Consider the following 57,671-nt stretch of genomic DNA (forward strand, 5'->3'; position numbering starts at 1 on the left):
TTTATAAGTTGCTCGGATATTGAAAAACGGGATAATATTACCTATGGTTATCTTTCTGCTACGCATGTAGAGGCCTCGGACATAAAACCTGTAGGAGAACTTAACAAGTTACAGGTTACTTATAATACCAGCAATACCTGTCAGTCGTTCACTCAGTTCCGTATATTGAAGAATATGAATAATATAACAAATATCGGGGTAATTGGTTCCCAGATTTATGGAAAGCAGTGTACTGACAAAAAAGAAGAGAAGAAGCACGAATTTACTTTTCGTCCGATTAAGGCAGGGGAATATACATGGAAGTTCTGGGCAGGAAGAGATAGTGACCAAAGCAGTAAATATATAGAGGTTACAGTAAATATTCCTGAAAAGAAGTAAATCGTCTGACAAATTTCTGTTTAACAACCTTAAAAATCAGAATCATGGCAGAAAAACAAAATATATTTAAATTAATTATACTCATGGTAGTATACAATATTTTTAAAACGTGTGATCGGTTTCTGGACTTCCTGTTTATGAGAAATACACAGGAATACCACGAATAAAACATCCATAGAATTATATCAAAGGCTACTGCTAAATTTTACACTTAATCTTTCATTTATTTTTTTGATAAGCAGTAGCTTTTTTTCATCTTCCAAACAAACCTAACAGGTTGTCCTGACTACAATCCATTTATCACAAGGAAATATATACACCACTACATCTAAACTTAGAGTGCTTGATCCTTGTTTCTTTCTTTTTGAATTGTGATATTTGCAATATCGGTAACACAATAACCGCAGTCTTATGGCAAATATTTTACTCATAGAAGACGATGACAGACTTTCCAGACTGATTGCAAAGGGCTTACAAGAAGCCGAATTTGAAATCAGTACGGCATACGATGGTATGACAGGGATAAAGCTGGCTACACAAAAAGATTTTGATCTGGTGGTTACTGATATCGTTTTGCCCAAAAAGGATGGATTGGATTTTTGCAAAGAAATAAAAGCATTGAAGCCTAACCTGCCTGTGGTGATGCTTACTGCATTGGGGACTACCGACGATAAGCTGGAAGGTTTTGATGCCGGAGCAGATGATTATTTGACCAAACCTTTCGAAATGCGTGAACTTATAGCCCGAATAAAAGTACTGCTAAAACGCTTTTCACAACAGCAACAGCAAAAAGTATTTGTCTTGCGGTATGAGGGCATTGAAATGAACCTTGAACAGAAAATTGTAAGCAGGGATAAAATTTCGATCAAACTAACACCTAAAGAATTTAACCTTCTGAAGTTTATGCTTGAAAACTCAGAACGCGTGCTTTCCCGAAGTGAGATTGCCGAGAAAGTATGGGAAACCCACTTCGATACCGGAACCAATTTTATCGATGTATATATCAACTATCTCCGTAAAAAAATAGACAAGGATTTTGCCGTAAAACTTATTCATACAAAGGCTGGGATGGGCTTTATTCTGAAAAAAGATTACGAATCGGATATTTCATAAAACATTGTAAAATGAAAATACGGACCCGGCTTACTTTACTTTTCACACTGGTCACGGCAATGCTTCTGGGTGTTTACAGTATTACCGTATACTATTCTTCCAAAGAAGCCCGGGAGAAATCATTCTATGGGGAATTGCAAAATGAAGCTATAGCCAAAGCTGATTTGTATTTTAAAAGCTCACTTTCCGAACAGGAAATGCACAAATTATACAGAAACAATAACAGAACCCTAAACGAAGTTCAGGTTGCTATCTACGATTCTGGTTATGATCTTATTTATCATGATGATGCAAAAGTAGACTATGTAAAAGAGACTAGGGAAATGCTTTCCGGTATTTTTAAAAAGAAGAAGACCAGGTTTTTTCTGGACAATCTTCAGGTTATCGGGATTACGTACAATTATGCCGGGAAAACTTATGCTGTTACTGCTGCTTCCTATGACAAATACGGCCACGCCTATGTTACAAGCCTCCTGACAGTTAGTATTATTGCATTTTTTATTATCCTTATTCTCGTTTATCTCGCAGGAATATTCTTTGCAAGTAAGGCGCTGAATCCCGTAAGTGAAATGGTGAATCAGGTAAAAAACATTACCGCAGGAAAACTCCAGCTAAGACTAAAAACAACCAAAGAAAAGGACGAATTAAACGAACTTGCGCAAAGCTTCAACAGAATGCTGGAACGGTTGGAAAATTCTTTCGATGCCCAAAAGTATTTCGTATCCAATATATCACATGAGCTTCGGACACCTCTTGCAGCTATTATAGCAGAGCTGGAGCTGGCTTCTGAAAAGAAACTTAGCGAGGAGGAATATCAACAGACAATAAAGCTTGCTTTGGAAGATGCCCGTAATATGACACGTCTATCTGATAGTCTGATGGATCTCGCCAAAGCCAGCTATGATCCAAATGAGATCAGTTTTTCTGAAGTACGCCTCGATGAAGTTCTTTTGGAGTCATATTCGAGAACAATAAAGGAAAATCCAAAATACAAAGTAGCACTTCATATTGACGACGCTGTTGAGGAACAACAACTAACTGTACAGGGAAATGAATATCTTTTGCGTGTAGCATTTAATAACCTTATCGATAACGCCTGCAAATATTCTCCGGAACACTCCTGTGCTCTTACTGTTACTGTAAATTCCGGTGACCTGCACATTGACTTCTCCAATACAGGTGTTACCATAGAAAAGGAAGATCTGCAACATATTTTCGAACCTTTTTACAGAAGCGAAAATTCCAGAACCGAAAAAGGTCATGGAATAGGATTATTCCTCACTGAAAAAGTTATCCTTCTCCATCATGCAGAAATACTGGTCACATCGGAACATCACAAAACCTCTTTTACAGTTGTTTTCCGCACACCAGGAATAGAGAAAACATAAAATAAAATCTCTTTAAAGTCTGACTCTAAAGAGATTTAAATTATATTGTTTTAGCAAAATTACACAGCTCTTGTCATTTCATATTGCTCGATGAAGACTTTTAAACCTGATTTTTGTAAAAACTTGTTGGCAGCAGCTGAGTTCTCATCTACATTGATAATAGAGACACTGGCACCAATTTCTTCTTTTAATGCAGCAAGCAATTGTGTACCAATTCCTTTCCGTCTGTGTTCAGGAGCAACTGCAAGCTGATATATCTTTTTAGCCTCCGGATTATAGACAAGATAACCTACCAGTTGTCTCCCTACAAAGGCTCCCTGTATTTTACAATGTTCTTTTATTTCTTCCAGTACATTGACAGAGTTTTGCCATGTCGGCTGAATATCCCAGAAGGTCTTCATTTTCTTCCAGCCAAAATCTACAACTTCAAGGATTTCAGCCTCCTGCTTTACAGCCTCAGAAGTAATCTCCCCACGGTAGCATTTAAGTTTACGGTTAATGGTATAACCAAATTTTTGATAAGACTTGATAGCCGGTGCATTATCGGTAATAACTTCCAATACTAATGTTTTCGCTCCCTTCTCTTTCAATACAGGAAGAATAAGATCGTACATCTCTCTTACCCATCCGGATTTTCTTCTTTCCGGGATAACACCAGTACCACCATTATAAACGACTAGTTTTCCGTCTATCATTTGTTTGCCATGCAGGATAAAAGCAACGGGCTTTTCTCCGTCTTTCACCATTACCGACATACTTTTATCGGTTTTGTCGGATCGCATTTTAAACTCCAGCTGTTCTTCGGTAAGTTTCATTGGCACTATATAATCGGCAAATGAATCATTAAATACCTGGAGGATCTGCGATGTATCTATTGTTTCTATAGTCTGAATTTCCATTTTTTAATTTTTATTAGTGATTAGAAGCTTTACTAAAAATTGTAGTTCCGATACTGGCTATTATTACACAGGCTATGGAAACCCATTGCAAAAAGCTTAAACTTTCTGATAAAAACACAAGTCCTGAAAGGGCAGCAAAGGCAGGTTCCAGACTCATTAAAATACTAAAGGTTTTCGCCGGCAGTTTCTTTAGAGCTACCATCTCCAGAGAAAATGGTAATGCACTGGATAAAATAGCAACACCCAAACCTTTCAGAAAGATCATCGGAGTAATATTGAAAACAGCACCATCCCATACTGTAAAAGGAATAATAACCAAACTGGCAAACAGCATACCTGTAGTTACAGCATCTTTACCATCCATTATTTTGGCCACTTTTCCTCCCATCACAATATACAATGCCCAGAAAATACCAGCCAGAAAGGCTAAACCTAATCCTAGTAAATCAACATGATCATTATTCCATGGAACAATCAGTAATATCCCGACACATGCCAATAAAGCCCAGATAACATCTAATAATTTCCGTGATAGCGCCAGTGCCAGAAATAAAGGTCCCGCAAATTCTACTGTAACTGCTAAGCCCAATGGTATTCGCTGTATAGCCATGTAGAAAATAAGATTCATCACGGCAAGCCCCGTTCCGTAAAAACCACAATAAATCCACATTTGTCTGGTAAATTGTGAAAATTTAGGTCGGTTAACCAGCGTTAAAATTATAGCAGAAAGTACTATTCTTAAAGTAACAGTCCCTATGGCCCCGATAGCCGGAAAAAGTTGTTTTGCAATGGAAGCCCCACCCTGTACACATATAATAGCTAATAATGTGGCGGATATGGCAATATTTGTATTTGTTTTTTTCATTCTTATAGTTTAATAATTTCACAAAAAGATAACCCTGAGAAAAAATTTCAAGGTTTCGAAAAAGTGCACTAGCACTTTATTTTTTCATTCATTAAAAAACTACTACTGAATTCATTGTGTAAAGGTTTATCTTCAAATATACTAATTTTTATCTTTAATAAGCTTATATCCTATTGATTATTTGCGACTTTCAGGACTCTAATCGATTTTTTTTTGCCATAGCTGGCTATCTCGTTCACCAAGTTTTCTGTCGCGGGATTTTTATTTTTTTGTATCAAGAATCATTTCCAATATCGGATAAGCTTTTCCAAAATCATCTGTTGCCCGTCTGCCCGTTTGCACAAATCCGGTTTTCAGATAAAAATCTACAGCTTGTTGATTCTGCTCGTTGACATCCACTCTTGATATCTGAAATAATGATTGTGCATATTGAAACAGTTTGCTTCCAATTCCTTTTCTCCTGTAGTCAGGATCAACAAACAACATATCCAGCGTATTTTCTGAAATCCCCATAAAACCTGCTACCTGTCCTTCGATCTCATAAATAAAAAGTTTTACCTGCGGCAATGCTTCAGGTATAATACTCTTATAAAATGTTATATCGGCAGGATCTAAAAAGTGATGAGTTGCCCTTACTGAAGCTTCCCATACCCTCATCACTTCTCCATAATCTTCCAAATTAGCTTCCCTTATTAATTCACTCATATCTTCAAGTTTACATGATTAAACAATATCAATACAACAACCTGAATTAAGATAGTCTATATCAAAACAATCAATGCTTCCGGGAATTTATAATCCAGAAATTGTCATGTAATCTTTCGGTTGAATATAATTGATTTAATAGCATTGCCGTACTTTTCATAACCTATTTAAGTTAACATATTCCGACTCACTGCTGAAAGTAATCAAAGATACGAAATCCTATGGATTTTAAGTCAGGAAACATCTGCTTTTTAAGGCTTTGACTGTTATTTTCTCATTTTATCAAAATACTAATCAGTAAAGCAGAAACATATAAACCTATACCGTATATAAAGTGTATCCACAAGCTTCTTATTCTTGCAATACGCGGATCAGGCATTTTGGATGCCGCGATACCAAATCCAAAGGCTGGTTGCATCATAAAAAAAGGAGCTAATGTTGTACTAATACCAATAAGTATAGCCGGGAAAAGCGAAGGATGCTCTAACCAATTTACACCCCAGATAAGTAACAAAACAAATGCAAATCCTATCCCTATTCCATAATGCGCCATCCAGCCAATGAGTTTTTCATGTGGTATCGGTTTTGTCTGCATAATATTCTGGTGTGAGAATATTCCGTTTTTAAAGTTCCCAATCCATCTGCCTACCAGACGATAGTCCAAAGAAGGTATATTAAACAATTTCTTAACAATAACGGCATATACGTCCATAAAAATGGTTGCTCCTGCTCCTACTAAAATAGCATAAAATATCAATTGCATAGTTTCTTAATTAAATAGACGAATCTCAAATTGCTTTTTAGCGTAATGCTATTAGCTGCTCTTCTAATTGTTCTTCTGAAAGCACTCCGGAGCTACGCCATAGCTCCTGATTATTTTTCAGTACGACAAACGTTGGTACTGCACGAACTCTGTACTGTATTGCCATATCCTGAGCCTCGTCCACATCTACCTGATGTACATTTAACCAATCTTCCAATTTATCTTTCAGCGTATTAACAACCGGCATCATCATTTTGCATGGATAACACCATTCCGCATAGAACTGTAATAAAGTCAGTGAATCAATTTCCTGAATTTTGTTGTCTGTATTGTTCATTGTTTTAAAATTTAGTCCTACAAAATTAGGTTGGACCTAAGGCACAATCCTGTTACAAATCGGAGGAGAAATGGTACAAATCACAGATTACACTAGCTGAATACAAAAGCACCGATTATTATATTATCAACAAGCTTTTAAGACACAGGAAAATATAAAATTGTATATTTGGTCTTTACTTCGATAAGCTATTCGCTTCTTTCTTCCCGGCATATTAGGTATTTCTTTTATCTCTGTCCGGACAATCTTCCTTTACAATCATTAATTACATATTAAAAAACAATTTAAATTCATCAGCAATGAATAATTTTCATGTGATTACCGGTGGCCCTGGCTCCGGTAAAACGTCCCTTATCAATGAGTTAAACAACAGCGGATATCTTACTGTTCCGGAAGAAGGCCGTAGAATTATAAAAGAACAGATTGAATCTGCAGGTGAAGGTCTCCCCTGGAAAGATAAATCTATTTTCGCAACATTAATGCTGGAAGCTTCATTAGAAACTTACTATAAAATGCTTCAAGAATCAGCAGGCTCCTTAGTATTTTTTGACAGAGGAATACCAGATACTATTGGCTATATGGAATTGGAAAACATTCCGGTTACTTCGGAAGCGGAGCTAATTATACGTGCTAATCCTTATCATACAAATGTATTCTTGCTTCCACCATGGAAAGACATCTACGAAACGGATACCGAACGCAAACAAAGCTGGCAGGAGGCTGTAGACACTTACGAAATAATGAAAGACGTCTACACCCGATATGGATACAACATCATCAATGTTCCTTTTGATACTGTGATAAACAGAAAGAAATTTATCCTTAATAATCTTTAAACAATATCCAGTTGTTGAAGCTCTTTTATATCACACCATAATAAGCTTTCTGAATATCTTTTTTCTTGAGCTGTTCTTTATATACTTGTATACAATCGTTTAATATTTTCATTTTTCTTGTATTAGATAATACAATCTGAAGCGATAAGATCCCATTTTCCATATAATGTAAGCCCTGATGCAGCTGCGAGTGCTACAGAAGCATGATTATCTATCTGACAACGATACTGAGGTTCATAACCTTGTCGAAGTGTATATTTACAAATCGTGTGCACCAGGTTTCTGGCATGTCCTTTTCCTCTGTAATCAGGCAGTGTAAGTACTCCCAGATCTGCAATTTTCACATCATCTCCCCACGGATACATACTGGCAGCGCTTACCAATTTTCCATCTTCGAAAGAGCCAAATACAACCCAATGATCCAGTTCCACATAAGCATCATCAAGATCTTGTTCTGAGGCTAACGAAACAAAATATTCAAAAGCCTCGGCATCCGAAGCATTTAGCAGACGAATGGTCTCAATACTTGCTGTTTCTAATAGTTTCTTTTTATTTTCTTCCTGATAATAGTAGATGTAATCGGCTCCGTGCAGAGATATTCCCGCATCTTTTAGCAGCTGAAGGAATACAGATTCGGATAAGGAATCGTTTACCATCAGGCCTATACGTTTCATGATAGCAGATGTTATAACAGCATTTACACGCTGCTTGTCTGCACTTTCCAGCAACATAATCTGGCCGTCTTCTTCCAGATCTTCATTAATCATAAGTGTAAAACTATCGTCTTCATACCAAAGATCTCCGTTCATTTCCTCATTCCAGAAGTCAGTAACCTGCTTTGAAAAATTATTCATTCTTTGTTTTTTAGATATTTAGTGTTTGTGTCTTTTTCTGTACTGTAACGGAGTAAGTCCGGTTTGTTTCTTAAAAAATCGTCCGAAATAAGAATCATCTGCAAACTGAAGTTCCGTTGCAATCATGGATACTGTATCACTGGTTTGCACCAGACGTGATTTGGCCTCCTGAATAAGCTGTTTCTGTATAAAATAACTTGCCGGAAAGCCTGTAATTTCCTTTACCACATCATTAAGATAGTTGGGGTGGACATGCAATAGCTCTGCATATTCATTTACTTGTTTTTTATCCAGAAAATACTGATTTACAAATAACTGAAACTGAGCTACCAGTTGCTCCTGTCTGGAAAGACTAAAAGTCTCCTCGGCAGATGTTTTACGGTGTATCCTTTCTGCTTCCAATAAAATAACATTCAGAAACATCCTTACCAGAAGGTCATCGTTGAATGTAGATTTCTGGCACATCTCACTATTCAGTTTCCAGAAAAGATGTTCCATCATCAGGGTCTCGCGCTCCGAAAGCTTAATAAACGGCTTCTGATCTGTCTGAAAAAAAGGAAACTGATTTAACTTGATCTGATGCTTAATACATAACAGAAAATAATCTACATCGAACATACACAGTATACCTTTTATATTTTCATCCCATTTTTCTGTAGAATAAAGTTGGTTTTCAGAAATAAAGTACATAGATCCCGGTCCAAAATGGTATTTTTTGTGCCCGATTGTTTCTTCCGTCTCTCCTTCTGTAAGCAGTATAATACTATAGAACTTTCTTCTTGTCCGGTCTCCGAATGTCTTCTTCTGTATCTTCTTCAGTTCTTCCAGTGCTATGACTTCCAAAAAACCATTCCCATATATATACTCTATTGTAATACACTCCTCGCAGAATGAATGATGAGCATCGTTCAAATAAAATTCTTTGAATTCCTGTGGATTACTAATTTCTTTAATATCGGAAGATCTAGACATTTTTATATTTTTAGGAGATGATTTTTACAAACTTGCGGTAGAACTCTTTTGGGTCCAGGTTATGATAAATACTAAGAAAATCTTTTTCCATATCTATGCTCTCTACGCCAGCCTCAATGGGCATGTACAAAAGGCGGAAATCTACTCCTACTACTTCTGCTGTCACAGCTGTCATTTCCACGCCGTTCCTTTCATAAAAAGCAATTCTTTTTTCTCTTATCAACCGCTCTTCTTCATTTATTGCTTTTTCCGGCGCCTCACATTCTATAATAAAACCTTTAGCCTTTATACTTTGAGCCAATTTCTGAAGGAATATAGAGCCAATCCCGCCTCCACGACCAGCTTCCTGCGTTACTGCAAAATAATCCAATAACAGCAAATCTTTCTCCTTCCACATAAAAGAGGCATAGGCTTTCACTTTAGAATCTTCTTCCAGTGCGTAAGCAGTATATTTATTAGCAGCAAATGCGTTTTCTATTACATACAGTGGTTTTATCTCATCTTCAGGAAAATCCTCCACAAGATATCGGTTGTATATATCACTAAATTCTGTAAAGCTAATTTCTCTGGTTACCTGCATTTTTCTTTTCATTTATCTCTATTAATCTTCTGGTAGTCACTACCATTCTCTTTCTAAATCTTCTTTCCAGTCATACGGCAGTATTTCGCCAAGACTTTTATATATTCCGTTTTTTACTTCTACAACAGCTTCAAGGTTTTGTTTAGAGAGCTGGCTCATCAGTTCTCTGCATCGTCCACATGGTGGAACTGCATTTCCATCGTTATCCACAGCTACTACAGCCTGAATAACAGATTCTCCGTTTTTCAGCATTTCTGCAACAGCACTATGTTCTGCACAAAATCCCATAGAGCATGCTGTATCTATACTAATACCGGTATAAACATTTCCGGCAACTGTTTTTATAGCTGCAGCAACTCCGCCGTATTCTATAAAATCATTCAGAACTCTGGATTTGGCATATTGATGTGCTATTTTTTTTAAATCCATAATGTTATTATTTTATACAGTTAAAAATTACAATTGGCGGACGTTCCACATGTAGTCTGAAATCAGGTCTTGATATAAGAAGTGCTTCGTCAGGAGTTGGTTCCTCTATATTTTTGATACAGAATCCTGCTTTTGATAATTCATGTACAAGTGTACTTAGTTTTCTGTGGTATTTAATAACTCCATCTACAAACCAATTCTGCTTTCTTATTCCCTCTTTACCATATTGGTTCAGAAGCCACGACGGACTGCCATTAACCTCTTTCCAACCATTTTGTGAAGCTGTGCAAACCGGATGTTCTACCGAAAAAAGGAACTGTCCTTTATTATTCAGTCCTTCATAAATTTTATGAAGTAATGGTTTTATATCTTCAATATAATGCAATGCCATAGAACTGATGACAATATCAAAATTTTTAGGTTCTATTGTATAATCTTCAATCGCAGTACATTGTAAAGATACTCTGGAATCATTCAGCCTTCTTTTGGCTTCAGCTATCATTTTTTCAGAAATATCAATACCGGTAATAGCAATCGGATTCTGCTCCAGTACAGCCTGAATCTGATGTCCGAATCCACACCCAATATCCAAAATACTTTTCCCGTTTGCATTATACATAAGCCTCTTCATAACGGGTTGCTCCAACAATTCGTTCAAACCTTTATCCTTATCCCTAAGGTCTTTATAGGCCTCAAAAAACTCAGGGTTATCATAAATATTTTGCTTCATCTTCTCTTACTTCTTAAATTCTGTATTCCGTTTAGTCTGTCATTTATTTCCGAAACTATGTATGTGATAAAAAAGGAACAACTAGTTTTTGTTCTTCGAACATACGATATAACTCTTCAGACACATACAACACCGTATCTTCCTCTGTCAGCAACTCATACTCAAAACCTTCCTCTAATGGTGTAAAACCCAATCGTACAGAAGTAAACTCCTCATGGATAAAGGCAGCAACAATCTGCTGTAGATCGACCATATTTTTGCTAAAAACTTCTGTAATTTCCAAAGCTTTTTCCTTCACATTAGCCACTACAATAGCTTCTAATTCTTCAATGTAGCATATAGTATCTTTATGCCCAAAGTCGGGGTAAGCATAACAATAAAACATTGATATGCCTTTACTTTGGACTGGTAAAGCCGTATTAGCCAGATTACTTTCTACCAAATTTGTGAATAAATCCAGATCCTCTCGATTGTCCAGGTTTAGTTTTCGTATCCCGACAGACGTAGAAAAATCTTTATTTGTTATATTTTTAAAAGCCTGATATTCTGCTACCGGTCTGAATCCGAATTTCGGATAAAAGTCCAATACACTGTCATTGGCAAACAGCAGCATCCCATCCGTTTTTTGTTTAAAATCTGCCAGAACCCGTTCCATCAGAAAACGACTTAGTCCTTTATTCTGATATTCAGGATCTGTCATTACGGTCCCAAACTGCAATAATTTCTTTTTCTCACCCTCAATCTCAGTATCAAAAAGACTTGCCGTAACATGAGATACTATTCTCTCTCCTTCGAACAGGGAATACACAATACAGTTATCATCCCAAAAACCACTCTGATAAAAGTTCTCAAAGGTGAATTCCCAAACCTGCTGTGTAAGCCTGTTCAGCTCTTCTCTTAATTTCTCATCATTTTGATAAGCAATAGCGAGGGTATAACTATGTTCGTGTATATTTACTTTTTCTAAATGCATTTTTTACGTTTTAAAGCCTCATCAAGGTTTAAATTCTGCTCTTATTGTCTTTATACCAGCGAATTGCTTTTTGTTCTTCATCTTGTATAAAATCATTTTTAGCGTCATTATATTCATTCCCATCCTTCCACTTTTTTTTCCCAATTTCCTCTTTTAGCTTCTGATATTCGGTCAGTACAACAGGATGTGTCCGAAGGTAATCCCGAAAAGCGATATGACGCAGCCAATGTTCCGAACCCACAGGTATTACATGTATATGGGCCATTCTTAAATCATGATCGTGAAGCTTCTCCGGAATTTCATCTCCTTTATTAATCTGTTCAGGAAAAGACCATTCGGAAGGTTTGGCTTTTAGCTTTACAAAAAATCTTCGGTAAGGCATATCTTCATTGTATTTTTCATAATACACATACTGATTCCCGGCTAATAAAATCGGAATTTTATCTAAATCATCTTCAGAATTAACACCTATCATAATATCGATAACAGGCTTTGCAGAAAGTCCCTCTACGGATGTACTTCCTATATGCTGAATATCTGTATGTAATGTAGATGTTAATTCTTCTAGTTCCTGTCTCAGTTCTTCAAACTGTTTTTTCCAGTCAGGATTATATTTTTCTATGGTGAGCTGCATGATTGGAAAGTAGTATTTATGAATATAATGTTCGGGGTCTTTTTCTGCCGAAAACAGCATCTTCTAACTTCTGAAGTATTTCCTTTTCGATATCTTCGGTATCAGGCTTATTACAGAGCAGAATGACGGATATTCCGCTATTCAAATATAAAGAATTATAGGTAAAATACCCAGGCCAGCCACCTGTATGGTATACCTGCTTTTCATCATTCTTTTTTTCATCAAGCTCCCACCCTAATCCATATGAAAATACTTGTTCATCATTATTTACTGTAGGTTCAAACATCAGATCCAGATATTTCTCATCTACTAAATACTGTTCCAGTATCGCATTATTCCATATCAACAGATCATCCAATGTAGAGTTAACTGTTCCATCACCCTGTATACCGTCCAGATAATAAACATACTCTTCTCCTTTTATTTCATCCGGCAACTTTAATTTTCCAGTCTCCGGATCACTTAAAACACCAAACGCATAATCAGGAATTAACTGCGGATTTTTCCGTCTGTTATATACCATGGTATTGTTCATGTCCAATGGTCTGAAAATATATTTCTGAAGTACTTCGGAGAAAGTAAAGCCTGTTATTTTTTCCAGAATTACAGCCAGTATTACATAACCCGTATTACAATAATCCCATTGTTCACCAGGATTAAAATAAACTTTAGGGCGAAGAGCTGTTAATAGCCCTACTACGTCACTATTATCTGCAATAATCGTTTTATCCCAAAACTCTTCAAACAATTCTATATAATCAGGCAATCCTGAAGTATGATTGAGTAATTGAAAAACGGAAATTCCTTCATAGGGAAAATCCGGAAGAAAATACTTTACGTCGGTATGCAGAGACAGATGATATATATCCAAAACCTTTAACATGGCAAAAGCTGTAAATGGTTTGGAAACAGACGCAAGCTCAAAAACTGAGGCTCTGCTCAGTTCTCGTTTTTCTTCCGGATGATAAGTATTGCCGAACGACCCTGTATATAGTACCTTACGTCGTTCGGCAATCATTATATTTCCATTAAATTTTATTTTTTTTATATAATTTTCAAGTATATCAAATACGTTCTTCATTAATTTTTTAGTTTGAAATTTTTCGCATCAACATTTCCAAAGGCCCCTGTTTAAACTTCTTGCTCCAAAAGATGCTGAAATAAATACTAATAATAAAGTAACCTACAGAGAATAATAAAATATAAACGGGCTGTAAAGGCGGCTGTCCTCCTAATTCTCCCGAATAATAATCGCCTCGTAAAAGTGCCAGTATCACAAGACCAATCGTAAGATGAGATACATAATGTGTAAGTGTCATCTGCCCTGTTTTAGCCAGATCTATCGCCCACTGTTTATCCGAAATATACAGGCTTACATACATGAAAGCTGCAATAAGCATCATTCCAAAGCTTAGAGTATTGATTACAAAAGGTAAAAACGGTGGAATATAATCTGAATGGATAAATTCCATAACCTTTGGACTAAGATTAAGATAAGGGCTTGCAAAACGAATCATCTCAATAAAAATGAATAACACAAGTCCTATTAAAAACATTTTACGTTGGGTCTGTTTTTGCGTCCAGTCCTGTCTTCCTAAATATAAACCTACAGCGAAATACGCAAACCATGGAAATATAGGATTCCATCCATTGTAGAATGTATTCCGGAGAAAACCTTCTACTGTCCAGAAATCCAGATATTGTAAATTCTGAAAATCCCACCCTGTCTCATAAGGGATAAATAGTAACAGAATATGAAAGACCGCCACAGTAATACCAGCAGCTATTAGGTAGTACTTTTTATCCATGAACACCAGCAAAGCACCTATACTCATATACCCACCATACAAATGCAGGATATCTGCAGGCCACCACAGATAAAAAAGTACTCCAAAAACAAATAGGAATGCTGCACGCTTCAGAATTGTTGTTCTTAATCTTTTTCTGTCTTCTTCGGTGTATTCTGAAATCCGGTTTGTCATCAGTGCCACACCCATACCCGCCAACATAACGAAGACTGTACTGGAATGTCCGCTAAACAGGGTCAGGAACTTACTCATGAAACTATTATCTTCTTTCCCAAAGACAATATTAAAGTTTACAATAAACATCCCAAAAATAGCATAAGCCCTGGCCAGATCAAATCCGATAATCCTTTTCTTCATGTTGCATATATTCCGCAGCAAAAATCACGATTACCATCCAACCAGCCTTTGACAAATGTCAAAAAATCCAGGAATTATAAGATTTAATTTATAACCACAAAAGAAACTTTTTTTAACACATAGAGACATAACCTGCTAATCTATGATGAAGGTATCTTCGATACTAACATAGAATACATAGCTGATGTGTGAAAATTTATTTTCCTATGTATCAACTCTTTTATAGAATTAATCCTATGTTTCTATGTGGTTTTGTATGCAGTATTGATAACCACAAAAGAAACCTTTTTTACCACATAGAGACATAGCTTTAGAAGCTTCGATATATGCGGCTATAATTCATAACCACAAAAAAAACAAAAGAATAACATATCGGATCCGGTAAAAGTTCAAAAAACAATCTTTTTTAACCACATAGAGACATAGCTTTAGAAGTTCTAATAAGGTATATCCCTATGTTTCTATGTGGTTTTACATACCGTATTTATAGCCCAAAAGAAATATTTTTTCAACTACATATATACATAGCTTTATAACCTCTAATAAGGTATTTCCCTATGTTTCTATGTGGTTTTATATACAGTATTGATAACCGCAGAAGAAACTTTTTTTACCACATAGAGACATAGCTTTAGAAGCTCTAATAAGGTATATCCCTATGTTTCTATGTGGTTTTATATACCGTATTTGTAGCCTAAAAGAAATATTTTTTCAACTACATAGAGACATAGCTTTATAACCTCTAATAAGGTATATCCTTATGTTTCTATGTGGTTTTATATGCAGTATTGATAACCGCAGAAGCTATGATAGTAACACTAGAGTTTGGGTCTAGTGCTGCTATTATTTTTGATTATATTTTCGCTCTGATTCGGCTAAGGGTTTCCAGAGAAATACCCAAATAAGATGATATATGGGTGAGTTTGATATGGTGAATATATTCCGGGGATTTCTTCAACAGATTGAGATAGCGGTCTGTTGCACTGCGTGCATGAAAATCGAAAATACGGTCTTCCAGCCAGATAGCATATAATTCGGTGACGAGAATTACATATTCCATCAGCTGTGGGTATTGTCCCCTGATCTGATAAAAAGCATTATAATCAACTGCCTCAACAGTAACGTCTGTCAGGCATTCTATAACTTCTTTGCTTGGTTTCTGATTCACAAGGCTCTCAAATGATACAGCAATATCTTCTTCAAAAAAGAATTCCGTTGTAACTTCTTTATTGTCCAGAATAAAAAACTTTCGGGCAATTCCGTTTACCATAAAGTAACTTTTCCGACAAATTTCATTTTCCTGCAGCAAAAGCTCACCTTTCTTCAGGTGTTTAATTGTCGTTAACTGATCCATTACATTCGTTGTTTCTTCATCAAAACTTTCAACGAGTGTCTGAATCCTTTCGATATGTTCAGTCATTTATGGCTGTGGTTTATTTTGATTCGCTTTTTTTGCAATAATATCGTCCAGATATTTTTTCAATACCAGAGGATGGCAGTGTTTTTCATCTTTTGCAGCATACACCAGGGTTATTACTTCTTCTTTTTCTAACCTTTTCAGAAATGTAAGGCCAGGGTTTTTATCCAGTAATTCGGCTTTATATTTTGCAGAAAACTCAGCCCAAAGCGTAGGATCATGATGAAACCATTTTCTAAGCTCTGTAGATGGAGCTAAATCCTTGTCCCATTCGGCAATATCAACTTCTGGTTTAGAAATTCCACGCGGCCATAACCTGTCCACCAGAACTCTGTAACCATCTTCCGGAGAAGGCTTCTCATAAACTCTTTTAAGGTGTATTGTCTGCATAACTGTAAAAGCAATGACTAAATTTATGAAAAATTATGCATTCTTTAGTAATACCAGTATTTAAGCAATATGAGCTGCTTAGCTCAGTTCTTTTAAGACTTTTATAGCATTTTCATTCTTAGGATTTAATTTCAGAGATTTTTGATAACTCTTTTTAGCTTCTTCTTTTTTTCCCATCTTCAAAAGCAGTTCTCCATAGCTATCATAGGTATTCCATCCTTTAGGGTATAATTGAGTATTTAGCTTAAATATTTCCAAGGCTTCATTCTCTTTATTCTCTTTCAATAGTTTATAACCAAAACTATTGATCTCATCTTCATTGACATTATATTCAGTGTTTTTTCCTTTCTTAAACTCTTCTTTAATCAGTAATATAAGTTTATCTACAGAAGGATTTTCTTTTGTATAATACTGGTCAACGGATTTCAGGTTCATCAGCCTTTCTTTCTCTTCCTGCTCTTTAATTGTTTCAACCTTATAATATTTTCTTTGTTCATCGGTTACCTTAGAAGGATCTAGATTGTACCTCTTCCATTTACCGTTTGTTGTGTTGTTTCTTATAAACTGAGTACCATAAATCTGAGGTTTTCCCCGACGCATCAAATCTCTGTCAACTGCCGCTGCATACCACCATTTATTAAGGCTTGGATCCAATTTTATGGCTTTATCAAAACTCTGAACTGCCATCCTTGAGGCTATTGTATCATTCCCATGTTGAAACACAATTCCTACATTTAGATAATCTTTTGCTGTTTGTACTTTATTTTCCTTTATAAGTTGGAAAATCCTCTCCCTTCTCATACTATCTTCTTTATTCAGAATTTTCCAGTTTATCTCTCCGGACATTCTGGATTTCTGATCAGCATCTGCCATTTTCTGAAGTTCAGTATTGTCCTGAGCATCAATATGACTAACAAATAATATAGTGAAAAGCAATGAAAATATCACATATGTTCTGTTCATAATCTTGTTACTTAAGTTCAGATAAAAATATACATTTTTCACCAAGTTTTGAAAAATCATAATTCTTTATTTTCTAATGGATTTCTAATTACATTCTAAGACCTTTCTAACGGCCTTTCCAAATACACCAGCCTACCTTTGCAGCAAAGAAAACAGATATGGATACCGATCCGCATTATTACAACAACTAAGCATTCTGCCGCTTCACTTTTCTGTAAGCCGGCCGGATGCTAAAACAGAAAGGTTATGAACACATTAGAATTTACACTTCGTCTTTTTATTGCATTTGCTTTGGGAGCCAGCATTGGTTTCGAAAGACAATGGCGCCAGAAAAGTGCAGGACTCCGCACCAATACATTAGTATGTCTTGGATCGGCAGCATTTGTACTGCTTTCTATAAGAATAGGTGGTGATGCTACCGGCAGAATAGCATCTTATATCGTTAGCGGCATTGGTTTTTTAGGTGGTGGAGTCATTATGAAAGACGGACTTACCGTAAGAGGACTTAATACTGCTGCTACCATCTGGTGCTCAGCTTCCGTTGGAGCTTTATGCGCAATGGGACTTCCGTTTGAGGCAGCTATTACCAGCGGATTTATTATCCTCACTCATTTAATTCTACGTCCACTAGGAATAACACTTAGTAAAAACATCAGCAGCAGAAGCCATTATACTGAATACCTGCTTAGTATTAAATGTAAAACGGAGGTTGAAAACCATATACGAGTGCTTCTTATGCAGTCCTTAGGCGGCAATGATAAGGTTCTGCTGAAATCCCTTACCAGCGATGATAATGGAACACCTGAAAATGCAATTATCACAGCCGAAGTTCATGCTTCTGTACCACAGGACAGCTTTATGGAAAAAACAGCCAGCAGACTTACTATAGAAGACAAAGTAATTAAGGTAAGCTGGGAAATTATAGGTACCGAAAACGATTTGTAACATTAAAAAACAGCATTGAGACAATGTTAAAAAGATCCACAAACAAAAATCTTAATTCAGCAGCACTTGTAAAGCTTAAAGAAGCAGCTGTACTGAATGAAAAGATGGTGTATGCTATGCTGGAAACTTCAGAAGAAGGGCTAAGCGACAATACGGTAAAAGACCGTGTTAAAATCTATGGTAAAAATGAAATTGCAACACAGAAAGCACCTTCGTGGTTAAAGCAATTTGCCCATTCCTTTTTCAATCCATTCAATTATATATTGGCCTGTATTGCTATCATTTCGTTATTCATCGATGCTATACTAGTCCCTTCCGAAGAGAAAGACTTTAGTACCTGCATTATTATTGCTATTATGCTGCTGTTCAGCACAATTCTTAGATTTATTCAGGAATTCCGCAGTAACAAAGCCGCAGAGGCATTAAAGAAAATGGTAAAAACAAGCTGTCTTACCAAACGAAAATTTAAAGATAGCGAGGAGATAGAGATTGCTGATATTGTTCCGGGGGACATTGTTTTGCTTTCTGCCGGTGATATGGTACCTGCTGACTGCAGGATACTGAAAAGCAAAGATCTTTTCATTAGTGAATCTATCCTCACGGGTGAGGCTCTTCCTGTAGAAAAAAATGCCTTCGCTATACGGGATGCTAAAGAGCAAAACCCACTGAATCTTCAGAATATATGTTTTATGGGGACCAATGTGGTAAGTGGCTCCGCTACTGTGGTGGTTGCGAATACTGGTATCTTCACTTACTTCGGAAGTATCAGCCGGAATCTTGTTTCAAAACGACCTGAAACATCTTTCGATATAGGCGTAAACAAAGTAAGCTTCCTTCTTATCCGGTTTATGCTGATTATGACTCCGGTTATATTCCTGATTAACGGGTTTGTAAAAGATGACTGGATGCAGGCTTTGTTATTTGCCATTGCGGTTGCAGTTGGATTGACTCCGGAAATGCTGCCTATGATTGTTACGGCTAACCTTGCAAAAGGTGCTGTAAACATGAGCAAAAAGAAAGTTATTGTAAAAAGGCTGAATGCCATTCAGAATATAGGTGCAATGGATATCCTATGTACGGATAAAACCGGAACACTTACACTGGATAAAATCGTGCTGGAAACTCACCTCAACGTTCGGGGAATGGACGATGATGAAGTACTAAAATGGGCTTACCTCAACAGTTTCCATCAAACAGGTCTAAAAAATCTTTTGGATCAGGCAGTTCTGGATCATGCCGAAGTACATAATCTAATGAAAGCCGATGAATTATACATGAAAGTGGACGAAATTCCTTTTGATTTTGAAAGAAGAAGAATGTCCGTAGTTCTGAATACTTCTAAAGGCAAGCACCTTATGATTTCTAAGGGCGCTGTAGAGGAAATGCTTTCTCTATGTAAGTATGCCTTAGATCCCGGAGACGACCACAGCCTTCATATTGAGAATGATAATATTGTTCCACTGGATGAAGCTATGAAGCAAAAAATTCTCAAAATGTCTGAGAAATTAAATGCTGAAGGACTTCGTGTATTGCTCGTTGCCATTCGGGAATTTGAAGGAAATCACCCGCTAAACTACTCCGTTGCTGATGAAAACAATCTTATCCTTACCGGATTTATAGGATTCCTGGATCCTGCAAAACCTTCTGCAGAACCTAGTATTAAAGCATTGCATAAATTGGGTGTAGAGGTAAAGGTAATTACCGGAGACAATGATATTGTGGCGAAAAAAATATGCCACGATGTAGGAATTCCTATCAACAATATAATGCTGGGAGAAGAACTGGATCATATCTCGGATGAGGAACTAAGCAAGAATATGGATCTTTATTCAATTTTTGCAAAAGTAAGCCCGTTGCAAAAACAACGTATTGTAAAAGTATTGAAATCGAAAGGGCATACCGTAGGCTTTATGGGAGACGGCATTAATGATGCCGCAGCCATTAAGGAAGCTGATGTAGGTATTTCTGTAGATACCGGGGCCGATATCGCTAAAGAAAGTGCCGATATTATATTATTGGAAAAGGATCTGATGGTCTTGCGTAGCGGTGTTATCTATGGCAGAAGAACTTTTGGAAATATCATCAAATACATAAAGATGACGGCCAGTAGTAATTTTGGTAATATGTTTAGTATGATCGGTGCAAGTGCTTTTTTACCTTTCTTACCTATGCTTCCGTTACAAATACTTACCCAAAATTTGCTCTATGATATCTCTCAGTCATCTATTCCATGGGATACAATGGATAAGGATTTCCTGGAAAAACCTAAAAAATGGGATGCCGGCAGTATCAAGAAATTTATGCTGTATATAGGTCCTTTAAGTTCTATTTTCGACTATATAACTTTTGCTGTCATGTTCTTTATCTTCAAAGCCAATACTCCGGAACATCAAAGTCTTTTTCAGACCGGATGGTTTGTAGAAGGTCTACTATCACAAACACTGATTGTACATATTATCAGAACTAAAAAAATACCTTTTATTCAGAGTTGGGCAGCAGCTCCTGTAGTTGCACTTACAAGTCTGATTATGCTTATTGGGATTTCCATTCCGTTTACTCCTATAGCAGGATATCTAAAAATGCAGCCGCTACCATTATCCTATTTCCCTTACCTTCTGGGGATTCTTACCGGATACTGTATCCTGACTCAGTTTGTGAAACAATGGTTTATCCGGAAATTCCAGCAATGGTTATAAAATAACAGGTACATAGAGCTTTTGAAATTCAGACAGATGTATCTTAATGAGCTATTCTATGTGTCTATGTGGTTTGATAAAAATATCAAAACCTGAGTATATAATTAAATTAACTAAAATTATTTATTTACTTTCCATATTAAGACAGTCCCCTGCAGTTTTCACTACAGGGGATTGTTTTTTTGCTTTTATATCATCTTACCACTAGCCTTATTTCTTTTAACACCAATATGATTTTACTTGGTAAAACCATAAAAACCAAATACATAATAAACATAACAACAAAGACAATGAATAGACTTCATTACCCGTAAGATGAATTCCTATACATAAAACCACTTGTTTCACCTGGAAATATGACCTTTTTCTAATAGTTTTCTAATAGTATTCTAAAGATTCTCTAACGGGGTATTCTAAGTGATGAAAATACCTTTGCAACAGCGAAAAAAACACTATCTTAGTTACATCTGAAGGGATAGTGCTGAAGCTAAAAAAACAAAAAAATTTATCTATTGTTACAAATAACTACTAAATATGAGAAGAACAGTACTAACAATGGCACTTTTAGCGTTCGTTATCTCTTGCAAAGACTCTAAAAGTGAAACTCCTCAGGATCAGGACCTTATCGTTAAAGGCGATAATGTTATCGTTCCGGAAAGCAATCCTGTCTTCAGAAAGATTAAAACCGAAACAGTTTCCGAACAGGAACATAGTGACGGTGTTGTTTCTGCCGGTACAATTCAGGCTATTCCCAATCATTATGCAGAAATTGCAAGTCCTTTTTCGGGAAGGATAACCAAATCTTTTGTCCGTCTTGGCCAAAATGTTTCTGCGGGCAGCCCAATTTTCGAAATTCTTTCATCTGACTATTTCTCGGTTCAGAAAGATTATACAGATGCTGTAAATGATGTACAGCTTGCGGAAAAAAACTACCGGAGACAGCAGGATCTTGTAAAACATGGCGTAGGAATCCAAAAAGAACTTGATGAAGCTGAAACGGACTTCAAAAACAAAAAGACCTCTCTCTCCAATGCTTCTTCTGCACTAAAGGTATACAACAGTAAAGGTGGTGGTCTGGGCAGTCCCCTTATCGTAAGATCTCCTATCAATGGTGAGATTATTTCTAATCAGATCGTTAATGGTCAGTTCCTGAAGGGTGATGCAGATCCTGTCGTTATTATTGCCGAATTATCCAAAGTATGGATTACCGGAGAAGTAAAAGAAAAGGATATCCGCTTTGTGAACACCGGAGATCATGTTTCCGTAAAGGTAGGCGCCTATCCGGACAGAAACATTACCGGAAAAGTGTACCACATTAACGAAATTGTAGACGAGACTACCCGAAGTGTAAAAGTGCTTATTGAATGCGACAATCCGGACAGGAAACTAAAACCGGGAATGTATGCTACTGTCAACTTTTCTACCACACCGGTTAATTCTATTATGATTCCGGTTACGGCACTTATGCAAAAAGACAGTTCCCAGTATGTATGGATAAAAACCGGCAAAAATCAGTTTGCTAAACGTTCGGTTGTCGCAGGAGAAACAGACCAGAAAGTGGTAAGAATTACTTCCGGTTTAAAGCCTGGCGATGTTATTATGACCGAAGGCGGAATCTATATGCTGGACGCAAAATAATCTATAACATCTTTATCATGAGACTATTTTCAGCTTTCACAATTTACTTGTGAATATGTGAATGGTGAATAGTCAAATTCAGATCCTGCAGGATCAGGTTCAAAAATTAAAAACATGAAACAATTACTTACACTCTCTATACAGAAGAGATGGCTGATGCTGGCGCTCTTCCTTTTACTGGGATTCTTCGGATATTACTCCTGGACCAAACTATCTGTAGAAGCCTACCCCGATATTGCTGATGTTACCTCACAGGTTGTAACACAGGTTCCGGGGCTGGCAGCTGAAGAAGTAGAACAACAAATCACAATTCCGTTGGAAAGATCTTTGAATGGGCTTCCGGGAATGCACGTTATGCGTAGCAAGAGTACTTTCGGATTATCCATTATCACAATGGTTTTTGAAGATGGTGTAGACGATTACTGGGCAAGACAACGAATCCAGGAAAGACTGGCCGAAGTCAATCTTCCTTACGGAGCACAACCCGGGTTAGACCCACTCACCTCTCCTATCGGTGAAGTTTACCGCTATATTATCGAAAGTAATAACCACAGTCTGCGTGAACTTACAGACCTGCAAAACTTTGTTATTATTCCACGGATTAAGCAGGTTTCAGGAATTGCCGATGTGACTAACTTTGGAGGGATTACAACTCAGTTTCAGATAGAGCTGGATCCACATAAGCTGGAACAATACGGATTATCTCTTTCCGAAGTTACCGAAACGATTTCCAAAAACAACATAAGTGCCGGCGGAAGTATGCTTCCGCGTGGTGATCTTTCCTATGTCATCCGAGGCATTGGTCTCGTAAAAGATCTGAATGACCTTGGAAAAATTGTTGTAAAAACAGAAAATGGTGTTCCCGTTTTCCTGAACGATGTAGGAACTCTAAAATATGGTAACCTTGAAAGAAAAGGGATACTTGGCTATAGCGACAAAAAACGTAACTATTCCGAAAGTGTAGAAGGTATTGTTCTTTTATTAAGAGGGCAAAATCCTTCTCAGGTACTGGAAGGCGTACATGAGGCCGTTGATGAACTGAATAATGAAACTCTTCCGCCGGGGGTAAGAATACATCCTTTCCTAGACAGAACGGATCTTGTAAAAACTACTCTTAATACTGTATCTCATACTTTAACTGAAGGGATTGTACTCGTTATTATAGTTCTTATTCTATTTCTTGGAAGCTGGAGAGGCGCTTTACTAGTTGCTATCACAATTCCACTCTCGTTATTATTCGCATTTATCTTAATGCACTTTACCAATATCCCGGCTAACCTTCTTTCTCTGGGGGCAATAGATTTCGGTATTATTGTAGACGGAGCCATTGTAATGCTGGAAACAATTCTGAAGAAAAGAGAAGATGATCCGGAAGAAGAACTGGAAGAAAAAAGTATTACCAAAAGAGTAATAGAAGTAGCTAAACCTATTTTCTTTTCTACTATCATTATTATCACTGCTTATCTCCCGTTATTTGCATTTGAGAGAGTCGAGAAAAAGCTCTTCACACCTATGGCCTTTACAGTTGGTTATGCTTTATTCGGGGCACTGGCTGTAGCTCTTCTTCTTATTCCGGGACTGGCATATGTAATTTACAGAAAACCTCAGAAGCTTTATCATAACAAATGGTTGGAGAAAATAAGTACTGCCTACGGAAAGAGAATTGAAAAAATTATGCAGGCGCCTAAAAAGGTTATCTTACCTGTCAGCCTTGTTCTGGCAACTGCAGGTGTATTATCCTATACTGTAGGGAAAGATTTCCTTCCAGAGCTGGACGAAGGTTCCATCTGGCTACAGGTACAATTGCCACCGGGAATTTCCCTGGCAAAAGCAAAAGAAATGAGCGATACCCTACGCGCCAGAACACTGAAACATTCTGAAATCACTTACATGATGGTTCAGGCAGGGCGTAATGATGACGGAACTGACCCGTGGACAGCCTCTCACTTTGAAGTTTCTGTAGGAATAAAACCTTACAAAGAATGGCCTAAAGGAAAAACCAAAGCCGATCTTATTCAGGAGCTGGCGAAAGATTATAAAGATATGCCCGGTTTTACTGTTGGATTCTCCCAACCGATGATTGACGGTGTAATGGATAAAATATCCGGTGCACATAGTGAGCTTGTAGTGAAAGTTTATGGTGATGACTTTAAGGAAACCAGAAGAATTGCTGAAAATGTATTATCAACTCTGGATAAAACTCCTGGTTCTGCTGATTTAGCTATTGATCAGGAACCGCCATTACCACAGCTTCAAATTATTGCTGACCGGGACAAAATTGCTCAGTATGGGCTAAACGTATCGGATGTGGCAGACCTTATCGAAGTGGCACTGGGAGGAAAAGCCATATCACAAATCTTCATTGGCAACAAAGTCTATGATATTTCCTGCCGTTACACGGAAGAAAGCAGAAATACACCTGATAAAATAGGTAACCTGATGCTAACCTCTGCTTCCGGAGCTAAGATTCCGCTATCACAGGTAGCAGAAGTAAAACTGAGTACAGGTGAAAGTACCATTACACGTGAAATGAACAAACGGCATCTAACCGTAAAACTAAATCTAAGGGGCCGTGACCTTTCTTCTTTCCTGAACGAAGCTCAGGCCAAAATAGAAAAAGATATTAAATACGACCACGAAAAATACCACATTAAATGGGGCGGTCAATTTGAAAATCAAAACAGAGCTTACTCCAGATTGGCCTTTATTGTACCATTGGCCCTGGCAATTATGTTCCTGTTATTGTATGGTGCATTCGGCGACTTCAAGCAGGCACTGGTACTGATGTCTATTGTACCACTGGCTTTATTTGGCGGAATGCTCGCTCTTAACATACGCGGAATGTCACTCAATGTATCATCTGCGGTAGGTTTCATTGCCTTGTTTGGTGTTGCCATTCAGAACGGTGTTATTATGATTTCGCATATTAATGATCTCCGAAAGAAAGACCATGAACTGAAAGAATCTGTGATTAAAGGGGCTAGAGATCGTTTCAGACCTGTATTAATGACAGCTACTGTTGCCGTAATAGGTCTATTTCCTGCATCTATGGCTACAGGAATAGGCTCCGATGTACAACGTCCTCTGGCGACGGTAATTGTGTACGGACTAATGTTTTCTACGATTCTTACCCTATTTGTACTACCGGCAATTTACTACATGGCTGAACGTCGATTTGGAAAAAAACAAAATTTGAAAAAAGAGACAGATGAAATGCATGAATAAAAACCTGACGAACTTGGTTATGATAGGCTTTAGCATTCTATCTGACCTATACAACCAGCCGAGAAGCGGCGTATTAAAAAAGAGACAGATGAAATTTAATATTCGTTTTACTATAGTTACGGCAACATTACTCAGCATGGTGAGTATTGTAAAAGCACAGGAAAAAGAGCTTTTAAGCTTTAGTGAATACCTGAATCTTGTCGGAAAGAAAAACCTGAATTATGCTGCGCAGAAATATAATGTAAGCATGGCAGAAGCTTCAATTCAGACAGCCAATATGTTTCCGGATCCACAATTTGATATGGAAGGTTCCAACAACGGAGTTTCCAAAAAGATGGGGTATACCTTTGGCGGATCTTTTGGCTGGACTTTAGAACTAGGTGGAAAAAGAAAAGCCCGCGTAGACCTTGCCAGAAATCAGTCTGAGCTGAGTAAGATATTATTATCAGATTTTTTCAGAAACCTTCGCGCAGATGCCAGCTTAGGTTATATTGAAGCTCTAAGAACCAAAGCTCTCCTGGATGTACAACAGGATTCTTATAAAAACATGCTAAAACTGTCAAAATCCGACAGCATCAGATACCGCCTGGGGACTATATCTTTGGTATCCTCCAAGCAAAGTAAACTGGAAGCCGCTTCTCTTCTCAATGATGTCTATCAGGCCGAAAGTGCAGAGCAACAAGCGATAACAGGACTATCTGTATATCTAAGTGATAACAATCTGACGGGTAGAGATGTTGACGGTGATTTCAATGCCTTCAACAGAGATTTCGTCGTCGAGGACCTTATCACACAGGCACTGAATGACAGAGCAGATTTATTAGCTGCCCGCCAGAATACACAGGTTGCAAAAAGCCAGATTAATCTGGAAAGAGCCAATCGTAAAATAGACCTGGGTCTTTCTGCCGGAGTATCTCATAATACAACAGCAACAAATGAAATAGCCCCCTCTCCTGCTGTAAATGCTGTGAAACTTGGTGTAAGTATTCCGCTAAAGTTCTCCAATAACCGAAATGCAGGACTAAAGATTGCTGAAATGGCACATTCCCAGTCTCAATTGGAATATCAACAGATAGAACAAAGTATTCGTGCAGAAGTAATGCAGGCTTATCAGCAGTATATGGCGACCCAGAAGCAGGTAAAGCAATTCCACAACGGAATGCTTACAGAGGCTAAAAGTATTCTGGAAGGTATTATCTACAGTTACAAAAGAGGCGAAAGCTCTATTCTAGAAGTTCTGAATGCACAAAGAACTTACAATGATGTAAGAAAGGATTACTATCAGGCTCTTGCAGATAATGCTGCAGCCTTAATAGAACTTGAGCGTAAAACCGGTATCTGGGATATCTCTTTTTAAATCATTTTTACTTAATTCTATAGAAATGCTCCTGTTGTTTATTCACAGGAGCATTTTGCTTAAACAACCTTGTCAAGGTTTACAATCAATTATTGTATCAGCACTTAAAATCCAATCTTTAAAAAATTCCAGTTCAGGGTATCTACAATGGTTAGTTGATTGGTTGTTACCGGGAGATCTGCAATAATCTTTAGCGTCTGCATCGCCATCATGGTTCCTACAATTCCGGGTAAAGGTCCCAGAACTCCGTTTTTATCACAATTGGGGACCTCATCCGGATTTGGTGGCTCAGGAAAGAGATTCCGTAGATTTTTACTGCCTTTATAATTGAACACCGCTATCTGTCCTTCGAATCCAAAAATACTCCCGTAAACCAAAGTTTTATCGAGTGCTATGCAGGTATCATTTACCAGATATCGGGTAGTAAAATTATCTGAGCCATCTACAATCAGATCATAATCCTGAAAGATTGACTGTATATTTTCAGGTTCTATTTTTTCATTTATAGTAATAAAGTTAACCGAAGAATTAAAAGCTGAAACAAAAGCCTCTGCACTTTCTGTCTTTAATTTTCCTACATTAGATTCTGTATGAATTACCTGACGGTTCAGATTATGCAGCTCCACGACATCGAAATCTGCAACACCAATAGTACCTACTCCTGCCGCAGCAAGATACTGAATAACCGGACTTCCTAAACCTCCTGCTCCTACAATCAGCACTTTGGCATTTTTTATTTTTCGCTGTCCCGTCACTCCTATCTCTTCAATAAAAATTTGGCGGCTATAACGGTTAAATTCTTCATTGGTTATAGAATCTTCTTTCATATAATAATTGTAATAAATAAAACCACATAGAAACATAGGATTAATTCTATAAAAGAGCTGATGCATAGGAAAATAAATTTTCACACATAAGCTATGTACTCTATGTTAGTATCAAAGATGCCTTTATCAGAGATTAGCAGGCTATATCTCTATGTGGTTAAAAAATCTTTCTTTTGACCTAAAATAAGGTATATAAAACCACATAGAAACATAGGATTAATTCTATGAAAGAGCTGATGCATAGGAAAATAAATTTTCACATATAAGCTATGTACTCTATGTTAGTATCAAAGATACCTTTATCAGAGATTAGCAGGCTATATCTCTATGTGGTTAAAAAATCTTTCTTTTGACCTAAAATAAGGTATATAAAACCACATAGAAACATAGGATTAATTCTATAAAAGAGCTGATGCATAGGAAAATAAATTTTCACACATAAGCTATGAACTCTATGTTAGTATCGAAGATGCCTTTATCAGAGATTGGCAGGCTATATCTCTATGTGGTTAATAAATCTTTTTTGAACTTTTACCGGATCCAATATATTATTCTTTTGTTGCTTTTGTGGTTACGAATTATAGCCACATATATCGAAGATTATAAAACTATGTATCTATGTGGTTAAAAAATTAGAACGCAAATTCACGATTCAACATAAACTTCGCTCTTTTGTTACTTTTGCGGTTTAATTTATTTATGATGCAAATATTTCGTACTTCTAAATTCTAACTTCGTATTTTAAAAAACTTTATCCCAATCCTTCATTACAGGATCATAACCCGCATTACTGATAATTCTTTTCACTTCATCCATACTTCTTTCATCGCTTGTTTCAAACTGCTCCAGAGATTGTGGATCTACAGCATAACCACCCGGATTAGTCTTAGAAGCAGCACTCATAGTGGTAACTCCCAATGAGATTACATTATTTCTGAAGTTTTCATTTTCTCTTGTAGAAACTGAAATTTCTAAATCTTCGTTCCATATCCGGTAAGCACAGATTAGCTGTAACAAATCCCTGTCACTCATAATAAAATTAGGCTCTATAATTCCTTCAGCAGGCCTCAATCTGGGAAAAGAAACCGAAAATCGTGTCTGCCAGTATTGCTTCTGTAGATAGTCTATATGCAAAGCATTAAAGAAACTATCTACCCGCCAGTCTTCCAGCCCTAGTAAAACACCCAGTCCTATTTTATGTAACTCGGCCTGCCCTATCCTGTCAGGTGTATCCAACCTGAAATCAAAATTGGATTTCTTTCCTTTAGGATGATATTCTTTATAAACAACCTCATGATAAGTTTCCTGATATACGAGTACAGAATTTACACCAGCATCGTGTAATGCCTGATATTCTTCCAGTGATAATGGCTGAACTTCGATGGAGATATTTGCAAAATACGGACGGAGTAGCTTTATAGCATTTAGAAAATACTCTATTCCTACCGTTTTATTGGCTTCACCACTTACCAATAAAACATGGTTTACCCCCATTGTTTTCAGTGCCATAGCCTCTATTATAATTTCTGTATTGGATAATGTTTTACGCTTAATTTTATTATCCAGGCTAAAACCACAATAGGTACAGATATTCTGACATTCATTACTCAGGTAAAGTGGGGCATACATTTGTATGACTTTACCAAATCTCTTTTGGGTAAGATTTTTTGTTATTTGTGCCATTTTCTCCAAATAAGGTGCGGCCGCAGGAGAAAGCAATACCAGAAAATCTTCAATCGTTCTTTTTCTCTTATTCAATACACTTTCTACCTGCTGCTCCGTAGTTGTATAAATTTTGTCTTTTATCCAATCCCAGTCATATTGCAGAAAAGTTTTTTTAAATGTTTTCATGTATTCGTTTTTTATAATTCAGTTAATAACTACAACAGTACAATTTTATAAAACCACATAGGCACATAGAAAGAGGCATCTAAAATGAAGTTTAATATAGGAAAGTAAACTTTCACACATACACTATGTTAGTATCAGAGATACCTCTATCCGCGTCTTAAAAACTATGTCTCTATGTGGTAAAAAATTGTTTTCTAAACCCTTTGTCGTTTTTCACGCCGTAGAATTCTGATTTATCATATAATAAGTCAAAAGCCATTCCTATAAAAATGAGGTTAGCGGACTGGATGCTACTGCTCCGGAGTGTATATCTCCCAGTTGAGCTTCGAAACCTCTTCTACCAGCTATAACAGCTTCTTTGAATGCTATTGCCATTTCTACGGGATCGCCGGCAACAGCAATTGCTGTGTTTACCAAAACAGCATCTGCTCCCATTTCCATTGCTTTTGCAGCATCCGAAGGTGCTCCTATACCAGCATCCACTACTACAGGCACTTTACTTTGTTCGATAATGATTTCCAGAAAATCCAACGTTCGCAAGCCTTTATTACTACCTATTGGTGCACCTAAGGGCATTACTACAGCTGTTCCTGCATCTTCCAGCCTTTTACATAATACCGGATCAGCGTGTATATAAGGCATTATGATAAAACCTAATTTAGCAAGCTGTTCTGTAGCTTTCAGTGTTTCTATAGGATCAGGCAACAGATATCGGGGATCGGGATGTATCTCCAGCTTCAGCCAGTTTGTTTCCAGCGCTTCTCTTGCCAGTTGTGCTGCCAATACAGCTTCCTGTGCATTTCTGGCTCCGGAAGTATTGGGTAAAAGATGAACATTTGGCAATTGTAAAGCAGTTAATAAATCATCGGAATCCGACTGATGATCTATACGCTTTAGTGCCATCGTTACCAATTCGGATCCGGAAGCCTTTACAGCTTCTGTCATTTGGGACATACTCCCAAACTTTCCTGTTCCCAGAAATAATCTGGAAGTATAAATTCTGTCTGCTATTTGTAAGTTACTCATTGAATATTGCTTTAATGGTTGAAATTAGTTCAGGGTTCTTAGCAATCAGTCCGGATACAGCTACGCCATACAAACCTATATCCTGCAATAGCTTAATGTCTTCCAGCTGAATACCGCCAATAGCAAATACTGGCGGCAATGCGATTTGTTGATCCTGAAAATGCTTAAAAATATTTTTATAGCCTTCAGCTCCCAAAACCGGACTAAGCTTCTCTTTTGTAGAAGTGAAACGAAAAGGACCTAAACCAATATAATCGCATTTCTCATCGATACGCTGTTGTAAATCCTGAATTGTATTGGCAGTCCCGCCAATGATTTTATTATTTCCTAGAATGCTTCTGGCCTCTGCTACCGGAGTATCAGTCAGACCGAGATGTACACCATCTGCATCGGTTTCTTTAGCTAATGTAACATGATCGTTTAGAATATATTTAGCTCCAAAATCACTACAGTAGTTCCTTATTTTAATACATAGCTTTTCTAAAGATCTATCATCAGTATCTTTCCAGCGTACCTGAATCCAGTCAGCTCCGTTTAGTAAAGCTTTCAGAATATTCTTCTCCTGGTCTTCTGCATTAGCTCCCTGTGATATATATTGCAGTCTGCTCAGCATAAATTCTATATTTGAATTAAAGATTGTTTTTACATTTTAAAAAACTTTGAACCGGGTGTAGACTTTGCCAGATATTCCCTAGCATAGCCACACCATCTGCTCCTGATTTTAATACTATCTCTATATTATCTTCATCTATTCCTCCCAGTCCTATTAGCTGAACATTTTTATTAGTTCTTTGTTTCAGATTATCCAGAATATTGTCCTCTGCTCCATAGCCTTGCTTGGAGATACTTGGAAATACAGGTGATAAGAAAGCATAGGTCCATTCCGTACCCAATGCATTAAATTCTTCAATAGAATGAGTGGAAGTAGACAAAATATATTTGCTCTGAAAGTTTGAATACTCTCTGTTTAATCTGCTTTCTTCCCTGAAATGTAACCTTAAAAGACCAAATTCTTCCGCCAGATTGTAATGGGAATGCAAAACCAGTCGATGTCTGTAATCTTCATCAACCTGGCTAATGTAATCGCGCATGGCAACATCAGACAGCCAATACTTCCGGATATGGAAATAACTTAGTCCATTGGCAAAAAGTTCATTGATCCAGTAGGCTTCCTTTTCTGCCTCTTGTTCCGGAGAGAAAACAATGATCATAAATAGATTTCTTTACCTGATTCGATAAATTCTTTCGACTTTTCATTCATCCCCTGCTCAGCAGCATCCCGAATCTCCTGAGTAATTTTCATTGAACAGAATTTAGGGCCGCACATCGAGCAGAAATGGGCTACTTTCGCACCATCTGCAGGTAAAGTTTCATCGTGGAATTCTCTTGCAGTGTCCGGATCCAGAGACAGGTTGAACTGATCTTCCCAACGGAATTCGAATCTGGCTTTACTCAGTGCATTATCCCGATATTGTGCTCCCGGATGTCCTTTTGCAAGATCTGCAGCATGAGCCGCAAGTTTGTAGGTAATCACACCGTCTTTTACATCTTTCTTGTTTGGTAAACCTAAATGCTCCTTTGGTGTAACATAACACAACATTGCACAGCCATACCAGCCAATCATGGCAGCACCTATCGCAGAAGTAATATGATCATAACCCGGTGCTATATCTGTTGTTAATGGTCCTAGTGTATAGAAAGGCGCTTCATCACATTCTTCAAGCTGCTTCTCCATATTTTCTTTAATCATATGCATTGGTACATGCCCAGGTCCCTCTATCATTACCTGTACATTGTGTTTCCAGGCAATCTTGGTAAGCTCACCCAAAGTTTCCAACTCCGCAAATTGTGCTGTATCATTGGCATCGGCAATAGAACCCGGTCGCAATCCGTCGCCCAAAGAAAAAGCAACATCATAACGCTTCATAATTTCGCAAATCTCTTCGAAATGCGTGTATAGAAAATTTTCCTGATGATGGAACAGACACCATTTAGCCATAATAGATCCGCCACGGGAAACAATTCCCGTAACACGACTGGCTGTAAGATGGATATAACGCAACAATACACCTGCATGAATTGTAAAATATGAGACACCCTGCTCTGCTTGTTCTATAAGCGTATCTCTGAAAATTTCCCATGTAAGATTTTCTGCAACACCTTTTACTTTTTCCAGTGCCTGATAAATAGGAACGGTACCAATAGGAACCGGAGAATTTCGGATAATCCATTCCCGTGTTTCGTGGATATTTTTTCCGGTAGATAAATCCATAATCGTATCTGCTCCCCAGCGGCAAGCCCATACTGCTTTTTCTACTTCCTCTTCAATATTAGAAGTAACAGCACTGTTACCGATATTGGCATTTATTTTTACCAGGAAATTACGCCCAATAATCATAGGCTCGCTTTCAGGATGGTTTATATTATTCGGGATAATTGCTCTTCCGGCAGCAATCTCGCTGCGTACAAATTCCGGCGTAATTTTTCCTTTGGGAGTATTGGCACCAAAGCTGTCACCACGATGCTGTGCAGCCATTCCTTTGGTAGAGGTTTCTAACTGCTCAATTTTCTGATTTTCGCGTATAGCTACATATTCCATTTCAGGGGTGATAATGCCTTTCTTTGCATAGTACAACTGACTTACATTCATTCCTTCTTTGGCTACCATTGGCTTGTGACTGTACTCAAATCTCAAATCATCCAACTTAGTATCTGCAAGTCTTTTCTTTCCATATTCAGACGTTATACCCTCCAGTACTTTTACATCCTCTCTGTCCAAAATCCATTGTTCACGGATTCTGGGTAATCCTTTACGAACATCTATAACTGCCTGATCATCGGTATAAGGTCCTGAAGTATCATATACCGTAACCGGCGGGTTGACTTCTATACCTCCCGAACTAAGTTTGGTCGGGCTTAGTGAAATTTCACGCATTGCCACTTTAATCGGGAAAAGTTGACCATCAATGTATACTTTTTTAGAATTAGGCAACGATGCCTGTGTGATTGTCTTCATTTTTCTGTCTTTTATTATTTACTTAGTATTAACCTCCTTGCGTTGCGGTGATAATAAGAACAGAATCTTTATCCCGAAGAATAGTATTCTCCCAGTCGGTTTTGGGAATAACCTGATTGTTTACAGCTACAGCAATACCTTTGGACTTGCCGCGGGCTTCCAAATGTATTAGCGCTTCCAATGTGGAAGGTAGATGCTCGTAATTTCTTTTCTCGTGATTAATTGTTAGTTCCATTCCTGATAATTTTTAGATATAAAACTTCAGGAATGGCCACAAAAGTGCAGAAAGCACCAATGAAGACATTTCACTTTTCCCTACGCCAGTATAACCCGGATCAGGTTCAAAGGGTAAAATCTCAGCCCGCATACTTGCAGACACCCCTAAAGTCGTTTACAAAGATAGAAAAAAACCGACAGGTTGTTTATGATCTCTGAAATTCTTTATTCAGATAGTCATTAATTACTCCCCACTATTATTTTAGAAATAGAAAATTTCATGTAAATTTGGAGTTATTTATTACATAATGAAGAAGTTTATATTTCCTTTATTAGTTTTCGGGACACTAACATTTGCCCAGAAAAAGTATGTGATGGTGATCCACGGAGGTGCCGGAACAATAACCAAAGCCAACCTTTCTCCTGAAAAAGAAAAAGAATACCGCGAAAAACTTACAGAAGCCTTACAAAAGGGATATGCCGAAATCAAAAACGGTAAATCTTCTTTAGATGCAGTATCTGCTGCTATTATGGTTATGGAGGATTCTCCTTTGTTTAATGCCGGGAAAGGTGCTGTCTTTACTAATGAAGGAAGAAATGAACTCGATGCATCCATTATGAATGGGAAAGATCAGAAAGCTGGTGCTGTTGCTGGTGTTACCACTATAAAAAATCCAATTCTGGCAGCAAGAGCTGTTATGGATAAATCGGAGCATGTCATGATGGCTGGCCCCGGAGCAGAGAAATTTGCAAAAGAACAGAAACTGGAAATTGTAGATCCTAAATATTTCTGGACTGAAAAAGCATGGAACAGCCTGCAAAAAGCGAAAGCCATGGAATCTTCTAAAAAGACCAGCCAGAATAATAAAGAAAACTATCCTGACTATTTCATCATCGATCATAAATTTGGTACTGTTGGTGCCGTAGCACTGGATAAAAACGGAAATATTGCTGCTGGGACATCTACAGGTGGTATGACCAATAAAAAGTATGGCCGAATTGGTGACTCGCCTATTATTGGTGCAGGTACTTATGCCAATGAGCAGGTCGGAATTTCCGGAACAGGATGGGGAGAATTCTTTATCCGTACAGTAGCTTCAAAAACAGCTGCAGACCGTATGAAATATCTCCATAAACCTGTTACTGAAGCAACACAGGAAAGTATTGATGAAATTGGTAAACTGGGCGGAAACGGAGGTCTTATTGCACTGGATAAAGAAGGAAATGTAGCAATGCCATTCAATACCGAAGGGATGTACCGCGGAACAGTTACCGATAAAGGCGAAGTAGAGGTATATATCTACAAGTAGAAAGCCATATAGAAAAATAAAAATAATTAAATATAAGGTTACATAGGAAAAACAAATTTTTCACACAGAGGCAAATATTATAACTTTTAATAGCGATGTTCTGTCCAGGCAGACTATACAATACTTTTCAAAGTTAAACCTATGTATCTATGTGGCTAAAAATGAGATCTGATCTCTGAAACAAGTTCTGAAAAGAAAACTAACAAGAAAAAATTAAAATGCTAAAAGCTATAAATGTTACCAAAACCTATAATGCAGGAAAAAAGGTAGCACTCAACAACTTCAGTATCGAGGTTCCAACAGGAAGTATTTACGGTCTTCTGGGGCCTAACGGTGCCGGAAAAACATCATTTATCCGTATTATTAACCAAATCACGCAACCGGATAGCGGAGAAATTTTTATAGATGGGCAAAAATTAAGTCCTGAACATATTCAAAAGATTGGTTACATGCCGGAAGAGCGAGGGTTATACAAAAACATGACCATTGGCGATCAGCTTACTTATTTCGGGGAACTGAAAGGCATGTCCAAGCACGATGCCATTACACAAGCTAAATACTGGTTCGAGCAACTGAACATAGACCAGTGGTGGAAGAAAAAGTTGTCTGAGCTTTCAAAAGGAATGGCACAGAAAATACAATTTGTTGTAACTGTGCTGCACCAACCTAAACTGTTAATTCTGGATGAACCTTTTTCTGGATTTGACCCTGTAAATGCAAACCTGATTAAAGATAAAATTTTGCAATTGAAAGAGCAGGGAACAACAATTATTTTGTCTACACACCGTATGGAATCTGTAGAGGAAATGTGTGATTATGTTGCCCTGATTAACCAGTCGAACAAAATACTGGACGGAAAGGTATTTGATGTCCGCGAGCAGTTTAAACAAAACCTGTTCAATGTAGTGCTTACCGATATAGAGTCTGAAAATTTTGAAGGTTTTAAAGCAAGATATACACCGGATAATATTATTCAGGAAAACGGACTGATAAGCTTCCAGATTCGTAATGAAAGTAATACTAATGCGCTGCTTGAAGAGCTATTGAAAACGGGTAAAGTAAGAGTTTTTGAAGAGAAAATCCCTAGTATGAATGAGGTATTCATTAATGCTGTAAAGTAAATTTCTAATCTTAAACCCAACAAAGTGGTTTCGCAGAACCAAATTTCATCCCAACAACTGAACTTATGAAAAATATTATACTTATTACCAAAAGAGAATATCTTACACAGGTAAAGAAAAAATCTTTTGTTGTACTTACCCTTATGGCTCCTCTCCTGCTTTTATTGTTCGGTGCTGTAATTACTTATATGTTCAAAGCGAACAAAACTCATTACAACATTGCAGTAGCTGATAACAGCCAGAGTTTTTCTAAAATGAAAAATACTGGTGATATTACTTTTCAGTATGTATCTGAAAAAAGCGCTGAAACTATAAAAAAAACTTTAACGGAAACAGAAGCTATAGACGGACTTTTAGTAATTCCGAAGCTGGAAGACAATGATTACAGCAAACTGGAAACGCAAACCAGGCTGTATACAAATAAACAGATAGGATTCGATTCCCGTAAAGAAATTTCTTCATCTATTTCCGATGAAATCAGAAAGCTTAAAATACAACAACTGGGTATAAAGGAATCGCAAATCCTGAATCTGAATCAGAATTTCACACTGAATACAGAGAACCTAAAGGAGAAAAAGCAAGATGACGATGCTTTTCTTTTCGGGGTAAAGTCTGCATTAGCGGGTATCCTGATGTATGCTACATTTATGTTCATCATTATGTATGGTGTACGGGTAATGCGTAGTGTACTGGAAGAAAAAAATAACCGTGTTGTAGAAATTATTATTTCATCTGTAAAGCCTTTTGAACTGATGATGGGTAAAATTCTGGGGGTAACCCTGGTAGCCCTTACACAGTTTATTATATGGATCGCTATGACGGTAAGTGCTGCCGTATTTTTCAATCAAAAGTACTCGGTTGCAGCAGCCGGCCCAATGGATAAGCTAGGAAATATCCAGGAGATCTTTACTATGGTATCACACAGCCTGCTAGGTATGGATTATATAACTATTATTGGTGTATTTATTTTCTATTTCCTTTTAGGATACATCTTCTACAGCTCTATTTATGCTGCTGTAGGTTCTGCAGTAGACAATGAAACAGAAACCCAGCAATTCACATTATTTGCGATTTTACCGCTAATGCTGAGCCTTTATGGTAGCTTTAGCATCATGAATAACCCTGAAGGTCCTTTGGCTTTCTGGCTGTCTATAATTCCATTGACATCACCAGTTGCTATGATTGCCAGAATACCATTTGGTGTACCTATGTGGCAATTATTACTTTCCATGGCATTACTTGCCGCATCAGCTCTATTTATGATCTTTGTAGCAGGGAAAATCTACCGTGTTGGTATTCTGATGTATGGCAACAAAGCTTCGGTAAAAGAGCTTTGGAAATGGATCAGAAGCTAGTCTAATTACGAAATTAGAAGTACGGAGCTAGAAATATTGAAATTCAACAGATAAATCTGTAAAATAAAAAATCCCGGTAACCCGGGATTTTTTTTATGTCTTAATGTTATTTGTCTTATTTGAAGATATAGCTCACTCCAACGCTAGCTACTTGTTCAGATTTGCTCTTAGAGCTTAGTTCATTTACTAAACCTTTGTAAGTATTTGTAAGTCCTAAATCATACTTAATTGTGAATTCCCACTCTCTTTTAAGGCTATAACCTAATCCTAATCCGATTCCAAAGTTAAAGCTTGCCGCTTTACCATTAAAGTTGCTAGCCCCACTATAATCAGGATCATAGTAAGGTTTGTCAGATGGAACATTTTTAACATTCTGGTTTACCAGAAAGTTAAATCTTGGACCCGCCATTGCAAAAAACTCAGATGGTGCTTCAGAGAAATAAGCTTTGAAGTATACCGGAACACTGATATAGTTATTTGCATATACTGCATTGTAACCATTAGCATTACGATCTCCGTTCTTAAAATCGCTATCCTTGCCTGTTTCACCGGCACCATAGAATAACACCTCTGGCTGTAAGAAAAACTGATTAGCAGTTCCTATCGGGATTAAAGCTAATCCACCTGCCTGGAAAGTATATCTTGCTCCTGATGGCCTGTGTGCATTGCTCACTCCTGAACGGTTAAGTCCAGCGGTAACCCCAAATCTTGTATTATTGAAGTCAATCTGAGCAAACGAAAGTGTAGATATTGCTAATGCAGAAGTAAAAAGTAATTTTTTCATAAAATTCTGTTTTTTTAATTTTATGAGGCAAATATAATGAAAACTTTCACTACATAAGCTTTTTGACTGTCACATTTGTACTACACTACCTATAGGGCATAAAAAAATCCCGAAAATTCGGGATTTTATTTATGTTTTTAGCAAACAATTATTTGTTTAAAACTTTTGCTACGGTAATACCGATATCAGCAGGAGAAGCTACTACGTTGATTCCACATTCTGCCATAATCTTCATTTTAGCCTGAGCCGTATCATCATCACCACCTACGATAGCACCTGCGTGCCCCATAGTTCTTCCTTTAGGAGCTGTCTGACCTGCGATGAAACCTACAACTGGCTTAGTAGAACCAGAAGCTTTGTACCATTTAGCAGCATCACCTTCTAACTGACCACCGATCTCACCGATCATAACTACAGCATCGGTTTCAGGGTCATTTATGAATAATTCTAAAGCTTCTTTAGTAGTAGTACCAATGATTGGGTCACCACCAATACCGATAGCTGTAGAAACTCCGAATCCAGCTCTTACAACCTGATCAGCTGCTTCATATGTTAAAGTACCTGACTTAGATACGATACCTACTCTACCTTTCTTGAAAACGAAACCTGGCATAATACCAATTTTAGCCTCGTCAGAAGTAATGATACCAGGGCAGTTTGGACCGATTAAACGACAATCTTTATCCTGGATATAGTCCTTAACTTTTACCATGTCAGCTACAGGAATACCTTCAGTAATACAAACGATTACTTTGATACCTGCATCGGCAGCTTCCATTACTGCATCAGCAGCAAATGCCGGTGGTACGAAGATAATACTTACGTTAGCTCCTGCTTTTTCTACAGCTTCTGCAACAGTGTTGAATACAGGCTTCCCTAAGTGCTCAGAACCACCTTTTCCCGGAGTTACACCACCTACTACATTTGTTCCGTATTCTATCATTTGACCTGCATGGAAAGTACCTTCATTACCGGTAAATCCTTGTACGATTACTTTCGAATCTTTGTTTACTAATACTGACATTGTTGATTTTTTGTAAAATTAATATTTTTTATTAGATTTTTGAAATTTAATTAAAGCCTGCTCAGCTTCACCGCTTTTTTATAGAACTCTTTTGCCGGCTCAGCAGGAGCACCGAAATATGTACCAGTTTTCAGGTCTTTAGAAACACCTGAAGTTGCCAGAACAACTGTTTTATCTTCAATCGTTACAGAAGATGCAACACCTACCTGTCCCCATAATGTAACCTCGTTCCCGATATTGCAACATCCGGCAATACCTACCTGTGATGCAATAAGACAACGTTCACCAATAATGGTATCGTGTCCTATCTGTACCTGATTATCTATTTTAGTAGATTTTCTGATTAGTGTAACATCTGTAACACCTCTGTCTAAAGTACAGTTAACGCCAATCTCTACATCGTCCTCCAAAACAACATGTCCAACGGACTGAAGTTTTTCGAAACCATTGGCTGTTTTACGGTAATAAAAAGCATCACCTCCCAGAACAGTTCCGGACTGAATAATCACATTATTACCAATAACTGTTCTGTCTCCAATAACCACATTAGGATGGACCATACAATTATCTCCTATTTTCACATCGTTTCCGATTACTACAGAAGAATGAATGATAGTAGCATCTCCAACTTCAAGATTATGTCTTTCTTCCTTGAAGTCCTGAGTTCTGGTAAAGTGAGTATTGATTAAGTTGAAATCGCGGAACGGATCCTCAGAAATAAGAAGTGCTTTTCCTTCCGGGCATTCTACTTCCTGATCTATAAGAACAATAGTAGCAGCTGAATTTAAAGCTTTGTCATAATATTTTGGATGATTGACAAAGACAATATCTCCGGCTGTAACACGATGTATTTCATTTGTGCCTAAAACCTGAAATTCTGCATCACCCACATAGCGTGCTCCGATAAGATCGGCAATTGTTTTCAGATTCTGAGCTTTTTTAAATTTCATCTGTTTATCTTTTATTTTTTGTTGCCGGACGGAACGGAACCTATAATGATATTACCAGCCTGGAAAACTCATTATAAGTTTCGTTTCATTCGTATATTTTTCTTAAGATTTGATAAAATATAGTTGTTAAGTTGGAATCAACAAATACATTCTATCAAAGTGTCATCTTATTTAATTCTTTCGATATAGCTACCGTCTTCAGTATTGATTCTGATTTTTTCGCCCGGTTCTATAAATAAAGGAACCAGTACTCTTGCACCTGTCTCAACGATTGCATTTTTCAATGCATTAGTCGCTGTATTTCCTTTTACACCTGGATCAGCTTCAATAACTTCTAAAGTTACAGTTGGTGGAATTTCCGCTGATAACGGAGCCTCATCTGCTTCTTTTAAAACGATTGTAACCTCTTCACCTGCTTTCATAAACTGAGCATTTTCGATCATTTCTTTGTTGATATAGATCTGAGTGAAGTCATCATTATTCATGAAATGGAAGCCATTTTCATCGTCATAAAGGTACTGAAATTTTCTGGTAATTACTTTAACCTCTTCGATCTTGTGTCCTGCAGAAAATGTATTATCTAACACTTTTCCGTTGGTTACACTTTTCAGCTTTGTTCTTACGAAAGCAGGACCTTTTCCTGGTTTTACGTGAAGGAATTCAATTACCTTATAGATATCATTGCTAAATTCAATACAAAGACCTTTTTTAATGTCTGCAGTTGTTGCCATTGAGTATTTTTATATTTTTTTGTTTCTTAAATTTTTAATCTTTTGAAGAATTACCATATCCTTTTACAATACCTCTTGGTGAGTTTTGGATAAAGGTAATAATCTCATCTCTTTCCGCTGTAGGAAGAAGTTCTTTTTCAATATATTCTATTGCCTGAGTAGCATTCTTCTTCATCTGGAAAATCGCACGGTAAATAGACTGAATTTCAAAAATTTTTTCGTTGGTAAAACCTCTTCTTCTTAAGCCAATAGAATTAATACCTGCATAGGAAATAGGTTCTCTTGCTACTTTGATATAAGGCGGAATATCTTTTCTTACCAAGGTACCTCCGGAAACCATTACATGTTTTCCGATTCTGGAGAACTGATGCACCGCACTAAGCCCACCAATTACAGCAAAATCTCCAATTTCAACATGTCCGGCAATTCCACAACCATTTACAATTACTACATGATCACCAATTGTGCAATCGTGTGCAATGTGTGATGTAGCCATAATGAGACAGTCATTCCCAACTTTGGTATATCCAAGAGCTTTAGTTCCTCTGTTAATTGTAACACACTCCCTAATTACCGTATTATCACCAATAATTACCTGGCTATCTTCTCCTTCAAATTTAAGGTCTTGGGGAACCGCTGCGATTACCGTTCCCGGGAAAATTTTACAATTCTTCCCGATACGTGCACCATCCATAATGGTTACATTTGGCCCTATCCACGTTCCTGATCCTATCTCCACATCTCCGGCAATGGTTGTAAAAGGTTCTACAATAACCTGATTACCAATTTTTGCTCTCTTATCTACTACGGCTAATTGATGTATCATCCTTTATTTATTCGGTTTTATTTTTTGCTACCTGTGCCATTAGTTCTGCTTCAATAGCCACAGTATCTCCAACATAGCCGTATCCCTGCATATGAACAATTCCTCTTCTGATAGGTTCCATTAATTCAATCTTGAAAATAACGGTATCACCCGGAACAATCTTTCTTTTGAACTTTACATTATCCATTTTAATGAAATATGTAGAGTAATTTTCCGGATCCGGTACGTTCGCCAATACTAAAATACCTCCTACCTGTGCTAGAGCTTCTACCTGTAATACACCTGGCATTACTGGTTCTTTAGGAAAATGTCCCACAAAGAAAGGTTCGTTCATGGTAACATTCTTCAACCCTACCACGTGGCTGTCAGATAATTCTAAGATTTTATCTACTAATAAGAATGGCGGACGGTGAGGAAGAAGTCTCATAATTCCGTTTATATCATAAACAGGATCTGCCTTCAAATCAAAATCCGGCACATTTTTCTTTTTCTGCAATTTATACTGTCTGTTTAATTTTTTAGCAAATTGTGTATTTACAAAGTGCCCTGGTTTGTTAGCGATAACTTTACCTTTTATCTTAACACCTACCAAAGCAAGGTCACCAATAACATCCAGTAATTTGTGACGTGCAGCTTCGTTGGGATATTTAAGGGTAACATTATCTAATATACCGTTTGGCCTGATAGAAACATCTTCTTTACCAAAAGCAAATTTTAATTTTTCTATAGTTTCAGGTGTTAATTCTTTATCAACATATACGATAGCATTGCTGATGTCTCCCCCTTTAATTAATCCGTGATCTAAAAGCATTTCCAATTCGTGCAGGAAACTGAATGTTCTTGCGCTGGATATCTCTTCTTTAAATTCAGAAATATGTTTAAGACTTGCATTCTGAGTTCCCAAAACTTTAGTCCCGAAATCTACCATGCAGGTAATTTCGTAATTATCCGCAGGGATTATTGTAATCTCTGAACCGGAAGCTGGATCTACATAATTCAATACCTCTTTAATTACAAGGTAATCTCTCTGTAGTTCCTGTTCTTCTACGCCAACAGATTCAATGGCTTCTATAAAGTATTTGGATGATCCATCTAAAATAGGAGGTTCTGAACTATCCAGTTCGATAATAACATTATCAAGATCCATACCTACTAAAGCGGCTAAAACGTGCTCCGAAGTATGAATGCTTACTCCTTTCTTTTCAAGAGAAGTACCTCTTTCTGTACTGGTAACATAATTAACATCTGCTTCTACTGTCGGATGTCCTTCAAGATCAGTACGTACAAACACAAAACCTGTATTTTCTTTTGCAGGTTTTAGTGTCATGATTACATTCTTACCAGTATGAAGCCCAATTCCCGAAAGGGTTACTTCTTCTTTTAAAGTCTTTTGCTTATCACTCATTAGTGCTATCTTTTGAGTTTATGTTTTCTAAATTATTAATTCTTTGTACGATATCCGGGAAATTACGGAAATGCACATAACTTCTTCTGAAGTCAGTTGCCGAAATTGCAGGTGATCCATAAAGTACTTCGTGATCGCTAACACTGCTGTTAACTCCGCTTTGTGCCTGGATTTTCACCTGGTTCCCGATATTAATATGCCCAACAATACCTGTCTGGCCACCAATCATATTCCAGTGTCCGATAGTTGTTGAGCCTGCAATTCCTGCCTGAGCCGCAATTACATTGTTCTCACCTAATTTTACGTTATGGGCAATCTGAATAAGATTATCCAGCTTAGTTCCTTTACCTATAATTGTTGAACCAATTGTAGCTCTGTCTATAGTACAGCCAGCGCCTATTTCTACATTGTCTTCAATAATTACATTTCCTAATTGCGGGATTTTTTTGAAACCATCTGCTGTAGGCTGGAAACCGAACCCATCTCCACCGATTACAGTATTGGAATGGATCACACAATTATCTCCGATTACACAGTCATCATAAATTCTGGCACCACTATCAATCTGACAGTTTTTACCAATTTTTACATTTTTACCAATGTAAACTTGCGGATATATTTGTGAACCTTCACCAATAACAGATTTATGAGAAATATAGGTAAATGCTCCGATATAAACGTCATCCATTATTTTAGCAGATTCACTGATAAAAGCAGGTTGTTCTATTCCTGTCTTTTTTGACTGTAAATCCTGATACAGATTCATCAATACCTGAAAAGCTAAATATCCATCTTCCACAGCAATCAGGGCAGACGGATATTTTTTATCTTTATCTATTAGATTTTCCGAAATAATAACGACCGAGGCCTCAGTATTATCCATCAGGGGTAAATACTTAGCATTCGCAAGGAAAGAAAGATTACCTTTCCTACCCTCCTCGATCTGAGAAAATCCGGACACTTTTGTCTCAGGATCCCCTATAACTTTACCTTTAACTAGGTTTGCAATTTGCTCTGCAGTAAATTCCATAGTTTGCAAAGATACTAAAAAAGTGAATAATTTTATCTTTTCAGATCCTGAATTACAACAGGTAAAACTTCTCTTGGAAAAGATAAGATATATTTAGTGCTGAACGTCTTTAAATGCTGGGTTAATATCTGATTTTCGGACTTATCTAATGCAAAAACATCTTCAGATTTACTTTTCAGAAAAATAGGTTGCTTGTTTGTATCGTATGGCAGCAAAGTTCTTTCGATTTGATCCACCAGCCATTCTGCATTATCTATCCCATAGAACTCATTAGTCTTTTGGATGATTTTATCCACAGTCTGTTTGTCAAAAGCTTTTTCCGAAATAATATTTTTAGGAAAATGTCTTTGAGTAATAGATTTACATAAATGACTAAGTACAAAATCCGAATGATTCTGCCAATTTTTAAGACCGAACATAATGTCTGAATCGTCCATCTCGGTAAAGCGTCTGAGGTCTTCCTCAGTCATTTTATCAAATTTATTTTTCTTCAGGAAATAACTCAGGTTTTCTGTAGCAACAAGATCTTCGCCCTGTGCAGCCAATTCTTTTGCTCTTTTCAATACCTTTATAAGTAGGTGTTCTGCAACTGCAGATGTCTTATGAAAATAAACCTGCCAGTACATAAACATTCTGGCCGTTAAGAAATTCTCAATAGAATAAATCCCTTTTGCATCAATAACCAATTCATCTTTATGGACATTCATCATAGAAATAATTCTCTGGGTATTTACGTTCCCTTCTGTAACACCCGTATAAAAACTATCCCGTTTCAGATAATCCAGACGATCCACATCCAATTGGGAAGAAACTAGTTGATTGAAAAATTTACGATGGTATTTTCCCTGAAACATCTGTATTGCCAAATCAAGCTGCCCATTAAAATGCTCATTAAGTTTCTCCATTAAAAGGATGGATAAACGCTCGTGGTGGCAATCATTCATCAGTACAGATTCCAACGCATGAGAATAAGGACCATGTCCTACATCGTGCAAAAGTATAGCCAGTAGAGCCGCTTTTTCTTCTTCCTGAGAAATCTCTGTTCCTTTCATCTTCAAAGTTTCCAGAGCTGTAAACATGACATGTGTTGCTCCCAGTGCATGGTGAAATCTGGTATGCATAGCACCCGGATAAACTAATGAAAGTAATCCTGTCTGCGAAATTCTGCGTAACCTCTGAAAATATGGATGTTCTATAACATCAAAAAGGATTTCATAAGGGATTTTTATAAATCCGTGTACCGGATCATTAACGATTTTCAGTTTATTAACCATTCAGAAATTTTTAGCATCAAAAAGCTATACAAATGTAGTCAATTCCATACAGAGTTAACGGTTTTTAACGCAATCAATTGTCATTTTAGCTATTAATTAAGAACTTTTGGTCGTATTTTTGAAGAGCATAAAAAAGTTATGATGATTGAGACATTACAAATACTTTTCAAAAGAGATCTTCTGAAGCTGAAAACTGAGATCGAATCTTATCAGTCAGAAGAAAATATCTGGAAAATATCAAAGCATATCAGCAACTCTGCAGGTAATTTGTGCCTTCACCTTATAGGAAATCTCAACCATTTTATCGGTGCTATTACGGGTAAAACGGGTTATATAAGAAACAGAGAAGCTGAATTTTCTCTGAAGGATGTACCAAGACCTCAACTCATAGAAATGATAGAGAATACCATTCTGGTGATAGAGAATACGCTGAATAATCTTAGTGAAGATGATCTGAAAAAAGAATATCCGCTTATTGTTTTCGAAGACAAAATGAGTACAGAGTTTTTCTTTACTCATCTTACAGCACATCTCAGTTACCATCTTGGGCAGATTAACTATCACAGAAGATTATTAGAATAAAAAAGAAATAAAAAGAAATTATGTCAGGAAAGATATTATGGGTAGATGATGAAATCGATTTACTAAAACCTCACATGGTATTTCTGGAGGCTAAAGGCTATGTGCTGACTCCGGTAAACAATGTAAATGAGGCGCTGGAAATTCTGGAAAAAGAAAAATATCAGCTGGTACTTATCGATGAGAATATGCCGGGAATTTCGGGATTGGAAGCAATCCCGATGATTAAAAATATAGACTCCACTATCAAAATTGTAATGGTTACCAAAAGCGAGGAAGAACACCTGATGGAGCAGGCTATTGGTTCTCAGATTTCGGACTATATCCTAAAACCGGTAAATCCCAATCAGATTTTGCTGTCATTAAAAAAGAATCTTCAGAGCGAAGATCTTGTAGAACAGAAGACCATATTGGAATACCAGCAGGAATTCAGAAACCTTAGTATGGAACTTTCTTACCTGAACAGTTTTCAGGATTGGGCAGAATATTACAAGAAAATTCTGAACTGGGAGATAAAATTCGATAAAGTCCTGAACAATGAGTTTTCAGACCTTTTACTTAGTCAAAAGGAGGAAGCAAATATTCAGTTCGCTAAATTTATTGAGAACAACTATGCAGACTGGTTAAACTCTAACGAAAAGCCATTAATGTCGCATACTCTGTTTAAAGAGAAAGTAAAACCTGAGGTTGAGAAAGACAAAGTTCTTCTTCTGATGATAGATAACCTACGTTACGATCAGTGGAAAGTTATAGAGCCATTATTTACTCGTTTTTATAATAAGACATCGGAAGATTATTATTTCAGTATCCTACCGACTGCAACACAATATGCAAGAAATTCATTCTTTGCAGGTCTGCTTCCTTCAGAAATAGAAAAAAGATTCCCTGAATATTGGTTTAATGATAATGAGGAAGGAAATAAAAATGAACATGAGAGAGACTTTCTGGAAGATCAGATGAAGCGTTTAGGACTATCCGGTAAACACCTGAAGTATCTGAAAATATTGAATGCTGACTTTGAGAGAAAAATTTACGAGGACTTTAATCAGCATAAAAACAATGACCTTTTAGTTATTGTTTACAACTTCATCGATATTCTTTCTCATGCTAAAACTGACAATGTGATCGTTGACCAGCTTATTCGTGATGATAAGACTTTCCGTTCGCTAACTGAGCACTGGTTCGAGAATTCTTCTCTGATGAAGATTATCCGGCTTGCTGCGGAGAACAAGTTCAAACTGGTTATCACAACGGACCATGGTACTATTTATGTAAAAAAGCCAAGTAAAGTAATTGGTGATCGTGAGACATCCACCAACATCCGTTACAAAACCGGAAAAAGCTTAACATACGAGGACAAAGATGTATGGGCAATAGATTTTCCTGAAAAACTATTCTTACCAAAAGGAAATCTTAGCTCCAAATATATTTTTGCCAAGAACAATACTTTCTTAGCTTATCCTAAGAATTATAACCATTTTGTTAACTATTACAGAGACACCTATCAGCATGGTGGAATTTCTCTGGAAGAAGTAATTATTCCTATTGCTATTTTGGAACCGAAATAAACAAGATAAAATTTAAAATACCGAAACTTACTGTAAACAAACACCTTTACAGCCAAAATGATAAAAGCCGGATAAATAATTTACCCGGCTTTTTTGTTTTGTAACATTAAAAAATACAAATTTGCAGGATTAAAGAATAAAAAATGCTGGAAATTGAAATTTCTTCCATAGAACAATGGCAGGAAGTTGCTGAGAAAATCAAGCAGCATCTGAAGCATAATATCCTGTTCCTAAAAGGTAATCTTGGAGCAGGAAAGACAACCTTTACACAACAGCTTGTAAAATCTCTGGGAAGTAACGATGAAGTTACCTCACCCACTTATTCTATTGTAAATGAATATGAGAGTCCAAAAGGTAAAATTTTTCATTTTGACCTGTACAGGCTACGCAACTTAGAAGAAGTATACGATATTGGCATCGAAGATTATTTGGACAATGCCTTCCTTAGTATCATTGAATGGCCTGAGATATTTCAGGATGAAATTTCTGATCTGCCACACCACGAAATGCAAATCACAAATTCTGATAACACAAGAACAATAAAATTTAAATAGTCCTATCTTTGTTATAAGGATTGATATAAAAGTTAGAAAATGGGTACAACAATTTTTACACCTTTCACAGAAAAAGAACTCATTCCCAAGGAAGAGAAATTAGAAATTGTACGAAAGGAAAAAAAGTTCAGCATCGGAATTCCGAAAGAAACTTGTCTTGACGAAAAAAGATTATGTCTTACTCCCGATGCAGTACAGGTATTAGTACAGGCTGGCCACCGCATTATTATGGAAAATGGTGCAGGAGAAGGTTCTTTTTTTACCGATTTGCAATACGCCGAGGCTGGTGCAGAAATGACAACAGATACTCAGGAAGTATTTAGTCAAAACATTATTCTGAAAATCAATCCGCCGACACTGGACGAGATAGAATTCCTGAAGCCTTGTTCTTACATTATCTCTGCATTACAAATCAACCTGAGCTCCAAAGAATACTTCAAGAAATTATCCGAAAAAAAAATCAATGCAATTGCGTTCGAATATATTATGGATGAGTACAAGCAGTATTCTCTTGTGCGTCTTATCGGAGAGATTGCCGGTACGGTTTCTATTCTTTACTCTTCCGAACTTCTTGCACAAACCAACGGGCAAATGCTTGGCGGGATTACAGGAGTAAGACCTACAGAAGTTGTAATTGTGGGTGCCGGAATTGTAGGTGAATATGCGACAAAAGCAGCTATTGGATTAGGTGCCAGTGTAAAAGTATTCGATAATTCTTTATCCAAACTAAGAAGACTAAATGTGATGGTAGACAGCAGAGTACCTACTTCTATTATCGATCCAAAAGAATTAAAAAAGAGCCTGAGACGTGCAGATGTTGTAATCGGCGCGTTACCAAGGCTTAATATGTTCCCTATCGTCACCGAAGATATGGTAATGCATATGAAAAAGGGCAGTGTAATTATAGACGTTACTGTAGACAATGGTAAAAGTGTCGAAACATCAGAACTTACTACTCTTTCCAAGCCTACCTTTATAAAACATGGTGTTATCCATTGCGGATTACCTAACCTTACCTCCCGCATGTCCAGAACAACTACAAAAGCTATAAGCAATTTCTTTTTAAGCTACTTACTGGATTTTGATCAGGAAGGTGGTTTCGAAAATGTTCTGGTAAAAAATAGTGAAATGAAGCAGAGTCTTTATATGTACAAAGGCAGACTTACGAAGCAGGCTATTGCAAACAAATTTGGAATGCAGTACCACGATATCAACCTTTTAATTTTCTAAATGCGGAGATTCAGATTTTATTTAATAGGCCTTATTCCGGGCATCATCATTGTATTCTTTATTCTAAACCAAAAAGGAACCAGTTGTTCTTATTTTCCAAATGACCGTGTAGTTGCTGAAACCCTTACAAAAGACTTTGTTCTTACTCCGGATTTCCAGCAAGAACTAAAGGCATTGAACCTGAATGAAAAATTCCTGAAGGACAGTATTGTGAGCAAGGGAAAAATAGACTTTGACAGAAGTGAAGCTCAAAAGCAGCCTTGCCCGAAGTATTTACTTTTCTACCCTTCCAAAAAACCTGTATACGAAGTACAGTATGAAAAATGCAAAGAAAATGCTCAGTTTATCAATATCAAAAAAATAAATTAATCATAAACAAATGACCGGAATTTCTTCCGGTCATTTTTATTTATAATCACCCGCTTTGGCGAGGTTAAGATAACGTTCCTCCGGAACGCTTTGAGTTTTCTCAATTATATTCTCTATAAATATAAAGTTCTTAAAGGAACTTTTATGATGAAGCATATTTTCTATATAAAGTTTCATGATAAGAGAAATCGGAAGGAATTAGAATAAAGCTCCAGAGGAGCCTGATCTGTGTAAAAATAAATGCATTCAAAAATAAGTATTCTGGAGGAATATTATCTCGAAACATGAATAGTCAAAAGAATATTTTTCCTCTATATTCCTACTCTGGATTTGTATTTGATTGATATTATATTAGCCTTATAAAATTCCCCAATTCAATAACCTAATATAAAATCAAAGTATTCATACTTAATTCTGCTATCAATTACAAAAGACCATCCGGGCTTTCTTGGATTAAAAATTTGATTTACTTCAGGTAATCCTTACCTTTAGGTTATGAAAATCCTAAACTCTGGTCAGATTAAGCTTCTGGATCAGGAAACTATTGCAATTCAGAATATATCCTCGTGGCAGCTAATGGAACGTGCTTCCGAAGCAGTCACCAATGCTATTCTGGATAAAATAAAAGGCCAGCAACCAGCTTTCAGTATATTTTGCGGAAAAGGAAATAATGGTGGTGATGGTCTGGCAATAGCCAGAATTTTATTTAGAAAAAATTTCGAAGTCCATATCTTTCTGCTTCAGGCCGAACAATATTCCAAAGAAAATCTGGAGAACCAGAAAAGGTTAAAGAATATGAGTATCAACGTTACAGTTTTCAATGAAAACACTACCGTTGATATTCATGAAAATACAATAGTGATAGATGCACTTTTCGGGAATGGCTTACATACTCCTTTAGATAAGAAATGGAAGGATTTTTTTCAACAGATTTCAGATTCTTTACCTCTTAGTATTTTTGCAGTTGATTTGCCATCAGGCTTTATTGCTGACCGTGCAATGGATGAAGATTATCCCTGCCTGAAAGCTGATCATGTGTTTACTTTTGAAATACCTAAAACGGGTCTTCTGTTCCCTGCATCACAAAAATGGTTGGCCGATTTCTCTATCGTTAAAATAGACCTAGATAAAAATATCCGGGAAAGCTTTGATTCTTTCTATTATTTCGTCGAGAAAAAGATGATAAAAAAGTTTTTAAAGCCAGCTTCAAAGTTTTCACATAAAGGAACTTTTGGCCATGTATTAATTATGGGTGGCAGCTACGGAAAAATTGGAGCTACAGTTCTAAGTAGTCTGGCAGCACTAAAAACAGGTAGTGGTCTTGTTACTACTTATTTACCCAAATGTGGTTACAATATTATGCAAAACAGCATAACAGAAGCCATGTGTATCACAGATCCTGGTGAAGAGTATTTATCCAAAGCTCCGGATTTAAATACATATCAGGCAGTAGCTATTGGTATGGGTGTGGGTCAGCACAAAGAAACGGAAAAACTAATGCTAAAATGCCTGAAAGATAATCCTAACCAATACTTTGTTATCGATGCTGATGCATTAAATATTCTGTCAAAGCAGAAAAAGCCCTTTCAGTATGTTCCTAAAAACGCAATCCTTACACCTCACCCAAAAGAACTACAGCGACTGATTGGTGATTGGAAGGATGACTTTGAAAAAATTGAAAAGGTAAGAGCTATCGCCTTAAAATATGAAATCAATATATTAATAAAAGGAGCTTACACCGCCAGTATATTATCCGATGGCAATTGCTATTTCAACTCCACAGGTAATTGGGGAATGGCGACTGCTGGTTCCGGAGATACACTTTCAGGAATACTTGTTTCACTTTTAGGGCAAGGTTATTCATCCTACGAAGCTTGCCTTCTAGGCACCTATTTACATGGATTAGCCGGAGATCTCGCAACAGAAAAAATACATCCACATTCTCTGGTTGCTTCTGATATTTCAAATTTTATAAGTGCTGCTTATTTCGACCTTACCAAATAGAATTGACTCCACACAAATTTTAAAAGGAACTAATATTTTTTGAATAAAAAATTTTGTCACCTCATCCTTAATTTCTAATTTAGCCTCGTGAAAATGAACAACGCATATTATTATTCTAATCTTAACGACCGTTAGGACAAGAATGATATGTCAAAATATTAGTGAACCCTGTCCTTATAAGACAGGGTTTCTTTTTTAGTATAGTAAAGAAAACAGAATCATGAATATCAGTATTATTGGAACTGGGCTTATCGGCGGATCGATGGCCCTGAAATTAAAACAAAAAGGGCTTGCCTCTAAAATTATTGGAATTGACAAAAATGAAAAACATTTAAATGAAGCTAAGTCTCTAGGCATTATAGATGAGTATCTTCCTTTTGATGAAGGTGTAAAAAGTGCTGACCTGATTATTGTTGCTATCCCCGTAGATGCAGCCCGAATAATCCTTCCTAATATACTGGATCTGCTAAATGATAAGCAGACAATAATGGATGTAGGTTCTACTAAAGATGGAATTGTAAAGGCTATTAAAAATCATCCGAATCGTCCCAGATATGTAGCAACTCACCCAATGTGGGGAACCGAAAATAGTGGTCCTGCTGCTGCAATGGCAGATGCTTTTACCGGAAGAGCTGCCGTGATTTGTAATCAGGAAGAATCTGCAGAGGATGCCGTAAAACTTGTGCAAAAAGTTTATAATGCACTTGAAATGAATCTTTTGTACATGGATTCCGAAGATCATGATATCCATACTGCTTATATCAGCCATATATCACACATTACTTCGTATGCACTTGCCAATACCGTTTTGGAAAAAGAAAAAGAGGAAGATACTATTTTTCAGTTGGCAAGTACCGGTTTCTCAAGTACAGTACGTCTGGCAAAATCCCATCCGGAAATGTGGGTACCTATCTTCAGACAAAATAAAGAGAATGTACTGGATGTTCTCAACGAGCATATCTCTCAACTAAGAAAATTCAAATCGGCGCTCGAAAAGGAGAACTATGAATATCTGGAGGAATTAATTCTTAAGGCCAATAAAATAAGAGGAATCTTGAAATAGGATTCAAAAACTTTCAAAAGACGACTAAATAAGCAAGAATCGGGTTGTAAAACATTCTGTTTTGGACAAAATTTGTCAGAAAAAAGAATGAATACAAATTTTAAAATCCAGGGACTAAATCGCGAGATGTTTTCATCATTATTTGCTCTGTCAGACGAAGAATTAGCAAAACGTAATATCACCAGGAAAACAGTTGATAAAGCCAATGCTTTTCCCTGTCGTGTTAGTCTGGAAGATGCTGAGATTGGAGAAAGTGTTTTGTTATTATCATTTGAGCATTTAAAAACCAATTCTCCCTATAATTCAGCAGGAGCAATTTTCATTCGTGAGAATGCCCGGACGAGAGAAATAGCGGAAAATAAAATCCCGGATATACTTACAAGAAGGCTTTTGTCCCTTCGCGCTTATAATAAAAATGAAGCCATGATACAAGCTGATGTTATAAACGGTACAGAACTTAAAAATGTTTTGCATCAATGGCTCGAAAACACGGATATTGACTATATCCATATTCACAATGCCAAACCAGGCTGCTATAGTTGTCTGGTTAAGCGTTCAGTTTAAATTAGGGAAAAAGGCTTCATTAATTTGAAGCCTTTTGTTTTTGTTGATATTCACTGATTAAATCCAGTGTATGTTGTATTGATGTTTGATCTTTCCAGTCGTCATGACCTGCAACGACATACTGAGCATCGGGAAATTTCTGCTGAATATTGTGTATGGACTGTGTCCAGTCGTTTACATAAGCTTCTCCAATAAACCCAAGGTCTTTCGAATCACCACTTTTTACAATGCAGCCTCCTACTAATACTTTGTCTTTAGGGAACCATACAACCACATTATCTGCTGTATGACCTTTTCCCGGATAATAGACCTGAAACTCAGTTTTTCCTACTTTAAAAGATTTATTATTATCAAAAGTGTACTTTGCTCTTGGCTTATTCTCTTTTGCTAAAATAGAATCTGTCATTTTAGTAGAATAAGTTTTTGCACCTAGTTTACCAAAATATTCAAGACCTCCGGCTCTATCATCATGAGAGTGGGTCGCAATGTTCATGATAACTTTCTTTCCGTGTTTTTTATAAATCTCGTCTGTAAAACTTTTAAATTTATCTTCTCCCCACGGGGAGTCTATAACCACTACTCCTTTATCGGTTACCATATATACAGCATTAGCTGCATATTTAGTCCCTTTGAAGGTATTATAGGTTGTATAGACGTATAAATTATCTTTTAATTTTTCAATTTTAATATCAGGGTTCTGTTGCCCAAAAACCTGTAGTCCTGTAAAGCCTAAAGCCAGAACCAATAGCCCTTTTAATCCTTTCATTATTATCTTCTTCTTTGTATTATTAACACTCTGCTACGTTTACTGCTACAGCAAGGCCGCCTTCCGATGTTTCTTTGTATTTGGTATTCATATCCAAAGCTGTTTCCCACATCGATTTAATGACCTGATCCAATGAAACTCTCGCATTATCCGGATTAGATTCCAATGCAATATTAGAAGCCGTTATAGCCTTTATAGCTCCCATTGAGTTTCTTTCTATACATGGAATCTGAACAAGTCCGCCGATAGGGTCACACGTTAATCCTAAATGGTGTTCCATTGCAATTTCTGCTGCCTGTAATACTTGTTTTGGAGAGCCTCCCATAATTTCGGTTAATCCGGCTGCTGCCATTGCTGAAGATACCCCGATCTCTGCCTGACAACCTCCCATTGCTGCCGAGATTGTTGCATTCTTTTTAAATAGTGTTCCTATTTCCCCCGCAACAATTAAAAACCTTACAATATCGTCGTCCGAAATATGCTCAGTAAAGCACTGCGAATACATTAATACTGCAGGAATTACTCCGCTTGCACCATTTGTAGGCGCTGTGATAATTCTTCCGAAAGAAGCATTTTCTTCATTTACTGCCAGTGCAAAGCAGCTTACCCATTTATTAATTGTACTGAAGGTTTCTTCGGCATCTACAACCAGCTGGAACCATTCATTTATATTTTTATAAACTTTATCACCTAAAAGCTTTCTGTTGATACCCGCTGCACGGCGCGTCACATTCAATCCCCCCGGAAGGATACCTTCACGGTTTACCCCTTTGTAAATACATTCTTTAATCTGTTGCCAGATATATAATGCCTGTTTGCGGGTTTCTTCTTCTGATCTCCATGACTCTTCATTTAAAAGAATAAGGTCCGAAATCCTGTTAAGGTTTAGTTTGTCGATATACTTTTTAATATCTTCGGCATGATGGCACGGATAAAGTGTACGAACACAATTATTTTCAATTGAGTTTTCTTCTTGTGTCGCTACAAATCCACCACCCACGGAATAATAATCTTTGGATATTTCCTCACCATTATTGAAAACAGCGCGGAAAATCATTCCGTTAGGGTGAAAATCCAGAGCTCTTTCCATATTCAGGATTAAGTGATGTCCATATACAAAAGGAATCACATGCTCTCCACCAAGATTTAACTTCTGAGACTCTTTTATCTCAGCTACTTTATCATCTATTTTAGAAGTATCTATTAACTTAAAATCTTCGCCACTCAACCCCATCATTCCGGCAATATCGGTACCATGTCCGATTCCCGTTTTGGCCAGTGAACCAAAGAATTCTACAAAAACTTCTTTTACATCTGCTATTTTATATTCACGACGGATATGATCCAGAAACATTTCTGCCGCATTCCATGGCCCCATAGTATGAGAACTGGAAGGACCTATACCCACTTTTATAATTTCAAAAACACTAATCGATTGCATAATCTGAATTTATACAAATTTAGTATTTTATCTACAGGTAGTCAATGATAAATACGTCTTATAGCGGGTGAATTTAAAAATTTGGAAATAAGCTAAATTATAAAGACGTTCTCGATACGTTGCACTCCATTTCCCACTCGAACTGACGAGATTTTAGAATAAATATTATAAACCTATTTAAATTTTATTATCAGTATTCTTCAATAGTTCCTCAAGCTCACTACGAACTTCACTCAGAGTGACATTTATTGTTCAAAACATCTTTCTTTCAGGAGTGTCAGGCTGAGCATGTCGAAGCCATATTTAGAAATAATATTTCTATAACATGTGATGCCACGTCACTTCAAGTGAAATTCTGAAAGAATTTTGTATCGAGAAGTTATTTCTTAAAAGTTCTATCCGACTGTTTGAAATTATATCAACTCAAAACTTTCTGTAAAATATCCGATACTTCCTTTGCTCTGGTTACGGGGAATAAATGAGAAGCTCCTTTAATAATATAATCCGGAGCAGAATTTTTCACAGGGAACACCACGTCTTTATCAGCCAGAATCTGAACAACTTCTTTTTGCTCTTCTCCTTTCCAGTTTAAGATCTGATGAATACACCATTTCAGATAATAAGGCTGTCTGACTGTAAAATATTCATACAGCTTATCTATTCTTTTGTCGTTGGCTTTACGAAAAAAGGCATAGGAAATGGCTTTCTTATTGGAGAAAAAGCTCATCGGAACTACTTTGTATAGCCGCAATAGCTGATTCCAATTAAAAAACCTGGATTTCTCATGACAGGATTTAATACTTCCAAGAATAACAATTTTTTTAGCGGGTTTCAGCTTATGAATTTCCTGTACCAAAATCCCACCAAAAGAATAACCTAATAAATAAAACACTTTGGTATCATCTATTTTTTCTGTCATTCTGGAAATATAATGATCAAAATCTTCATCTCTCTCCGGCATAAGCCAATCGATAAAAACAGGTTCAATATCTTCGTTAAAAGTTATTTTGTCAAATACACGTGCATTGGCTCCCAGCCCGCTGATGATATAGAGTTTTATTTTAGAATCCTGAGGTTGCATTTAAATATAAATATAATATAAACTGGAAGCTTCTCCTTTATAAGGTTACACCACTTTCCAAAATACTAAATGTTTTTCTTTCATTATCTATTTCCGCCATTACACCGTAAGGAATTGTAAATACGGGGCAAGTATGTCCAAAATTCATTTCAGTTACAATAGTCAGATCATCCCGGCCTTCTTCATCTCTTATAACCTGCAATAGTATTTTGTTATACTCCTGAACATATTTATTATCATAAGGCCTTCCTAAAATAAGCCCACTAATTTTCTTAAAAACACCCTGTGCAGCATAATTTCTTAATGCCCAGCAGAACTGAAGCGGAGACATCATTTCTTCCGAAGTTTCCAGGAATAAAATCTTTCCATCCCAGTCAGATTCCGAAAACCAGAAATCCGTTCCTTTCAGGAATTCCAAAACATCTACACAACCACCAATCAGCTCACCTTTAAC

Annotated in this window: 56 protein-coding genes and 1 riboswitch (2 of these 57 only partly in view); of the genes, 20 read left to right on the forward strand and 36 right to left on the reverse strand. The window is 37.0% G+C overall.

Annotated elements, in window-relative coordinates:
- From BAZ10_RS15350 to BAZ10_RS15360, 3 genes are all read left to right on the forward strand, one after another.
- A protein-coding gene (locus tag BAZ10_RS15350; protein WP_078772772.1) for a hypothetical protein crosses the window boundary here: on the forward strand, window positions 1-378 show its 3' portion. Its footprint begins 51 nt before the window's first position; only the last 378 of its 429 coding nucleotides appear in the window; its start codon lies beyond the left edge, outside the window; the stop codon is at window positions 376-378.
- 411 nt (window positions 379-789) lie between these two features.
- Window positions 790-1,491, forward strand: coding sequence for a response regulator transcription factor (locus BAZ10_RS15355; protein WP_078772773.1), 702 nt, complete (start codon window positions 790-792; stop codon window positions 1,489-1,491).
- 11 nt (window positions 1,492-1,502) lie between these two features.
- The gene (locus BAZ10_RS15360) at window positions 1,503-2,879 is read left to right on the forward strand and encodes a HAMP domain-containing sensor histidine kinase (RefSeq protein WP_078772774.1); all 1,377 of its coding nucleotides are present in this window, start codon (window positions 1,503-1,505) and stop codon (window positions 2,877-2,879) included.
- Between the two features lie 59 nt (window positions 2,880-2,938).
- On the opposite strand, the gene BAZ10_RS15365 is transcribed toward BAZ10_RS15360, so the two are convergent.
- From BAZ10_RS15365 to BAZ10_RS15385, 5 genes are all read right to left on the reverse strand, one after another.
- Window positions 2,939-3,778, reverse strand: coding sequence for a GNAT family N-acetyltransferase (locus tag BAZ10_RS15365; RefSeq protein WP_078772775.1), 840 nt, complete (start codon window positions 3,776-3,778; stop codon window positions 2,939-2,941).
- A 13-nt stretch (window positions 3,779-3,791) separates the two neighbouring features.
- Window positions 3,792-4,643 (reverse strand): EamA family transporter, encoded by an 852-nt coding sequence (locus BAZ10_RS15370; RefSeq protein WP_078772776.1) that lies wholly within the window; start codon window positions 4,641-4,643, stop codon window positions 3,792-3,794.
- A 261-nt stretch (window positions 4,644-4,904) separates the two neighbouring features.
- Window positions 4,905-5,348: a GNAT family N-acetyltransferase gene (locus BAZ10_RS15375; protein WP_078772777.1), complete on the reverse strand. Its 444-nt coding sequence runs from the start codon at window positions 5,346-5,348 to the stop codon at window positions 4,905-4,907.
- A 274-nt stretch (window positions 5,349-5,622) separates the two neighbouring features.
- The gene (locus tag BAZ10_RS15380) at window positions 5,623-6,111 is read right to left on the reverse strand and encodes a DUF2938 domain-containing protein (RefSeq protein WP_078772778.1); all 489 of its coding nucleotides are present in this window, start codon (window positions 6,109-6,111) and stop codon (window positions 5,623-5,625) included.
- 37 nt (window positions 6,112-6,148) lie between these two features.
- Complete coding sequence (locus BAZ10_RS15385) at window positions 6,149-6,448, reverse strand: thioredoxin family protein (protein ID WP_078772779.1); 300 nt, start codon at window positions 6,446-6,448, stop codon at window positions 6,149-6,151.
- 299 nt (window positions 6,449-6,747) lie between these two features.
- Here BAZ10_RS15385 and BAZ10_RS15390 point away from each other — a divergent pair, with 299 nt between their 5' ends.
- A complete protein-coding gene (locus BAZ10_RS15390; protein ID WP_078772780.1) occupies window positions 6,748-7,284 on the forward strand; it encodes an AAA family ATPase in 537 nt (178 codons plus the stop codon).
- Window positions 7,285-7,406: 122 nt separating this feature from the next.
- On the opposite strand, the gene BAZ10_RS15395 is transcribed toward BAZ10_RS15390, so the two are convergent.
- The 12 genes from BAZ10_RS15395 to BAZ10_RS15450 all read right to left on the reverse strand — a co-directional run bounded on the left by BAZ10_RS15395 (window position 7,407) and on the right by BAZ10_RS15450 (window position 17,391).
- Window positions 7,407-8,138, reverse strand: coding sequence for a GNAT family N-acetyltransferase (locus BAZ10_RS15395; protein ID WP_078772781.1), 732 nt, complete (start codon window positions 8,136-8,138; stop codon window positions 7,407-7,409).
- Window positions 8,139-8,156: 18 nt separating this feature from the next.
- The gene (locus BAZ10_RS15400) at window positions 8,157-9,110 is read right to left on the reverse strand and encodes a helix-turn-helix domain-containing protein (protein ID WP_078772782.1); all 954 of its coding nucleotides are present in this window, start codon (window positions 9,108-9,110) and stop codon (window positions 8,157-8,159) included.
- Window positions 9,111-9,120: 10 nt separating this feature from the next.
- Window positions 9,121-9,702, reverse strand: coding sequence for a GNAT family N-acetyltransferase (locus BAZ10_RS15405; protein ID WP_245803835.1), 582 nt, complete (start codon window positions 9,700-9,702; stop codon window positions 9,121-9,123).
- Between the two features lie 27 nt (window positions 9,703-9,729).
- On the reverse strand, window positions 9,730-10,119 hold the full coding sequence (locus BAZ10_RS15410; protein WP_078772783.1) for a cytidine deaminase family protein: 390 nt from the start codon (window positions 10,117-10,119) through the stop codon (window positions 9,730-9,732).
- Between the two features lie 7 nt (window positions 10,120-10,126).
- Window positions 10,127-10,849: a class I SAM-dependent methyltransferase gene (locus BAZ10_RS15415; protein WP_078772784.1), complete on the reverse strand. Its 723-nt coding sequence runs from the start codon at window positions 10,847-10,849 to the stop codon at window positions 10,127-10,129.
- 55 nt (window positions 10,850-10,904) lie between these two features.
- On the reverse strand, window positions 10,905-11,822 hold the full coding sequence (locus BAZ10_RS15420) for a GNAT family N-acetyltransferase (RefSeq protein WP_078772785.1): 918 nt from the start codon (window positions 11,820-11,822) through the stop codon (window positions 10,905-10,907).
- Between the two features lie 28 nt (window positions 11,823-11,850).
- Window positions 11,851-12,456: a GrpB family protein gene (locus BAZ10_RS15425; RefSeq protein WP_078772850.1), complete on the reverse strand. Its 606-nt coding sequence runs from the start codon at window positions 12,454-12,456 to the stop codon at window positions 11,851-11,853.
- A gap of 16 nt (window positions 12,457-12,472) precedes the next feature.
- Window positions 12,473-13,537, reverse strand: a complete 1,065-nt coding sequence (locus BAZ10_RS15430) for a serine hydrolase domain-containing protein (RefSeq protein WP_078772786.1) — start codon at window positions 13,535-13,537, stop codon at window positions 12,473-12,475.
- A gap of 7 nt (window positions 13,538-13,544) precedes the next feature.
- On the reverse strand, window positions 13,545-14,621 hold the full coding sequence (locus BAZ10_RS15435) for a DUF418 domain-containing protein (RefSeq protein ID WP_078772787.1): 1,077 nt from the start codon (window positions 14,619-14,621) through the stop codon (window positions 13,545-13,547).
- An 853-nt stretch (window positions 14,622-15,474) separates the two neighbouring features.
- Window positions 15,475-16,041, reverse strand: coding sequence for a Crp/Fnr family transcriptional regulator (locus tag BAZ10_RS15440; protein WP_078772788.1), 567 nt, complete (start codon window positions 16,039-16,041; stop codon window positions 15,475-15,477).
- Window positions 16,042-16,428 carry a DUF488 domain-containing protein gene (locus BAZ10_RS15445; protein ID WP_078772789.1) on the reverse strand — a complete coding sequence of 129 codons (387 nt, stop codon included), beginning with the start codon at window positions 16,426-16,428 and terminating at the stop codon, window positions 16,042-16,044. It lies immediately after the preceding gene.
- 78 nt (window positions 16,429-16,506) lie between these two features.
- The gene (locus BAZ10_RS15450; protein WP_078772851.1) at window positions 16,507-17,391 is read right to left on the reverse strand and encodes a tetratricopeptide repeat protein; all 885 of its coding nucleotides are present in this window, start codon (window positions 17,389-17,391) and stop codon (window positions 16,507-16,509) included.
- Window positions 17,392-17,637: 246 nt separating this feature from the next.
- Between BAZ10_RS15450 and BAZ10_RS15455 the strand changes: the two genes are divergently transcribed.
- From BAZ10_RS15455 to BAZ10_RS15475, 5 genes are all read left to right on the forward strand, one after another.
- Complete coding sequence (locus BAZ10_RS15455) at window positions 17,638-18,336, forward strand: MgtC/SapB family protein (protein WP_059324854.1); 699 nt, start codon at window positions 17,638-17,640, stop codon at window positions 18,334-18,336.
- Between the two features lie 23 nt (window positions 18,337-18,359).
- Window positions 18,360-21,032, forward strand: a complete 2,673-nt coding sequence (gene mgtA / locus BAZ10_RS15460) for a magnesium-translocating P-type ATPase (RefSeq protein ID WP_078772790.1) — start codon at window positions 18,360-18,362, stop codon at window positions 21,030-21,032.
- A 534-nt stretch (window positions 21,033-21,566) separates the two neighbouring features.
- Entirely contained in the window at window positions 21,567-22,670 is a 1,104-nt protein-coding gene (locus BAZ10_RS15465) for an efflux RND transporter periplasmic adaptor subunit (protein WP_078772791.1), read from the forward strand.
- Between the two features lie 114 nt (window positions 22,671-22,784).
- A complete protein-coding gene (locus BAZ10_RS15470) occupies window positions 22,785-25,895 on the forward strand; it encodes an efflux RND transporter permease subunit (protein ID WP_078772792.1) in 3,111 nt (1,036 codons plus the stop codon).
- Between the two features lie 88 nt (window positions 25,896-25,983).
- A complete protein-coding gene (locus BAZ10_RS15475; protein ID WP_245803836.1) occupies window positions 25,984-27,252 on the forward strand; it encodes a TolC family protein in 1,269 nt (422 codons plus the stop codon).
- A 104-nt stretch (window positions 27,253-27,356) separates the two neighbouring features.
- On the opposite strand, the gene BAZ10_RS15480 is transcribed toward BAZ10_RS15475, so the two are convergent.
- The 7 genes from BAZ10_RS15480 to thiS all read right to left on the reverse strand — a co-directional run bounded on the left by BAZ10_RS15480 (window position 27,357) and on the right by thiS (window position 34,207).
- Window positions 27,357-28,079, reverse strand: coding sequence for a HesA/MoeB/ThiF family protein (locus BAZ10_RS15480; RefSeq protein WP_078772852.1), 723 nt, complete (start codon window positions 28,077-28,079; stop codon window positions 27,357-27,359).
- A gap of 741 nt (window positions 28,080-28,820) precedes the next feature.
- Window positions 28,821-29,930, reverse strand: coding sequence for a 2-iminoacetate synthase ThiH (gene thiH / locus BAZ10_RS15485; RefSeq protein WP_078772794.1), 1,110 nt, complete (start codon window positions 29,928-29,930; stop codon window positions 28,821-28,823).
- A gap of 261 nt (window positions 29,931-30,191) precedes the next feature.
- Window positions 30,192-30,956: a thiazole synthase gene (locus BAZ10_RS15490; RefSeq protein ID WP_078772795.1), complete on the reverse strand. Its 765-nt coding sequence runs from the start codon at window positions 30,954-30,956 to the stop codon at window positions 30,192-30,194.
- On the reverse strand, window positions 30,949-31,569 hold the full coding sequence (locus tag BAZ10_RS15495; protein ID WP_078772796.1) for a thiamine phosphate synthase: 621 nt from the start codon (window positions 31,567-31,569) through the stop codon (window positions 30,949-30,951). Before BAZ10_RS15495 ends, BAZ10_RS15490 begins: the two co-directional genes overlap by 8 nt.
- A 16-nt stretch (window positions 31,570-31,585) precedes the next feature.
- Entirely contained in the window at window positions 31,586-32,167 is a 582-nt protein-coding gene (locus BAZ10_RS15500) for a thiamine phosphate synthase (RefSeq protein ID WP_078772797.1), read from the reverse strand.
- Complete coding sequence (gene thiC / locus BAZ10_RS15505; RefSeq protein ID WP_078772798.1) at window positions 32,164-33,972, reverse strand: phosphomethylpyrimidine synthase ThiC; 1,809 nt, start codon at window positions 33,970-33,972, stop codon at window positions 32,164-32,166. The genes BAZ10_RS15500 and thiC overlap by 4 nt, the downstream gene beginning before the upstream one ends.
- Before the next feature lie 28 nt (window positions 33,973-34,000).
- On the reverse strand, window positions 34,001-34,207 hold the full coding sequence (thiS, locus tag BAZ10_RS15510; protein ID WP_078772799.1) for a sulfur carrier protein ThiS: 207 nt from the start codon (window positions 34,205-34,207) through the stop codon (window positions 34,001-34,003).
- 60 nt (window positions 34,208-34,267) lie between these two features.
- A riboswitch (TPP riboswitch) is annotated at window positions 34,268-34,365 on the reverse strand.
- Window positions 34,366-34,496: 131 nt separating this feature from the next.
- On the opposite strand from thiS, the gene BAZ10_RS15515 reads away from it, so the two are divergent.
- From BAZ10_RS15515 to BAZ10_RS15525, 3 genes are all read left to right on the forward strand, one after another.
- Complete coding sequence (locus tag BAZ10_RS15515) at window positions 34,497-35,498, forward strand: isoaspartyl peptidase/L-asparaginase family protein (RefSeq protein ID WP_078402381.1); 1,002 nt, start codon at window positions 34,497-34,499, stop codon at window positions 35,496-35,498.
- Between the two features lie 218 nt (window positions 35,499-35,716).
- The gene (locus tag BAZ10_RS15520) at window positions 35,717-36,619 is read left to right on the forward strand and encodes an ABC transporter ATP-binding protein (protein WP_078772800.1); all 903 of its coding nucleotides are present in this window, start codon (window positions 35,717-35,719) and stop codon (window positions 36,617-36,619) included.
- A 65-nt stretch (window positions 36,620-36,684) separates the two neighbouring features.
- Window positions 36,685-37,974, forward strand: a complete 1,290-nt coding sequence (locus tag BAZ10_RS15525; RefSeq protein WP_078772801.1) for an ABC transporter permease — start codon at window positions 36,685-36,687, stop codon at window positions 37,972-37,974.
- Between the two features lie 115 nt (window positions 37,975-38,089).
- Here the strand turns inward: BAZ10_RS15525 and BAZ10_RS15530 are convergent, their stop codons facing one another.
- The 8 genes from BAZ10_RS15530 to BAZ10_RS15565 form a co-directional block, all read right to left on the reverse strand.
- On the reverse strand, window positions 38,090-38,758 hold the full coding sequence (locus BAZ10_RS15530; protein WP_078772802.1) for a porin family protein: 669 nt from the start codon (window positions 38,756-38,758) through the stop codon (window positions 38,090-38,092).
- Between the two features lie 148 nt (window positions 38,759-38,906).
- Window positions 38,907-39,782, reverse strand: a complete 876-nt coding sequence (sucD, locus tag BAZ10_RS15535) for a succinate--CoA ligase subunit alpha (RefSeq protein WP_078772803.1) — start codon at window positions 39,780-39,782, stop codon at window positions 38,907-38,909.
- Between the two features lie 50 nt (window positions 39,783-39,832).
- The gene (locus BAZ10_RS15540; protein ID WP_078772804.1) at window positions 39,833-40,732 is read right to left on the reverse strand and encodes a UDP-3-O-(3-hydroxymyristoyl)glucosamine N-acyltransferase; all 900 of its coding nucleotides are present in this window, start codon (window positions 40,730-40,732) and stop codon (window positions 39,833-39,835) included.
- A 167-nt stretch (window positions 40,733-40,899) separates the two neighbouring features.
- Entirely contained in the window at window positions 40,900-41,463 is a 564-nt protein-coding gene (gene efp / locus BAZ10_RS15545) for an elongation factor P (RefSeq protein ID WP_009091817.1), read from the reverse strand.
- 34 nt (window positions 41,464-41,497) lie between these two features.
- Window positions 41,498-42,289, reverse strand: coding sequence for an acyl-ACP--UDP-N-acetylglucosamine O-acyltransferase (lpxA, locus tag BAZ10_RS15550; protein ID WP_009091819.1), 792 nt, complete (start codon window positions 42,287-42,289; stop codon window positions 41,498-41,500).
- A gap of 7 nt (window positions 42,290-42,296) precedes the next feature.
- Window positions 42,297-43,694: a bifunctional UDP-3-O-[3-hydroxymyristoyl] N-acetylglucosamine deacetylase/3-hydroxyacyl-ACP dehydratase gene (locus BAZ10_RS15555; RefSeq protein WP_078772805.1), complete on the reverse strand. Its 1,398-nt coding sequence runs from the start codon at window positions 43,692-43,694 to the stop codon at window positions 42,297-42,299.
- Window positions 43,687-44,724, reverse strand: a complete 1,038-nt coding sequence (gene lpxD / locus BAZ10_RS15560) for a UDP-3-O-(3-hydroxymyristoyl)glucosamine N-acyltransferase (protein ID WP_078772806.1) — start codon at window positions 44,722-44,724, stop codon at window positions 43,687-43,689. The genes BAZ10_RS15555 and lpxD overlap by 8 nt, the downstream gene beginning before the upstream one ends.
- Window positions 44,725-44,756: 32 nt before the next feature.
- The gene (locus tag BAZ10_RS15565) at window positions 44,757-45,998 is read right to left on the reverse strand and encodes an HD domain-containing protein (protein ID WP_078772807.1); all 1,242 of its coding nucleotides are present in this window, start codon (window positions 45,996-45,998) and stop codon (window positions 44,757-44,759) included.
- A 141-nt stretch (window positions 45,999-46,139) separates the two neighbouring features.
- Here BAZ10_RS15565 and BAZ10_RS15570 point away from each other — a divergent pair, with 141 nt between their 5' ends.
- The 8 genes from BAZ10_RS15570 to BAZ10_RS15605 all read left to right on the forward strand — a co-directional run bounded on the left by BAZ10_RS15570 (window position 46,140) and on the right by BAZ10_RS15605 (window position 53,929).
- The gene (locus tag BAZ10_RS15570; protein WP_078772808.1) at window positions 46,140-46,580 is read left to right on the forward strand and encodes a DinB family protein; all 441 of its coding nucleotides are present in this window, start codon (window positions 46,140-46,142) and stop codon (window positions 46,578-46,580) included.
- A 20-nt stretch (window positions 46,581-46,600) separates the two neighbouring features.
- The gene (gene porX / locus BAZ10_RS15575) at window positions 46,601-48,145 is read left to right on the forward strand and encodes a T9SS response regulator signal transducer PorX (protein ID WP_078772809.1); all 1,545 of its coding nucleotides are present in this window, start codon (window positions 46,601-46,603) and stop codon (window positions 48,143-48,145) included.
- A 143-nt stretch (window positions 48,146-48,288) separates the two neighbouring features.
- Window positions 48,289-48,699: a tRNA (adenosine(37)-N6)-threonylcarbamoyltransferase complex ATPase subunit type 1 TsaE gene (tsaE, locus tag BAZ10_RS15580; protein ID WP_078772810.1), complete on the forward strand. Its 411-nt coding sequence runs from the start codon at window positions 48,289-48,291 to the stop codon at window positions 48,697-48,699.
- A 39-nt stretch (window positions 48,700-48,738) separates the two neighbouring features.
- On the forward strand, window positions 48,739-49,929 hold the full coding sequence (locus tag BAZ10_RS15585) for an alanine dehydrogenase (RefSeq protein WP_078772811.1): 1,191 nt from the start codon (window positions 48,739-48,741) through the stop codon (window positions 49,927-49,929).
- A complete protein-coding gene (locus BAZ10_RS15590; protein ID WP_059324809.1) occupies window positions 49,930-50,298 on the forward strand; it encodes a hypothetical protein in 369 nt (122 codons plus the stop codon).
- 495 nt (window positions 50,299-50,793) lie between these two features.
- Window positions 50,794-52,302, forward strand: a complete 1,509-nt coding sequence (locus tag BAZ10_RS15595; protein ID WP_078772812.1) for an NAD(P)H-hydrate dehydratase — start codon at window positions 50,794-50,796, stop codon at window positions 52,300-52,302.
- A 220-nt stretch (window positions 52,303-52,522) separates the two neighbouring features.
- Complete coding sequence (locus tag BAZ10_RS15600) at window positions 52,523-53,365, forward strand: prephenate dehydrogenase (RefSeq protein ID WP_078772813.1); 843 nt, start codon at window positions 52,523-52,525, stop codon at window positions 53,363-53,365.
- A gap of 87 nt (window positions 53,366-53,452) precedes the next feature.
- Window positions 53,453-53,929, forward strand: a complete 477-nt coding sequence (locus tag BAZ10_RS15605) for a DUF1203 domain-containing protein (RefSeq protein WP_078772814.1) — start codon at window positions 53,453-53,455, stop codon at window positions 53,927-53,929.
- 19 nt (window positions 53,930-53,948) lie between these two features.
- On the opposite strand, the gene blaB is transcribed toward BAZ10_RS15605, so the two are convergent.
- The 4 genes from blaB to BAZ10_RS15625 form a co-directional block, all read right to left on the reverse strand.
- A complete protein-coding gene (gene blaB, locus BAZ10_RS15610; protein ID WP_164461286.1) occupies window positions 53,949-54,695 on the reverse strand; it encodes a BlaB family subclass B1 metallo-beta-lactamase in 747 nt (248 codons plus the stop codon).
- 22 nt (window positions 54,696-54,717) lie between these two features.
- Window positions 54,718-56,136 (reverse strand): L-serine ammonia-lyase, encoded by a 1,419-nt coding sequence (locus BAZ10_RS15615; protein ID WP_034869810.1) that lies wholly within the window; start codon window positions 56,134-56,136, stop codon window positions 54,718-54,720.
- 418 nt (window positions 56,137-56,554) lie between these two features.
- Window positions 56,555-57,217, reverse strand: coding sequence for an alpha/beta hydrolase (locus BAZ10_RS15620; protein WP_078772816.1), 663 nt, complete (start codon window positions 57,215-57,217; stop codon window positions 56,555-56,557).
- Window positions 57,218-57,254: 37 nt separating this feature from the next.
- Window positions 57,255-57,671, reverse strand: partial view of a S66 family peptidase gene (locus BAZ10_RS15625; RefSeq protein ID WP_078772817.1) — the final stretch only. 624 nt of this gene lie beyond the right edge of the window; the window shows 417 of its 1,041 coding nt (coding positions 625-1,041); the start codon falls outside the window, past its right edge; the stop codon is at window positions 57,255-57,257.

It is taken from the genome of Elizabethkingia occulta (assembly GCF_002023715.1).
Taxonomy (GTDB): Bacteria; Bacteroidota; Bacteroidia; order Flavobacteriales; family Weeksellaceae; genus Elizabethkingia; species Elizabethkingia occulta.

What these genes read in the sequence shown, in the direction of transcription:
- BAZ10_RS15355 (WP_078772773.1), top strand. Translation starts at nt 790, where the DNA reads ATGGCAAATATTTTACTCATAGAAGACGATGACAGACTTTCCAGACTG.
- BAZ10_RS15360 (WP_078772774.1), top strand. Translation starts at nt 1,503, where the DNA reads ATGAAAATACGGACCCGGCTTACTTTACTTTTCACACTGGTCACGGCA.
- BAZ10_RS15365 (WP_078772775.1), bottom strand. Translation starts at nt 3,778, where the DNA reads ATGGAAATTCAGACTATAGAAACAATAGATACATCGCAGATCCTCCAG.
- BAZ10_RS15370 (WP_078772776.1), bottom strand. Translation starts at nt 4,643, where the DNA reads ATGAAAAAAACAAATACAAATATTGCCATATCCGCCACATTATTAGCT.
- BAZ10_RS15375 (WP_078772777.1), bottom strand. Translation starts at nt 5,348, where the DNA reads ATGAGTGAATTAATAAGGGAAGCTAATTTGGAAGATTATGGAGAAGTG.
- BAZ10_RS15380 (WP_078772778.1), bottom strand. Translation starts at nt 6,111, where the DNA reads ATGCAATTGATATTTTATGCTATTTTAGTAGGAGCAGGAGCAACCATT.
- BAZ10_RS15385 (WP_078772779.1), bottom strand. Translation starts at nt 6,448, where the DNA reads ATGAACAATACAGACAACAAAATTCAGGAAATTGATTCACTGACTTTA.
- BAZ10_RS15390 (WP_078772780.1), top strand. Translation starts at nt 6,748, where the DNA reads ATGAATAATTTTCATGTGATTACCGGTGGCCCTGGCTCCGGTAAAACG.
- BAZ10_RS15395 (WP_078772781.1), bottom strand. Translation starts at nt 8,138, where the DNA reads ATGAATAATTTTTCAAAGCAGGTTACTGACTTCTGGAATGAGGAAATG.
- BAZ10_RS15400 (WP_078772782.1), bottom strand. Translation starts at nt 9,110, where the DNA reads ATGTCTAGATCTTCCGATATTAAAGAAATTAGTAATCCACAGGAATTC.
- BAZ10_RS15405 (WP_245803835.1), bottom strand. Translation starts at nt 9,702, where the DNA reads ATGAAAAGAAAAATGCAGGTAACCAGAGAAATTAGCTTTACAGAATTT.
- BAZ10_RS15410 (WP_078772783.1), bottom strand. Translation starts at nt 10,119, where the DNA reads ATGGATTTAAAAAAAATAGCACATCAATATGCCAAATCCAGAGTTCTG.
- BAZ10_RS15415 (WP_078772784.1), bottom strand. Translation starts at nt 10,849, where the DNA reads ATGAAGCAAAATATTTATGATAACCCTGAGTTTTTTGAGGCCTATAAA.
- BAZ10_RS15420 (WP_078772785.1), bottom strand. Translation starts at nt 11,822, where the DNA reads ATGCATTTAGAAAAAGTAAATATACACGAACATAGTTATACCCTCGCT.
- BAZ10_RS15425 (WP_078772850.1), bottom strand. Translation starts at nt 12,456, where the DNA reads ATGCAGCTCACCATAGAAAAATATAATCCTGACTGGAAAAAACAGTTT.
- BAZ10_RS15430 (WP_078772786.1), bottom strand. Translation starts at nt 13,537, where the DNA reads ATGAAGAACGTATTTGATATACTTGAAAATTATATAAAAAAAATAAAA.
- BAZ10_RS15435 (WP_078772787.1), bottom strand. Translation starts at nt 14,621, where the DNA reads ATGAAGAAAAGGATTATCGGATTTGATCTGGCCAGGGCTTATGCTATT.
- BAZ10_RS15440 (WP_078772788.1), bottom strand. Translation starts at nt 16,041, where the DNA reads ATGACTGAACATATCGAAAGGATTCAGACACTCGTTGAAAGTTTTGAT.
- BAZ10_RS15445 (WP_078772789.1), bottom strand. Translation starts at nt 16,428, where the DNA reads ATGCAGACAATACACCTTAAAAGAGTTTATGAGAAGCCTTCTCCGGAA.
- BAZ10_RS15450 (WP_078772851.1), bottom strand. Translation starts at nt 17,391, where the DNA reads ATGAACAGAACATATGTGATATTTTCATTGCTTTTCACTATATTATTT.
- BAZ10_RS15455 (WP_059324854.1), top strand. Translation starts at nt 17,638, where the DNA reads ATGAACACATTAGAATTTACACTTCGTCTTTTTATTGCATTTGCTTTG.
- mgtA (WP_078772790.1), top strand. Translation starts at nt 18,360, where the DNA reads ATGTTAAAAAGATCCACAAACAAAAATCTTAATTCAGCAGCACTTGTA.
- BAZ10_RS15465 (WP_078772791.1), top strand. Translation starts at nt 21,567, where the DNA reads ATGAGAAGAACAGTACTAACAATGGCACTTTTAGCGTTCGTTATCTCT.
- BAZ10_RS15470 (WP_078772792.1), top strand. Translation starts at nt 22,785, where the DNA reads ATGAAACAATTACTTACACTCTCTATACAGAAGAGATGGCTGATGCTG.
- BAZ10_RS15475 (WP_245803836.1), top strand. Translation starts at nt 25,984, where the DNA reads ATGAAATTTAATATTCGTTTTACTATAGTTACGGCAACATTACTCAGC.
- BAZ10_RS15480 (WP_078772852.1), bottom strand. Translation starts at nt 28,079, where the DNA reads ATGAAAGAAGATTCTATAACCAATGAAGAATTTAACCGTTATAGCCGC.
- thiH (WP_078772794.1), bottom strand. Translation starts at nt 29,930, where the DNA reads ATGAAAACATTTAAAAAAACTTTTCTGCAATATGACTGGGATTGGATA.
- BAZ10_RS15490 (WP_078772795.1), bottom strand. Translation starts at nt 30,956, where the DNA reads ATGAGTAACTTACAAATAGCAGACAGAATTTATACTTCCAGATTATTT.
- BAZ10_RS15495 (WP_078772796.1), bottom strand. Translation starts at nt 31,569, where the DNA reads ATGCTGAGCAGACTGCAATATATATCACAGGGAGCTAATGCAGAAGAC.
- BAZ10_RS15500 (WP_078772797.1), bottom strand. Translation starts at nt 32,167, where the DNA reads ATGATCATTGTTTTCTCTCCGGAACAAGAGGCAGAAAAGGAAGCCTAC.
- thiC (WP_078772798.1), bottom strand. Translation starts at nt 33,972, where the DNA reads ATGAAGACAATCACACAGGCATCGTTGCCTAATTCTAAAAAAGTATAC.
- thiS (WP_078772799.1), bottom strand. Translation starts at nt 34,207, where the DNA reads ATGGAACTAACAATTAATCACGAGAAAAGAAATTACGAGCATCTACCT.
- BAZ10_RS15515 (WP_078402381.1), top strand. Translation starts at nt 34,497, where the DNA reads ATGAAGAAGTTTATATTTCCTTTATTAGTTTTCGGGACACTAACATTT.
- BAZ10_RS15520 (WP_078772800.1), top strand. Translation starts at nt 35,717, where the DNA reads ATGCTAAAAGCTATAAATGTTACCAAAACCTATAATGCAGGAAAAAAG.
- BAZ10_RS15525 (WP_078772801.1), top strand. Translation starts at nt 36,685, where the DNA reads ATGAAAAATATTATACTTATTACCAAAAGAGAATATCTTACACAGGTA.
- BAZ10_RS15530 (WP_078772802.1), bottom strand. Translation starts at nt 38,758, where the DNA reads ATGAAAAAATTACTTTTTACTTCTGCATTAGCAATATCTACACTTTCG.
- sucD (WP_078772803.1), bottom strand. Translation starts at nt 39,782, where the DNA reads ATGTCAGTATTAGTAAACAAAGATTCGAAAGTAATCGTACAAGGATTT.
- BAZ10_RS15540 (WP_078772804.1), bottom strand. Translation starts at nt 40,732, where the DNA reads ATGAAATTTAAAAAAGCTCAGAATCTGAAAACAATTGCCGATCTTATC.
- efp (WP_009091817.1), bottom strand. Translation starts at nt 41,463, where the DNA reads ATGGCAACAACTGCAGACATTAAAAAAGGTCTTTGTATTGAATTTAGC.
- lpxA (WP_009091819.1), bottom strand. Translation starts at nt 42,289, where the DNA reads ATGATACATCAATTAGCCGTAGTAGATAAGAGAGCAAAAATTGGTAAT.
- BAZ10_RS15555 (WP_078772805.1), bottom strand. Translation starts at nt 43,694, where the DNA reads ATGAGTGATAAGCAAAAGACTTTAAAAGAAGAAGTAACCCTTTCGGGA.
- lpxD (WP_078772806.1), bottom strand. Translation starts at nt 44,724, where the DNA reads ATGGAATTTACTGCAGAGCAAATTGCAAACCTAGTTAAAGGTAAAGTT.
- BAZ10_RS15565 (WP_078772807.1), bottom strand. Translation starts at nt 45,998, where the DNA reads ATGGTTAATAAACTGAAAATCGTTAATGATCCGGTACACGGATTTATA.
- BAZ10_RS15570 (WP_078772808.1), top strand. Translation starts at nt 46,140, where the DNA reads ATGATTGAGACATTACAAATACTTTTCAAAAGAGATCTTCTGAAGCTG.
- porX (WP_078772809.1), top strand. Translation starts at nt 46,601, where the DNA reads ATGTCAGGAAAGATATTATGGGTAGATGATGAAATCGATTTACTAAAA.
- tsaE (WP_078772810.1), top strand. Translation starts at nt 48,289, where the DNA reads ATGCTGGAAATTGAAATTTCTTCCATAGAACAATGGCAGGAAGTTGCT.
- BAZ10_RS15585 (WP_078772811.1), top strand. Translation starts at nt 48,739, where the DNA reads ATGGGTACAACAATTTTTACACCTTTCACAGAAAAAGAACTCATTCCC.
- BAZ10_RS15590 (WP_059324809.1), top strand. Translation starts at nt 49,930, where the DNA reads ATGCGGAGATTCAGATTTTATTTAATAGGCCTTATTCCGGGCATCATC.
- BAZ10_RS15595 (WP_078772812.1), top strand. Translation starts at nt 50,794, where the DNA reads ATGAAAATCCTAAACTCTGGTCAGATTAAGCTTCTGGATCAGGAAACT.
- BAZ10_RS15600 (WP_078772813.1), top strand. Translation starts at nt 52,523, where the DNA reads ATGAATATCAGTATTATTGGAACTGGGCTTATCGGCGGATCGATGGCC.
- BAZ10_RS15605 (WP_078772814.1), top strand. Translation starts at nt 53,453, where the DNA reads ATGAATACAAATTTTAAAATCCAGGGACTAAATCGCGAGATGTTTTCA.
- blaB (WP_164461286.1), bottom strand. Translation starts at nt 54,695, where the DNA reads ATGAAAGGATTAAAAGGGCTATTGGTTCTGGCTTTAGGCTTTACAGGA.
- BAZ10_RS15615 (WP_034869810.1), bottom strand. Translation starts at nt 56,136, where the DNA reads ATGCAATCGATTAGTGTTTTTGAAATTATAAAAGTGGGTATAGGTCCT.
- BAZ10_RS15620 (WP_078772816.1), bottom strand. Translation starts at nt 57,217, where the DNA reads ATGCAACCTCAGGATTCTAAAATAAAACTCTATATCATCAGCGGGCTG.